The sequence below is a fragment of the Kocuria sp. UBA5001 genome (assembly GCF_002398425.1).
In the GTDB taxonomy this organism is placed as follows: domain Bacteria; phylum Actinomycetota; class Actinomycetes; order Actinomycetales; family Micrococcaceae; genus Kocuria; species Kocuria salsicia.
This window is the reverse complement of the sequence record NZ_DGYR01000006.1, coordinates 56,915-114,177: the sequence shown is the minus strand read 5'-3', so window position 1 is coordinate 114,177 and position 57,263 is coordinate 56,915. Positions and strand designations below refer to the sequence as shown.

The window sequence follows — 57,263 nt, the reverse complement described above, 5'->3', positions numbered from 1 at the left end:
CCCCGGGGATGGCGTGGTCATCACCCCGCCGGTGTACGCCCCGTTCTACGACCTCGTGCGTGAGGCCGGCGGCAACGTGGTGGAGGTACCGCTGCAGGACGACGGCACCGCGTACCGTCTGGATGTCCCCGGCATCGACGCCGCGCTCGCGGCGGGGGCCCGGGCGGTGCTGCTGTGCAACCCGCACAATCCCCTCGGCCTGGTGCACTCGCGAGAGGACCTTGCGGCGCTCGCGGAGGTGGTGGAGCGCCACGGCGCCCACGTGGTCAGCGACGAGATCCACGCGCCCATGGTCCACCGCGGTGTCGACTTCACCCCGTACCTCTCGGTCTCCGACGCCGCCCGGCGGCACGGGGTCGCGGCGGCGTCCGGGAGCAAGGCGTTCAACCTCGCGGGCCTGAAGGCTGCCATGTTCGTGGTGGACTCGGGGCCCATGGCACGGTGGCTCGCGGCATTGCCACCGGCCGTGTCCTACCGGACGGGGATCTTGGGCCTGCTGGCCACGCGGGAGGGTTTTCTGCACTGCGAGGACTGGCTGGATGCCACGATCGCGGTGGTCGAGTCCAATGTGGACCTCCTGGAGCGGGAGCTGGCCGAGAAGCTCCCGGAGGTCACCTTCCGCAGAGGCCGGGCCACCTACCTCGCCTGGCTCGACATGCGCGCGCTCGGCTGGGGCGATAACCCGTCGCAGCACGCGGTGACGCACGCGAAAGTGGCGCTGTCCCCGGGCCCCACCTTCGGCCCGCCGGGCAGGGGCTTCGCCCGCATGAACCTTGCGTGCGCCCCGGAGACCGTGGTCGAGGCCGTGGACCGGCTCGCAGCCGCGGTGCACGGCGGGAGCCGCAACTGAGTGCTCAGTCGATGAGCATGTTGCGTCGGTCCAGGAACTGCTGGGCCGACTCGATGCTCTGGGACCGGTAGACCCCCGAGGCCTGCGCGTCCAGAAGGGCGTCCTGCTGCGCCTCCAGGAGCTTGCGCTGCAGCTCCTGCTGCTCCTGCCGGGCGGTCGTCCACACCTGAAGAGTCTCGGTGGAGACGCTCTCGGGCAGCTTGCGCGTGCGCTTCCTGGCCATCTCCAGGATCTTCTCGCTGAAGGGCTCGCCGTCGTTGCGGTGCAGCGCGGGGGACTCCAGCAGGTCCTCGGACGCCTCGGCCAGGGTGTTGATCAGGCGCGTCAGCTCGCGCTGCATCTCCTCCTCGTCCGTGCCGCGGATGCCCAGGATCCGGATCAGCAGCGGCAGGGTGCCGCCCTGCACCACGAGCGTCACCACGGCTACGGTGAACGCGATCAGAATCAGTTGCGGGCGGTAGGGCAGGTCCTCGGGCAGCGTCTGGGCCGCCGCCACGGTCACGACGCCGCGCATCCCGGACCACGCGATCACGAACCCGCCGCGCTTGCCGATGCCCTCGTGGCTGAAGAACGAGGCGTCCGCCTGGCGGCGCGTGATCATGTGGCGCAGCCTCGTGATCCGCTGCTGCGAGGCGTCCGGGTGGTTCTCGAGCCGTTCCCTCGCGCTGTCATACCACTGCGATTTCCCCTGAGCCCGTTCCTGTTGCCGGGCCATCACCTTGATCATGGGCGCCACGAACGCGAAGCGGATCACGAACAGCACCACGGTCACGAGCAGTCCGAGGGCCAGAGCACCGCCCACGCTGAGGTGGGCCTCCTGCACCTCGTCCACGAGCAGCGCGATCTGCAGCCCGAGGACCAGGAACACGCCGTGCTCCAGCAGCAGGAGCACGGTGCGCCAGTTGGTCCTCTCGGACACGCGCGCCTGGGAGGAGAGCAACCGGGGGGACTTGATCCCGGTGACGATCCCCGCGACCACCACGGCGAGCACGCCGGAGGCCTCGAGATGCTCGGCGGGCATGAACGCGATGAACGGGACCACCAGGGAGATCGCGGTGCTCGTCACGGGCTGCTCCAGACGCGCGCGGATCTGGATGGAGACCCAGCCCACCACGATGCCGATCACAACGGCCACTACGACGGCGTAGCCGAAGTCCGCGAGCACCCCGCCCACGCTGATCGCCCCGGCGGTCGCGACCACCGCCGAGCGCAGCACCACCAGCGCGGTGGCGTCGTTGACGAGGCCCTCGCCCTCGAGGATCGTCACGAGCCGACCGGGCAGGCCGAGGCGCTTGCCGATCGAGGTGGCTGCCACGGCGTCGGGCGGGCTGACGACGGCGCCCAGGGCCACCGCCGCGGCGAAGCCCAGGTCCGGCAGCAGCCACCAGATCAGCAGCCCCACCGCGAACGCGGAGACGACCACCAGCACCACGGACAGCGCGCTGATGGCGCCCAGGTCGCGGCGGAAGTCCCTGGCGGGCATGTTCACGGCCGCGGCGTAGAGCAGCAGCGGCAGCACGACGTCCAGGATCACGTCCGGGTTCATCGTCACCGTGGGCACCCCGGGGACCAGGCTGAGCCCCACGCCCACGATCACCAGCAGGATGGGTGCGGCCACCCCGACCCTGTCCGAGAAGCTTGTGACGGCCACCACCACGATCACCGCCGCCACGGCCAGGATGGTCAGTTCGTCCACCGGGTGTCTCCTTCGTCGTCGTCGCCCCGAGTGTATCCGCGACCCGGGGCCGCGCCGAGGCCCCGGTCCGGTACCACCGGCCACCCGAAGACCGCCCACCGCGGTCCCCCGATCCGGAAAGGCCCCGTCGTGGCCGGGCAGGTGGCCGAGCCCGTGTCGATCGCGGGCGGGTGCCTGTGCTGCATCGACGACCCGCGTCAGCTGGACTCTGCCCTGGCAGCCCTCTCCCGCCCGGCCACGGAGCTGGACGCGATCGTGATCGAGGGGTCCGGGCTCGCTGAGCCCCCCGGCACTGATCCAGCTCGTGCTGGCCAGCGAGGTCCCGAGCATCCGCTTCGGGGGCCTCGTGGAGGTCCTTGACGCCGCCCACGTGGCCCACGCGGAGTCCGGCGGCTGGGACCTGGAGCAGCACGTCACGGCCGCGGCCGTGGTGCTGCTCACCAAGTCCGACATCGCGCCACCCGAGGAGCTTGCCCGCACCCTCGAGTGCGTCCTCGCGGCCATTCCCCGCACCACGGTCCTCGACGCGCCTCACGGGGCGGTGGACCCGGCGCTGTTCTTCGACGCCGCAGAGCACACCGTCCCGGAGGGTGCGCAGCTGCCCCTCTGGGAGACCGGCGAGGCGCCGCGCGAGCACGGCCACCACGGCCATGAGCACCACGTCCACCACCGCGCGGTGAGCCTCGACGTGCCCGCCCCGGTGGACCCTGCGACGATCACGGATCTGCTGGAGGATCCTCCGGCGTCCGTGCACCGGGTCAAGGCACTCGTGGACGTGCTCACGCCCTCGGGGCTGCGCCGTTTCGCCGCGCACTCGGTGGCCGGCTACGTCACGGTCGCGCGGACGAGCCGTCCCGCGCAGGCACCACCGCACTCGGTGGTCGCGGCGATCGGACCCGAGGACACGGCGTCGTCACCCGTGGGCCTCGACGTCCTCGCCGCCACGGAACGTGCCTAGGTACCGTCGTCGCGGGAGCTGCGGCGCCTGACCCGCTACCTCTGTGCAGACCCCGGGGACAGGCACACGTCGGAGCCCGCCCGGTCTCGGCGGACGCACGCCGTGGCATCGCCGACGCCGCCCGCGGAAGTCCCGCAGCTGGCTACGGCAGACCGGAGCCGACCGTCTGGGACCGTCCCGGCAGACGTCGTCAGGCCAGGTTCGAGAACCGCTCGACCTTCCGGGTGGGCCCGGTGACGAGGATCTGGTCGTCGTGGTACAGCATGGTCCCCGGCTCGATCGGCTCCCACTGGCCACCGGGACGGCACACCGCGACGACCGAGACCCCGAGCTTCTGCCGCACGTTGAGCAGGTCCATGGGCCGCTGCTGGATGGGCAGCGGCGGGGTGCAGCGCACGAGCGCGTAGCCGTCGTCGATGGGGACGAAGTCGAGGATCCGGTGCTGGATCAGGTGCGCGGCGCGGGTGCCCATGTCGCTCTCGGGGTTGACCACGTGCTGCACTCCGAGCTGCGTGAGGATCTCCGCGTGCGGCTCGGTGATGGCCTTGGCCCAGATGGCCGGGCAGCCGAACTTCACGAGCCGCGACGCCGTGAGGATGCTCGCCTGGATGTCCGAGCCGATCCCCACCACGGCGCGCTCGAACTCGTTGACGGACAGTTCCCGCAGGACGTCCTCATCCGTGGCGTCCGCGCGCACCACGGAGGTGAGCTTGCCGTTGAAACGCTGCACCGTGGCCTCGTCGTGGTCCACGCCGAGCACGTCCGTGCCGTTACGCATCAGCTCCAACGCCAGCGCGCCGCCAAAGCGGCCGAGGCCGATCACCGCCACGGCATTGGACATGCCCTTGCGGGAAGACTCTGCGGGGTGGGATCCGAACATGTGAACCGCCTCTCGGGTCGGTGCGCGCCGCGTTTGCGGCGCGCGGGGAAAGGGGGGAGGACGACGTCGTGCGTCCGGGGGCGTCAGCCGATCAGCGGGCGTTCCTTGGGCAGCTCGTAGGCGGGCGGCCTGCGGCCGAAGGCGATCGCGGCGGCCACCGTGACAGGGCCCAGACGTCCCATGAACATCAGGGCGATCAGCACGCACTGCGCGAAGACCGGCAGCGTGGGGGTGATGCCCGTGCTCAGTCCCACGGTGGCGAACGCGGAGATGCACTCGAAGAGCACCCGGTCCAGGCCCAGGGACTCGTCCGTGAGCATGATGAGCATGGTGCCGCCGATCACCGCACCGGTGGCCAGGACCACCACCGTCATGGCCTCGCGCTGCACGGAGCGGGAGAGCTGCTTGCCGAGCACGGGGACGGCCGCCCCGCCGCGGATCTCCGTGAGGGCGATGAAGAAGAGCACGCCGAACGTGGTGACCTTCAGGCCGCCCGCGGTTCCGGCAGGTCCGCCGCCGATGAACATGAGGATGTCCAGCCCCAGCCAGGACACGGGGTGCATGTGGGAGATGTCGATGCTGTTGAACCCGGCGGTGCGGGCGATCGTGGACTGGAAGAACGCATTGAGCACTTTCACCGCGGGGGACTCCTGCCCCAGGGTCTGCGAGTTGTTCCACTCCAGTACAGCCAGGAACACCGTGCCGCCGAGCAGCAGCACGGGTGTGGCGAGCAGCACCAGGCGCGTGTTCATGCTCCAGCGCCGCGGGGTGCGGATGTGGCGGCGCAGCTCGTAGAGCACGGGGAAGCCCAGCCCACCCAGGATCACGCACGCGGCCAGCGTCAGAAGGATCCACGGGTCGCCGGAGAAGTCCATGACGTTCAGGGAGTAGAGCGCGAACCCGGCGTTGTTGAAGGCGGACACCGCGTGGAACGCCCCGTGGGCCAGTGCCGCGCCGGGGGAGTAGTGGTAGTAGCCCCAGAACCGCAGGAAAAGGATCCCCGCGGCGGCGGTCTCGATCACCGCGGTGGTCAGCACGATGCGCGCGACCACCTGACGGGCTCCGCCGCGGGACTTGGTCTCCACGTTGGCGAGCAGCCGCGTGGACAGCCCGAACTTGCGGGCCAGCAGGATGCCCAGCATGGTAGTGAACGTCATGACGCCCAGGCCGCCCACCTGGATCAGGCAGATGATCACCACCTGACCGAACGGGGTCCAGTAGGTGGCGGTGTCCACGGTTACCAGGCCCGTCACGCACAGAGCGGACGTGGCGGTGAAGGCCGCGGTGATCGCCTCCGCGCTGCCCGGGTCCACGGTGGACACGGGCAGCATGAGCAGACCCGTGCCGGTCAGCAGGGCGAGCAGGAAGGCGGTGACGAGGACCCTTGCCGAGCGCGCAGGGGTCAGCTCGTGGAGGTGCAGCGGGTCCGGACGACTTCGCAGCAGCGGCACCGCGCGGGGGATCCTGGAACCGTTCGTCTGCGAGCGGATCGCGGCCTGACGGAACGCCTCGGTAATGGGCACCGGGCAAAAGTACACCCGTCCGAGGGCCCTCGGTAACCCCCGTACGAGGCCCGGGGGCTTGCCGCGTGCCGTGACGCTCCGGCAGGCCGGGGGAGGCACCTCCCGCGGGCGCGCGTGTGATGGCCGCTACTGCACCGTGCGTGCCCTAAACTGACCGACATGACCAACATTCCCGCGGAACTCGCGTACACGGCAGAGCACGAGTGGGTCGAGGACCTCCACGAGGACGACACGTTCCGTGTGGGCATCACGGACCACGCACAGAGCGAACTGGGCGAGGTCGTCTTCGTCCAGCTCCCCGAGGTCGGGGACACCCTGGCCGCGGGGGACGTGGTGGGTGAGATCGAGTCCACCAAGTCCGTGAGCGACCTCTTCGCCCCGGTCAGCGGTGAGATCGTCGGCGTCAACGAGGAGCTGGTGGAGAACCCCGGGCTGCTCAACGAGTCTCCCTACGAGGCGGGATGGCTCTTCACGGTGCGTGCGGGCTCGGGGGAGGCCCCCGCGGACCTGCTGGACGCACAGGCTTACCAGCAGCTGCTGGACTAACAACGACACTTCACGTGAGGTGAGGGGATCCATGTCCAATCAAGAGAAGTCCGAGGCCGGGACCGGTCCGGAGACCACGTCCATCCAGATCGTCGCGGACGTGCTCTCGACCGCGGCGCACCACAAGCTGACGGAGGGCGAGCAGAACGCGGTGGCGTCCCTGCCCCCCGGCTCCGCCCTGCTGCTGGAGACCAACGGGGGGCTGACCGGCGCTCGATTCCTGCTGGACCGGGACGAGATCGTGGCCGGGAGGCACCCCGCGTGCTCGGTGTTCCTGGACGACGTCACGGTGTCCCGGCGCCACGCGGAGTTCATCCGGCGCGACCACACCTTCGAGGTGGTGGACCAGTCCTCCCTCAACGGGACCTACGTGAACAGCGACCGTGTGAACACCAAGGTGCTGGAGAACGGCGACGAGGTGCAGATCGGCAAGTTCCGCTTCACCTTCTACCATTCTGTGCAGAACGGGGCCTGACGCGCTCCATGTCTAAACCCGAGCAGCAGCAGACCACGCGGCTGGGCATCGGCGCCCTGCTGCGTCGGTTGCAACCCCGTTTCCCGGACCTGAGCGCGTCCAAGGTGCGATTCCTGGAGGACCAGGGGCTCGTGCACCCGCAGCGCACGGCGTCCGGGTACCGGAAGTACTCTGAGGAGGACGTTGAGCGTCTGGAGACGGTGCTGTCCCTGCAGCAGGAGCGCTACCTGCCCCTGCGCGTGATCCGGGACCGCCTGGACCGCGGCCTGGACCCTGCGGCCGGTTCCGAGCGCCAGGTCCCGGACGCGACGTCGTCGCCCTCCGTTGGAATGCAGCCGTCCGACGACGTCGCCGCCCCAGTCGCCGGGCCCCCCAGCGGGCGCCGCTACACCCTGCGCGAGCTCGCGGCGCGCTCCAGTTCCGAGGTGCCCCTGGTGCGCGAGCTACTCAACCACGGACTCATCGTGGAGCGCTCGGGAGAGTTCGACGACCGTGCGCTGGCGATTGCCGAGGCGGCGGGCCGGCTCAGCGGCTACGGCATCGAACCGCGCCACCTGCGGGTGCTGCGCGGGGCGTCCGAGCGGATCGTGGCCCTCGTGGACGGCAGTGTCTCGCCCCTGCGCAACCGGCGTGACCCGGAGACCCGGCAGATTGCCGTGCACCGCGCCCGGGAGATCTCGTCCCTGTGCCTGTCGATGATGTCCGCCATGGTGAACGCGCAGGTGGACGACACCGTCCGCGGGCTAGAGGCTCAAGAGCGGTCCGGGAGCACCCGGTGAGCGCGGACGTCCTCATGGAGATTGCCGGCGTGCGCATGGACGTGCCCAGCGGTCAGCCCGTGGTGGTCCTCAAGGAGGCCGCCGGTGCGCGCCGGTTGCCCATCTGGGTGGGGACCAACGAGGCCACCTCCATCGTCTTCGCACTGCAGGGCATCCGGCCACCGCGCCCCCTCACGCACGACCTGCTGCTCTCGGTGGTCGGGGCGCTCGGCCGCAGCGTGACCGGCGTGGTCGTGCACACGGTGGAGGACACCGTCTTCCACGCGGCCATCACGTTTGACAACTCCACCGTGGTGGACGCCCGTGCCTCGGACGCCCTCGCGCTCGCTGCGCGCACAGGCTGCCCCGTCCGCTGCGCCACCGCCGTGCTGGACGAGGCCGGGCTGGTGCTGAGCGCGGACGGCGAACTGCGGGAACAGGCGGGGGACGCGCCACGGGAGGCAGAGGCTCAGGTGCGGGAGTTCCGAGACTTCCTGGACCAGGTGGACCCGGAGGACTTCCAGTCCTGAATCACCGTGCGGGCACCCGCGGCGGGTAGGCTGGCGACACGGTCGCAGCCGCGCGGTATGTCTTTGACCCGGTCCCCGGCCGGGTCTACCGTCGGAGGACATCACCCGAGCACCCGCCCGGTCATCCGGGAGCACCGGCCGAAATCACCGGGCGCGGTCCGTGCGCACCACCCCCATCCACGAGGAGGACGCTTGAGCAACCCGGAGCTGCCGTTCGACGCGGCGCAGTTGCGTGCCTCCTCCCTGGCCGGTGGCACGCAGGAGATGCTCTTCTCGGAGGACCTCGGCAGCTACGACGAGACCGTGGGATTCCGCGGCCCCACCGCGTGCAAGGCCGCGGGAATCTCCTACCGCCAGCTGGACTACTGGGCCCGTACCAGCCTCGTGGAGCCCACCGTGCGCGGTGCGAAGGGATCGGGTTCGCAGCGGCTCTACAGCTTCCGGGACATCCTCGTGCTCAAAGTGGTCAAGCGACTGCTCGACACAGGGGTGTCCCTCCAGCAGATCCGCTCCGCCGTGGGCGCGCTGCGGCTGCGGGGGATGGAGGACCTCACCCGGCTGACGCTGATGTCCGACGGCGCGAGCGTCTACGAGTGCACCTCCCCGAACGAGGTGATCGACCTCGTGCAGGGCGGCCAGGGCGTGTTCGGCATCGCCGTGGGACGCGTGTGGCGCGAGGTGGAGGCCACGCTCGCCTCGATGCCTGCGGAGCACGCGGCCCTCGACGGGTCATCCCAACCCGACACCTTCCCGGAGGACGAGCTCTCCGCCCGCCGCGCAAGGCGGCGCAAGAAGAACGCGGGCTGACGCGGCGTCGTCGTGCCCGGTCCGTCACGCCCCCACCGAGGCATCAGTGCAGCATGCCCTGGAGGATCGAGCTGAACCGCCCCGCGAGGTCCGAGGCAGCGGTTCCCGGCCAACGGTGCACGGGCCACGCCGCGCCCTGGGCCTGCTGCACCACGGGGGCGTCCGGCAGCACGGGGTCTACCACGAGCTGGCCGAAGAGTTCCTGCAGCTCCCGCAGGCGGTGGTGCTGCTCGTCGGAGCCGTCCCGGAAGCGGTTCACGACCACCCCGGCATCGGGCACTGCCCAGATCCGTGAGGTCTCGAACTGCGCGAGCGCGGACATCGTGCGCTTGGTTCCCGCCACCGAGAAGAGCGACGGCTCGGCCACGGAGAGCACCATGTGGGAGGCCGCCCAGGCCATGCGCGTCAGGGCGCTCAGGGTGGGTGGGCAGTCGATCAGGACGAGCTCGTAGCGCTCCAGCCCGTGCAGGACGGTCTCGAGTCGTTTGAGGTCCTTGGTCCGGAACGCCGCGTGGTCAAGGTGAGACGACGCCGCGGAGCCGGGGGCGACGTCGAGCACCGGCCGTCCGACGGCCGGGGAGCCGGCGGGCTGCCAGCCGGGATCCTGCTGTGTGCCGCTGACCTCGGGGGTGATGGGGTGCCGCGTCCACGGTGACGGAGCTGCGACCGCAGCAAGTCCCCCTTTACGGGGACGGCGCAGCACACTGCCCACGTCCTGGCCCGCCCGGGCGTGGACCCCGAGCGCAGTGGAGGCGTCGCCGTGCGGATCGAGGTCCACCACCAGGGTGGGGACCCGAGCCTCCAGGGCCGCCGACGCGAGTCCCAGGACCACCGAGGACTTGCCCACGCCGCCCTTGAGGCTGCTGATGCTGACGATCTGCACGGATCACCCTTCTGTCATCTGAAATGGGGCTTTACAACCCACAGGTACATGCTAATCGGTGCAGTTCCCGGTGGCGGCGAGGGCGGATCGCGTGGCGGGGGGGGGCCGGCGGTGGACACGAAACGGCGGAGAGGGTCGTGTGAGGTGGCGCTCACGTAAGATGGATCCCGGTACTCGACCCCTCACCCAGTGCGCGGCGGCCCACCGGTCCCGCGCGCGGAAACGACAGCAATGTTCTCCAAAATCCTGGTGGCAAACCGCGGCGAGATCGCCATCCGCGCCTTCCGAGCGGCGTACGAGCTCGGAGCCAAGACCGTGGCCGTGTTCCCCTACGAGGACCGCAACTCGATCCACCGTCAGAAGGCGGACGAGGCCTACCACATCGGTGAGGACGGCCACCCCGTCCGTGCGTACCTGGACGTCGCGGAGATCATCCGCGTGGCCAAGGAGTCCGGCGCGGACGCGATCTACCCCGGTTACGGCTTCCTCTCCGAGAATCCGGAGCTCGCGCGTGCCGCGGCCGCGGAGGGCATCACCTTCGTGGGCCCGCGCGCGGAGATTCTCGAGCTCGCCGGCAACAAGGTGGCGGCGCTTCGCGCGGCCCGCCGCGCCGGGATCCCCACCCTGGAGTCCTCGGACCCGTCCTCGGACAAGGAGTTCCTGATCGCCGAGGCCGAGAAGATCGGCTACCCCGTGTTCGTGAAGGCCGTGGCCGGCGGCGGTGGGCGCGGGATGCGCCGGGTCGAGGCGCCCGAGCAGCTCGCCGACGCACTGGACGCCGCCATGCGCGAGGCGGACACCGCGTTCGGGGACCCCACGGTGTTCATCGAGCAGGCCGTGCTGCGCCCCCGCCACATCGAGGTCCAGGTGCTCGCGGACAACGACGGTGAGATTGTGCACCTCTTCGAGCGGGACTGCTCGCTGCAGCGCCGCCACCAGAAGGTCATCGAGATCGCACCGGCCCCGCACCTGGACGAAGAGATCCGGGAGGCGCTGCACCGCGACGCCGTGAAGTTCGCCAAGGAGCTGGGCTACGTCAACGCCGGCACGGTCGAGTTCCTGGTGGACACCGCCGGGGAGCGGGCCGGGCAGCACGTGTTCATCGAGATGAACCCGCGCATCCAGGTGGAGCACACCGTGACCGAGGAGATCACGGACGTGGACCTTGTGCAGTCCCAGTTGCGGATCGCCGCGGGGGAGTCGCTCTCGGAGCTGGGCATCTCCCAGGAGGACCTGCGGGTGCGCGGTGCGGCGCTTCAGTGCCGCATCACCACCGAGGACCCGGCCAACGAGTTCCGCCCGGACGTGGGCAAGGTCTCTGCCTACCGCTCGGCCGGTGGCGCGGGGGTGCGCCTGGACGGCGGCACCCTCTACGCGGGGGCGGAGATCTCCCCGCACTTCGACTCCATGCTCGTGAAGCTCACGTGCCGCGGCCGCGACTACGAGACCGCCGTGCTGCGTGCGCGCCGTGCCCTCGCGGAGTTCCGCATCCGTGGCATCGCCACCAACATCCAGTTCCTGCAGGCCGTGCTGCACGACAAGGACTTCCTGGCCGGGGACGTGGCCACGGACTTCATCGAGAACCACCCGGGTCTGCTCAAGGGCAAGGGCTCGGCGGACCGCGGCACCCGCGCGCTGAACTACCTCGCGGAGGTGACGGTCAACAAGCCCCACGGCGAGCGCATCGACGGCATGGACCCGCGCGACAAGCTCCCGCACTACCCGGGGGACAAGCGGGACGAGCCCTTCCGCAGCCCGTTCGACGGCCCGTCCTCCCACGAGGTGCCCTCCGGCTGGCGCCAGGTGCTCCAGGAGCAGGGGCCCGAGGGCTTCGCGCGCACCCTGCGGGACTACGAACCGCTCGCGGTGACGTCCACCACGTTCCGTGACGCCCACCAGTCACTGCTGGCCACCCGCGTGCGCACCCGCGACCTGCTCGCGGCGGCACCCGCGTACGCGCACCTGCTGCCGGGGCTGCTCTCGGTCGAGGCCTGGGGCGGTGCCACGTACGACGTCGCGCTGCGCTTCCTGGGGGAGGACCCGTGGGAGCGGCTGCGGCTGCTGCGCGAGGCGATGCCGAACATCCCCATCCAGATGCTGCTGCGCGGGCGCAACACCGTGGGGTACACGCCGTACCCGGTGGAGGTGACCAACGCGTTCGTCGCTGAGGCGGCCGAGACCGGCGTCGACATCTTCCGGATCTTCGACGCGCTCAACGACGTCGAGCAGATGCGCCCGGCCATCGAGGCGGTGCGAGCCACGGGCACCGCGGTGGCCGAGGTGGCCCTGTGCTACACGGGCAACCTCCTCGACCCGCAGGAGAACGTCTACACGCTTGACTACTACCTGGACCTCGCGCAGCAGTGCGTGGACGCCGGCGCGCACATCCTGGCGATCAAGGACATGGCTGGGTTGCTGCGCCCGGAGGCCGCGCGGCGTCTCGTGGCGGCCCTGCGCGAGCGCTTCGACCTGCCGGTGCACCTGCACACCCACGACACCGCGGGCGGGCAGCTCGCCACGCTGCTCGCCGCCGCGGAGGCTGGGGTCGACGCCGTCGACGCCGCATCCGCGTCCATGGCCGGCACCACGTCCCAGGTCTCGGGCTCCGCGCTCGTGGCCGCGCTCGAGAACACGGACCGGGACACCGGACTTGACCTGGACGCCGTGAGCGACATGGAGCCCTACTGGGAAGTGGTGCGCTCCATCTACAAGCCCTTCGAGTCCGGGCTGACCGGGCCCACCGGCCGCGTGTACCGCCACGAGATCCCGGGCGGGCAGCTGTCAAACCTGCGCCAGCAGGCCATCGCGCTGGGGCTCGGGGAAAAGTTCGAGGCGATCGAGGACATGTACCACGCCGCGGACCGGATGCTGGGGCACCTGGTCAAGGTCACGCCGTCGTCCAAGGTGGTGGGCGACCTCGCCCTGCAGCTCGTGGGCATGGACGTGGACCCCGCCGAGTTCGAGGCCGATCCCCGCAAGTTCGACATCCCGGACTCCGTGATCAACTTCCTCGCCGGCGAGCTCGGCACCCCGCCCGCGGGCTGGCCGGAACCGTTCCGCAGCAAGGCGCTGGAGGGACGCACCGTGCACCTGGCGGACGAGCAGCTCTCTGAGCAGGATGTCGAGGAGCTCGCCCAGCCGGGTGAGGTGCGCCGCGCGGCCCTGAACCGGCTGCTCTTCCCCGGCCCCACGCGCGACTACCAGAACTCGCGCACCAAGTACGGGGACATCTCCCTCCTGCACACCCGCGACTTCCTGTACGGGCTGAAGCAGGACCACGAGCACGTCATCTCGCTCGGCAAGGGGGTGCGGCTGCTGGTCACCCTGCAGGCGATCTCCGAACCGGACGAGAAGGGGATGCGCACGGTCATGGTGACCCTCAACGGTCAGCTGCGCCTGCTCGAGATCCGCGACGAGTCGGTGAAGTCCCAGGCCGTGGAGACCGAGAAGGCGGACACCTCCAAGCCCGGGCACGTGGCGGCACCCTTCGCCGGTGCGGTCACGGTCACGGTCTCCGAGGGGGCAAAGGTCGCCGCGGGGGACTCAGTGGCCACGATCGAGGCCATGAAGATGGAGGCGTCCATTACTGCGCCGGTCTCGGGCACGGTCTCCCGCGTGGCACTTGCGGACACCGCGCACGTCAGCGGCGGGGACCTGGTGCTGGTGATCGACCCCGAGTGACGGATCCCGCCGCCCCGCCTGTCCCCGGACGCGCGGGGCGGTGGCCTAGGATGGGGCGTATGCGTTCTTTCGACCTGATCATCGTGGGCTCCGGCTCCGGCAACTCCATCCTCACAGACGAGTATGCGGACCTCGACGTCGCCATCGTGGAACCGGGCCGGTTCGGCGGCACGTGCCTCAACGCGGGGTGCATCCCCACCAAGATGTATGCCTACCCGGCCACCGTGGGGGACCAAGCGCGGGACGCCATACGGCTGGGCCTGGACGCCGTGATCGAGGGTGTGGACTGGCCCGGCATGCGGGATCGCATCTTCGCCCGCATCGACGCGATCTCCAAGAACGGGCTGCAGTACCGCGAGTCGCTCGACAACGTCACGGTGATCCAGGAGTACGTGCACTTCGTGGAACCCAAGGTCCTCGAGACCGAGTCCGGGCAGCGGATCACCGCCGATGAGATCGTGCTGGCCAACGGTTCGCGGGTCAGCATCCCGGACGTGCCGGGTACCGACCTGCCCGGGGTGCACACCTCGGACACCGTGATGCGCCTGGACGAGTTCCCCCGAGACGTCATCGTGGTGGGCGGCGGGTACGTGGCCGCCGAGTTCTGTCACGTCTTCCGCGGACTGGGCGCCTCCGTGACCCAGCTCAACCGTTCGCAGCGCTTGTTGCGCGAACACGACGACACGATCGCCGAACGCTTCACGCGCGAGGCCGCCGAACAGTGGGACCTGCAACTCGGGTGGACGCTGTCCGGGATCGAGCGTGCCGAGGACGGCCGCCTGACGGTGTTGGCGCAGGCCTCCGACGGTTCCGGGCAGCACTGGGACGGCACCGCCGACGTCGTCCTGCTGGCCACGGGGCGCGTCCCCAATGCGGACACGCTGCGCCCGGAAGCCGCCCACCTGGACGTCACCGGTGGCGGACTGCTCGCCGTGGACGAGTACCAGCGTGTGCTCTCGGACGGGGAACCCGTGACCGGCTTGTGGGCCCTCGGGGACGTGTGCTCCCCGTACCAGCTCAAGCACGTGGCCAACGCCGAGGCCCGCACGGTCTCCCACAACGTGGTGCACCCGCAGGATCTGCGCGCGACCGATCACCGCTACGTGCCGTCCGCGGTGTTCACCGAACCGCAGATCGCGTCCGTGGGCATGACCGAGGTCCAAGCCCGCGACTGGGCCGCCCGGAACGGCGAGCAGATCACGGTTAAGGAACAGGACTTCGGGGACGTTGCCTACGGCTGGGCCATGGAGGACCACGCCGGGATCTGCAAACTCATCGCGAACGCCCGCACCGGCGAGCTGCTGGGGGCACACCTCATCGGCCACGATTCCTCCAACCTGATCCAGCCGCTCGTCCAGGGCATGTCCTTCGGGCTGCGGGCCCACGAGATGGCACGCGGGCAGTACTGGATCCACCCAGCGCTCGCGGAGGTCGTGGAGAACGCCCTGCTGGGCCTGGACGTCCCTGGCCAGCACGTCAGGGACTGACGGCCACGCCGTGCCAGGGCCCGCCGATCAGAATGCGCCCTGGTGCGCAGGCCGGGCTCAGGCCGCCGGATCCCGCCAGGCCCCGGCACACTGATGCCGTCGTGGCCTGCGCGCCGCGACGGCTGTGACCCGCGAGCCAGTGCCGCTGGCTCCCACCCCAGCGCCGCCGGCCCGTGGGTTCCGGTGCCGCGCCGTCGTCCCCTACTTCTACTTCGCGTAGATGCCCTCGATGACATCAACGAAGTCCTCAGCGACCTTGGCTCGCTTGAGCTTGAGCGAGGGGGTCAGGTACCCGTCCTCCACCGTGAGGTCCTCCTTGAGGATCCGGAAAGCTCTGATGCTTTCCGCGCGGGAGACCCTGGCGTTGGCGTGGTCCACGATTTTCTGCACGTGCGCGATCACGGCGTCCTCGTGGCCGGCGCGCGCCGGGTTCATTGCGGGGTCCAGGCCGAGGCCCCTCAGAATTGTGGGAAGGGTGTCCGGGTCCAGCGTGATGAGCGCCGCCACGAACGGGCGGTTGTCTCCCACCACCATGATCTGACCCACGGTGGCCGAGGCCCGGATGGGATCCTCGAGCTGCGTGGGGATCACGTTCTTGCCACCGGCGGTCACGATGATCTCCTTCTTGCGCCCAGTGACGGTGAGCAGCCCCTCCTCGTCCAGGTGGCCGAGGTCCCCGGTGGCGAACCAGCCGTCGTGGAAGACCTCCGCGGTCTTCTCCGGCAGCCCGTTGTAGCGGGCGAAGACGTTGGAGCCGCGCACGAGGATCTCGCCGTCCTCGGCGACCGCGATCTCGTTGCCCGGGATGGGGTGGCCCACGGTGCCGATCCTGTTGATCGCCGGGAAGTTGCCGGCAATGGGCGCGGTGGTCTCCGTGAGCCCGTAGCCCTCCACCACGTAGACGCCGATGCCGTTGAAGAAGTGTGCGAGGTGCTCGCCGAGCGACGCCCCGCCCGACACGGCGTAGCGGACCTCGCCGCCCATGGCCTCGCGCAGCGTCGAGTACACGAGCTTGTCGTAGAGCCGGTGGCGGAACTCCAGCCACGGCGGGACGTGCCCGTTCTGCGAGGCCTTGGACCACGCGGCGGCCGTGGTCACGGCCCGTTCGAAGATCAGCTTCTTGACGGGGGAGCCCGCCTGCGCCTTGAACCGGGCGCCCACCAGGATCTTCTCGAAGACCCGGGGCACCGCGAGGATGAACGTGGGCTTGAACCGGGCGAGGTCGTCCATCAGCTGGGAGACGTCCGGGGTGTGCGCGAGGGTGATCCCGGCGTCCAGTGACGTGACCTCCACGAAGCGCGCGAAGACGTGGGCGAGCGGCAGGAACAGCAGGGTGCGGGCACCCTCGGCCATGATGGGTCCCGCCACGGGGATCGTGTTCTGCGAGCACGCCACGAAGTTGCGGTGCGTGAGCTCGCAGCCCTTCGGCGGGCCCGTGGTCCCCGAGGTGTAGATCAGGGTGGCGGTGTCGTCGAGGGAGACGCCGTCGTAGGGGCCGGTCAGGTCCGTTCGCCCCGAGCCCGCGGCCACGAGTGCGTCGAGGGAGAGCTCGTCCGACGTCGTGTCGAAGACGCAGATCCGCTGTGCGGCCGGGAACGCAGTGATCTCCGCGGCCGCGCGCACGCGGTCCGCGAGCTCGTCGGTCTCCGCGAAGACCGCGACGGCCTCGGAGTCCGAGAGGATCCACGCGATCTGGTCAGGTGAGGAGGTGTCGTAGACCGGCACGGGAACCGCCCCGAGCCACCACAGCGCGAAGTCCGCGAGGCTCCACTCGTAGCGCGTGCGGCTCAGCAGCCCCACGCGGTCCCCGGCACCGATGCCCCGGGCGGCCATGCCCCGGGCCAGCCCGACGACCTCGTCGCGGAACTGCCGGGCGGTGACGTCCCGCTCGCGCCCCGGCGCGAGGACCGTGTAGAGGACCGCATCGGGTGTCTTCTCCGCACGCTCCGCGAGGATGTGGGCGGTGCCGGGGTACGGCAGGGGGTCGACGATGGCGGGGGCACTGACGCGTCTCATGGGGAACCTTCCTGGTGAGATCGAGCCTCAGCCTACTGTGTGTTTCCGTTCATACACCGGCGCGACGCTCGGGTGACGGCGCGATGCGCGGACGACGGCGAGGCACTCAGACCACGGCGCCGTCGTCGTCCTCCTGGGCGTCCTCGGGCAGCGCCCGGAAGACGAGGACAAGACCTGCCACGATCCCGGCGATCCCCGCAACCCACACGAGCCCGGGCAGGGGGCCGGGCAGCAGGGCGAGGCCCAGCATGATCACAAGGACCGCCAGGATCACGCCCAGAGCCCGCAGCATCGCGGGGGAGATCCCGCTCGTCACGGGGCCCGGGTCAGGGTCGTAGCGTTCGTCGGCGGGATCCTCCGTGAGCTCCGGGGGAATCCCGTCCGCGGGCTGCTCGCGGGGCTCCCAGGGAACATCCTCCGCCCAGGGCTCCAAGTCCTCGTCGTCACGGGGGACGTCGTCCCACGTGTTGGCGCGGATGATGCTCTCGAACGGGTCCTCGGAGGGGGTGCGTCCGCTCATGCCCGGTCCCCGGGCAGGAACGGCTCACCGCGGGAGAGCCGCTGGACGGCGTCGCGCGAGGTGGCCTCGACCACCGGGGCGTCGCGGTCGAGGGTGGCCACGTGGTAGCTCTCGTGCAGCGGGACCACGAGCACCTCGCCGCGGCTGCGCCGCGCAAGCAGGTCCGCGGACGACCCGGAGACCACGTGGTCCTCGTCGGAGCGGAACACCACGGCCGGTGCCGTGACGGCGGGGAGCATCCGCACGGTGTGGTGCATGAGGGTGTTCAGCTGGGCCACTGCGGCCAGGGGAGTGCGGTCGTAGGCGGACTCCAGCCCGGTGGGGTGCTTGATGTCGCTGCCGATGCCCTCGAGGGACGGGACGGCCGGGGCGAGCACGTGGCTGAAGCGGGCCATCCGGTTCACCAGCGCCAGGGCGGGGTTCACCAGCAGCACACCGGAGACGTCCCGCCGCGCGGCGGTGTGCAGCGCGAGCGCGCCGCCCATGGACAGCCCGCACACCACCACGTGCTCGTGCTCCCGGCGCAGCGCCCAGTACTCGGCGTCCACGGCGTCCCGCCAGTCCTGCCAGTGCTGACCGGCGAGGTCCTCCCAGCGGGTCCCGTGACCCGGCAGGAGGGGGACGCGCACGCCCGGGTGGGCGCCGTCGTCGTCGACGGCCGTGTGGATCGCCCGCGCCCACTGCGCCACGGAGGCAGTGGTCGAGGTGAAGCCGTGGAGCACCAGCACCCCCACGGAGGAGGTGCCGGGAAGGGACAGGGGGCCGTGCTGCGGATCCGGAGACATGGCGCCATTGTGCCAGCCGCCGGCCCGCCCCGTGAGAGAATCGCCCGTGGACGCCCGGCCACGGGCCCCGCTCCCGGCGACGACGACGGACCCGCCCACCACCCGCACGGTGCGGCGCGTCCACGAAAGGCTCCCACTGATGGTGTACATGTTCCTGCGGACCTATGTGGTGGCGCCGGTGGTCAACCTGATCTGCCGCCCCACGGTGATCGGCCTCGACAACGTTCCCGCCGAGGGCCCCGCGATCCTCGCGAGCAACCACCTCTCCGTCCCGGACTCGATCTTCATGCCCGTGGCCGTTCCCCGCCAGGTCTACTTCCTGGCGAAGTCGGAGTACTTCACCACCCCGGGCCTGCGCGGGCGGGTCGTCGCGTGGTTCTTCCGCGCCATCAACCAGATCCCCATGGACCGCCGTGGGGGACGGGCCAGCGCGGAGTCCCTCAGCGCGGGGGGCCAGGCGCTCGCCGAGGGCAAGCTCGTGGGCATCTACCCGGAGGGAACGCGGTCGCGGGACGGGCGGCTGTACCGGGGGAAGATCGGTGTGGCCCGGCTCGCGCTCGAGACGGGTGCTCCCGTGATCCCCGTGGCCATGCACGGCACGGACCGCATGCAGCCCCTGGGCTCGCGCTTCCCGGACCCGCGCCGCGCGAAGATCACCACCACGTTCGGCGAGCCCATGGACTTCTCCCACCTGATGTCCCAGCACGGGGACCACGCCACGCTGCGGCGCGTGACCGACGAGATCATGGCGGCCATCCAGCAGCTCTCCGGGCAGGAGCAGGCCGATGTCTACGCCGCTGACCACAAGCGCCAGCTCGCGCAGGAGAGGGCCCGGGAGAAGTCCGGGGGCCTGTCCTCCCAGGCGCGCGAGGTCGCCCAGGCCACGAAGGACAAGGGCCGCGCGGTGACGGAGGCCGTCTCCCAGCAGGCCGGGGCGCTGGGGGAGAAGCTGCGGGATCGTTCACATGACGGAACGGACGAGCAGGGCCGCCGCTGAACGGCCTACACTGTCCGAATGAGTTCCCTGACCCTGCCTGAACAGTTGCGATCCCCGGCATCGTCCCTGCGTGCCGCGAACTACCCCGGCCTGGACGACTGGCGGGGCAAGACCATCGGCCAGCACCCCCAGTGGGCGCAGCACCCTGACTTCGCGCGGTCCATCGAGGAGCTCAACACGGTGCCGCCGCTCGTCTTCGCGGGCGAGGTGGACCGGTTGCGCGCGCGCCTCGCGGAGGTCGCTAGCGGCGAGGCCTTCTTCCTCCAGGGCGGCGACTGCGCCGAGACCTTCGAGGGCGCCACGGCGGACAAGATCTCCGGGCGCGTGCGCACCCTGCTGCAGATGGCCGTGGTGCTCACCTACGGTGCCTCGATGCCCGTGGTGAAAATGGGCCGCATGGCCGGGCAGTTCTCCAAGCCGCGCTCCTCGAACGAGGAGACCCGCGACGGCGTGACCCTGCCCTCCTTCCGCGGCGAGATGGTCAACGGCTTCGACTTCACCCCGGAGTCCCGCGAGCACGATCCGAACCGGATGCTGCGCGGCTACCACACCTCGGCGTCCACCCTGAACCTGATCCGCGCGTTCACCCAGGGCGGCTTCGCGGACCTGCGCCGCGTGCACCAGTGGAACATGGGCTTCGCCGCCAACCCCGCCTACTCCCGGTACGAGACCATGGCGCGGGAGATCGACCACGCGGTGAAGTTCATGGCCGCGTGCGGCGCGGACTTCGACGCGCTGCGCACCACCGAGTTCTTCGCGGGCCACGAGGCGCTGCTGCTCGACTACGAGCGGGCCCTCACGCGCATCGACTCCCGCACGGACCTGCCGTACGGCACCTCCGCCCACTTCCTGTGGATCGGGGAGCGCACCCGCGAGCTCGACGGCGCCCACGTGGACCTGCTCTCGCGGCTGCGCAACCCCATTGGCGTGAAGCTCGGCCCGGGCACCACCGGCGAGGACGCGCTGCGCCTGATCGACGCCCTGGACCCCGAGCGCGAGCCCGGACGCCTGACGTTCATCACCCGCATGGGCGCCAAGAACATCCGGGAGAAGCTTCCCCCGGTCATCAAGGCGGTCCAGGAAGCGGGCGCCAGGCCCGTGTGGGTCACCGACCCCATGCACGGCAACACGGTGTCCCTGCCCTCCGGGTACAAGACCCGCAACTTCGACGACGTCGTGGACGAGGTGCGCGGCTTCTTCGAGGTGCACCGCGAGCTGGGCAGCTTCCCGGGCGGCATCCACGTGGAGATGACGGGCGACGACGTCGCGGAGTGCCTGGGCGGCTCGGATCCCGTGGCCGAGTCCTCCTTCGCGGAGCGCTACGAGACGCTGTGTGATCCGCGGCTGAACCACATGCAGTCCCTGGAGATCGCGTTCCTCGTGGCGGAGTACCTCTCGAACCAGAACTGAGCGCATCCCTGACACCGCCCCGGTGCCCCCCTCTCCGGGAGGCGGCACCGGGGCGGTGTCCGTGTGCGGGGACGATGACGGCTGGAGGGCACGTCGGTTGCGAGGAATCCCGAATCAGAGCACGGTGAGGAAGACGGTGTCGCCCTCCTCGCGCTGGCTCACCACGCGGTGCAGGTGGGAGCCCACGGGAGCAGAGACCTCCACCGTGTAGCCCTTCGCCTCGAGGGTGCTGCGCGCCTCCTCCTCGCTCTGGCCGACCACGTTCGGCGGATCCCCCTGCGGGCTGTCCGCCGCGACGGTCAGGTCCACAGCCGTGCCCTCGTCCACGCTTGCGCCCGCGGCGGGGGACTGCGAGACCACGGTGTCCACGGCCTGGGTGGAGTAGGTGCTCGTCACCGTGCCCACCGTGAGCCCGGCGTCCGTGACCGCGGTCCGTGCGGCGTCGGCGGAGAGACCCGTGAACGTGGGGACGTCCACGCGGGCCGGTCCCTCGGAGACGAGCAGGTTGACCTGCTCGATGCCGCGCACGGAGGCGGAGGCGGCCGGGTCCGTGGAGATCACGGTGCCCTCCGGTGCGTCCCGGCTGGTGGTGGAGCGCACGCCCACGTTGGAGATGCCCGCGGCGTTCAGTGCGCGCTCTGCGCTGGCGGCGTCCTGCCCCGCCACGGCGGGAACCGTGGCGGACGCGGTGCCCGGCGCCGAGCCCAGCCACCAGCCCAGGAATCCTGCGACCGTCAGCAGCAGCGCGAACAGGATCACGGCGACCGCCACGTGCAGCGGTGGCAGGTTCGGGTTCAGGCGGACGCGCGGAGTCTCGGGGGAGCGGCGCGCAGTGGAGCCGGACTGCCGGCCGGCGCGGGCGCCCACTGCGGTGGTGGTTCCGGTGGCCTCAGGGTCGTAGCTCGGAAGGATCGGGGAGGTGGGCGGGCCGCTGCGTGGCGTTCCCATCACGCGGGTGGCGTAGGGATCTGGGCGGATCGTGGCGGTGCGCTCTGCGGTGCCCAGCGCCTCCGTCGCGGCCTCGCCGCCCGGTGCGCCATCCCCGAGGGTGCCGGAGTCAGATGCGCTGCCCAGACGATTCCGGGCGTCGAACGCCTCGGTTGCCATCTCGTCCCCGTGCCGCGTGGTGGTGCCGAACACCTCGGTGGGTGCCTCGCCCGCGGACTCGGCGCGGGCGGCGTCGCCGTCGAGCGCGGAGAGCGGTTGCGTCAGTGCGGTGTCGAGGGAGGGCGGGTCCTGGGGCGCCGGCAGGGAACGGCGGATGGCGAGCGCGAGGTCCAGCAGTGCGGCGGCGTCCACGGGCCGGCGGGAGGCATCGCGCGCGGTGGCTCGCAGCACGAACTCGTCCAGGGTGGGCGGCACCCCGGGGACGACGCCGCTCGGGGCCGGGACGTCGCGGCTCACATGGGCGTTGACCACCTGCAGGGCGGTGCCCGTGTAGGGGCGCGAGCCCGTGAGCATCTCGTACGCCATGATTCCCACGGCGTAGACGTCGCTGCGCTGATCCACGGGACCGTCCCCCACGAGCTCGGGGGCCGCGTAGCCCACCGTGCCCAGGACGGTCGCGCTCGCGGTGTGCTCGTCCACGGCGCGCATCAGTCCGAAGTCCGCGACCTTGACCTGGCCGTCCTCGGTGAGCAGGACGTTCTCGGGCTTGACGTCCCGGTGGATCAGACCGATCCGGTGGGCCTGCCCGAGGCCGCGCAGAACGGGGATCAGCAGGTCCAGCGTCCGCCGCGGGGACAGCGGCGCCTCCCGGGCGATGATCTCCCGCAGGGTGGGCCCGGACACGTACTCGAGCACGAGGTAGAGCTCGCCCTCGCGGGTGTGCCCCTGGTCCAGGACCGAGACGACGTTGGGATGCTGCAGCCGAGCCGCGGACTTCGCCTCGCGCTGGGCCCGGCGCACGAACGAGGAGTCGTCCGCGAGGTGCGGGTGCATGATCTTCAGCGCCACGGGCCGGTCCAGGCGCTCGTCGATCCCCTCGTACACGGTCGCGGAGCCGCCGCGCGCGATCCTGCGCCGGACCGTGTAGCGGTTCTCGAGCAGGGTCCCCTCGCGGGGGTCGTTGGTGCTGCTACTGGGCAAAGTCTCGTTCCTGTGCGCTCACGGCCTTCACGTACGCCTTGGTGTCGGGGTACATACCGTACGTCCGCACGCCGTGCAGACCCTGGTAGTAGGCCGCGATGCCCACGTCCTTGGACGGGGCCGTGTCCTGCAGCTCGCGGATGATCGCCACCCCGGCCGTGACGTTGTCGCGGGGGTCCAGCAGGTCCAGGTCCCGGCCCACCATGGCCGAGGCCCAGTCGCCAGCGGCAGGCAGCACCTGCATGGTGCCCACGGCGTCCGCGGGGGAGACCACCGAGTGGCGGAAACCAGACTCCTGGGAGGCATGCGCCAGAGCGAGCGCGGGGTTCACGCCCATGGACTCTGCCGTGCTGCGCACCAGCTCCCGCAGCTCGTCCGGGGACGGCTGGGCGCGATCGGTGAGCTGTTGGCGGTGGGTGTCCGCGGAGGCGACGACCTCGGCGGGGTACGTGCGCCCGGCCATCGACGTGGGCCCCGTCGTCGGGGCGGAGCCGGCGGCGCCGTGGGCCGGGTGGGCCCCGGCTGCGGCGTCCGTCGCGGCTGCGGTGTCCGTGGTGTCCAGGGGATCCTCCGACGACGTCGTACGGCCACTCTGTGCCCCATCAGGGGCAGGCACAGCGAGACTCTGCCCGGGGCGCAACCCGGCACCTGCCGGGAGGCCGTTGGCGGCCGCGAGGTCCGCGACGCTCACCCCGTGGCGCAGCGCGAGGTCCCAGAGGGTGTCACCGGAGGCCACCGTGTGACGGGCGACGGGGTGGGAACCGGTGCGGGCGGCGTCGTCGCGCTCGGCGCCGTCCATCGAGGTGCTGGCCCGCGTGCCGCGCTCATTCGCGGCACCTGCCTGCGTGGCGGTGGGCAGCGTGAGGCGCTGGCCCGGTCGGAGCATCCCGTGCGCCGGGACGTCGTTGGCGGCCATCAGCTGGGTGACCGTGACGCCGTGGGCGGCGGCGAGGGACCAAAGGGAGTCCCCGGCCCGCACGGTCACGGCGGAGGAGCGCGTCTGCTGAGAGGCATGGACGCTGTGAGCGGGTGCGGTCGCGGCGTGCGCGGGGCCGATGGTCCCCAGAGCGGTGAGCGCGGCCAGCGCGGCCGCCGAGCCCTGCGCGGCGCGGCGACCCCACGCGGGTCGCGGGGAGGGGCGGTCGTGGGGCGGCTCAACCGGCATGTTCGCGATTCCTGCCTCGGGTGGGGGAAGTAGGGGGTGCACGCGGTGCGCTCGCGGGCGGCGCGTGTCCCCACCAGATTACCCGACGACTCCGGCCCGGCCCCGGGGGTGTGAGCCTGGCGCCGCGCCGTGGCAGAGTAGTGCCCGTGAACTACGCAACGGATCTGACACCCGAGGAATTTGCCGAGCTGGATGCGCTTGTGGGCGAGTGGAGCTATCTGCCGGACATCGCCGAGGCCATGGACGTGCAGGTGACGCGAGTGCACCGGCTCATGGACGACGGCTCCCTGCTCGAGGTCCGCCGCCCCGAGGACCGCGTGCGCGTGGTGCCCGCCGAGTTCATGGACGGCTCCCACCCCCTCGACTCCCTCAAGGGCACCGTGGGTGTGCTGCGCGACGCCGCGTTCACGGACGCGCAGGCCATCCGCTGGCTCTTCACCGCGGACGAATCCCTGCCGGGCCGCCCCATCGACGCGCTGCGGCGCGGTCAGAAGACAGAGGTGCGACGGCGGGCCCAGGCTCTGGGCTGGTAAGGCACGGGCCCGGTTCTACCGGGCGCGCCGCACGGCGGCGTCGGCGAGGTTGCGCAGCCCGGCCCGGCTCACCCCGTCCGTGGCGAGGGCGGCCAGGCCCTCGTCCGAGGTGGTCACCAGCGAGTCGATGAGCTCCTCCGAGCGCGCCAGCGCGCCACTGTCACGGATCAGTGTGCGGGCCCGGTCGACGTCCCGGTCGCCGAGTTCCGGGGTGCCCAGCACAGAGTCGAGCCACGCGTTCCCGGCGGGGTCGCCGTACTGCGCGCACAGCGCCACCAGGGCGGTGCGCTTGCCCTCGCGGATGTCGTCCCCGGCGGGCTTGCCCGTGGTCTCGGGATCCCCGAAGACTCCCAGAACGTCGTCGCGCAGCTGGAAGGCCTCCCCGAGGGGCAGGGCGAAGGCGGTGCACGCGGTCAGGAAGGCGGGTCCCGCCCCGGCCAGTGCGGCACCGATGCTCACGGGGTGCTCCACCGAGTACTTGGCGGACTTGTAGCGCAGCACGGTCATGGCGCGCTCCAGCTGCTCGCGGGGATCCTGCGGGGCCGGGGAGACCTCGGCGTGGATGTCGAGGTACTGGCCCACCATGACCTCGGTGCGCATGGTCGAGAACAGCTCGCGAGCCCGTGCCGCGGCGGGCGCGGGGACCCGGGCCGCGGCGTCGGCGAAGAGCTGCTCTGCGAAGGACAGACTCATGTCGCCGGTGAGCACCGCGGCGCTCACCCCGAAGTGCTCGGCGTCCGCGGCCCAGCGGGACTCACGGTGCAGCGACTCGAAGACCCGGTGCACGCTCGGGTTCCCGCGGCGGGTGTCCGAGCGGTCCAGGATGTCGTCGTGGATCAGCGCGGCGGTCTGGAACAGCTCGAGCGCCGCGGCCGCGATCTCGGGCTCGGGCTCGTGCGCCCCACCGCCAGCCGCGCGCCATCCCCAGTAGCACAGCCGCGCCCGCAGCCGTTTGCCGCCGTGGGTCAGCCGCTCGATGGCGTCCACGAGGTCCGTGGCGGAGGGCGAGATGCCCGTGACGCGCTCGCGCTCGGCGCGGAAGAACTCCCGCAGCCGGGCGTCCAGCCGGGCGGAGAACTCCCGGTCCTGGAGCGCTGCGGTCGCGGTCGCGTCGGAGGGGGTCATGCCGGGGCACCTCTGTTCTGGGGAAGTCGCTCCGCAGGAGTTCTGCTGCGCCCGTCCAGCCTAACCGGCCGCCGCGGCGTGCGTGTCGGAGCCTCCACCTACTCTTGCACCTGGAATGCCGATGGGCGCGGTTGCGAGAGGAGCGGGATGGCGGGTCCGAGTGCGGAGCAGCTGGAGCAGTACCGGCGCTGCGCGATCCTGCACGTGGACATGGACATGTTCTACGTGGGGGTGGAGCTTCTCAACGCCCCGCAACACCGGGGCCGGCCCGTGATCGTGGCGGGCTCCGGCGCCCGTTCCGTGGTGCTCTCCGCGTCCTACGAGGCCCGCGAGTTCGGCGTGCACTCGGCCATGCCGCTGATGCAGGCCCGCGCGCGGTGCCCCTCCGCCGTGCTGTTGGAGCCGCACAAGGAGGCCTACGCGCACTACTCGCGCATCGTCATGGGAATCTTCCGCTCGGTCACGGACCGCGTGGAGCAGCTGAGCGTGGACGAGGCGTTCCTGGACGTCTCAGGGGCCATCAGACGCTGCGGACCGCCCGTGGAGATTGCTCGGCGGCTGCGGCGCGAGATCCAGGAGTCCACGGGGCTCACGGCGTCGGTGGGCGTCGCCGAGAACAAGACGGTCGCCAAGATCGCCTCCGCCTACTGCAAGCCGGACGGGCTGCTGGTGGTCGCCCCCGAGCACACGCGGGCGTTCCTCGCCCAGCTGCCCGTCAACAAGCTGTGGGGTGTGGGCCGGCGCACCACCGAGACGCTGCAGGCCGCGGGTCTTCCCACGGTGGGCGACATCGCGGCCACCCCGCTGCCCCGCCTGCACTCGCTCGTGGGGGTGGCGGCCGGCACCCACCTGCACCAGCTGTCCAACGGGCACGACCCCCGCCCGGTGACACCCGTGCGGGAGGAGAAGAGCCTCGGCGCCGAGCGCACGTTCGAGCGCGACGTCGCCGAGACCGCCGCCCTGAAACGGGTGCTGCTCGGGCTCAGCCACGACACCGCGGCCCGGCTGCGCCGCCACGGGCTGCGCGCCGGGCGCGTGGGGCTGAAGCTGCGCTACGCGGACTTCGCCACGATCAGCCGCTCGCACACGCTCGGGCACCCGGTGACCTCCGCGCACGACCTCTACACCGAGGCCTGCTCGCTGCTGGACGGGATCGGCCCGCGACCCCAGGCCGTGCGGCTGCTCGGGGTGCGTGCCGAGAAGCTCACGGGCAGCGAGCACGCCCTGCAGCTGAGCCTGGACGGCCGCGAGGCGGAGTGGGGCGCGGCGGAGGAGGCCATGGACCGGGTGCACCACAGATTCGGCCCCGGCACGCTGCGCCCGGCCAGACTCATGGGGCCCACGATGCCAAACCGCCCCGCACGGGATATTCTGGACGACACGTGAGGCTCGCCCGCCCCACGCTCAACCCCTCAGGAGGAATCGTGCCTCTCTCCGAGCACGAACAGCAGCTTCTCGCCCAGCTCGAGAAGCAGCTGCACGAAGAAGACCCCCGCTTCGCATCCACCATGCACAAGGAGGCGGCGCGGGGCCGCGGCTCCATGCGCAACCTGGTGCTGGGCGTGGTGATCGCGGTCGTCGGGCTGGGCGTTCTCCTGGCCGGTGTCTCCACCCACCTGATCGTCGTGGGAGTCCTGGGCTTCGTGCTCATGGCCGCCGGCGCGTACGTGGCCACCCTGCGCAGCAAGGCAGCCCCCGGCGAGGTTCCGGGCACGGGGCGCACGCCACGGTCACCCCGTGACAGCTCCTCCGGTTCTGGAAAGTCCTCCACTTTCCTCCAGAACCTCGAGGAGAAGTGGGACCGGCGCAACCAGGGCGGGCGCTGACCCCCTCTCCACCACAGTCTCGGACCGCACGGTCCACGAAGAGCTCCCCGGCACACCGCCGGGGAGCTCTTCTCGTTCCCGCCCCTCGTCAGCCCCGGTTTTCCGGGCCGGGAGAGGGCGTCGGGTGCGCGACGTCGGGCTCCGGCCCAGGTTCTCGAGCCGTGTCGTGGAGCGGATCCGCATTGACGGGGGAGGGGTGTGGAGTAAAGTGGAGGGCGGTAGAGAAGCGAGGGTCGGGCTGGCCCTCATCCGAAGGCGGTGGCGATGTTTCTCGGAACATACGAGCCGCGTCTGGATGAGAAAGCACGGCTGATCCTTCCGGCCAAGTTCCGGGCTGAACTGGCGGACGGACTGGTGCTGACACGAGGGCAGGAACGTTGCCTCTACGTGTTCAGCGCGCAGGAGTTCGCCAGGGTGCACGAACAGATGAGAGCGGCACCGCTGTCGTCGAAGCAGGCCAGGGACTACATCCGCGTTTTTCTCTCCGGGGCATCGGACGAGATCCCGGACAAGCAGGGCCGCATCACCATTCCCGCGTCACTTCGTTCGTACGCGGGCCTGGACAGGGAACTGGCGGTGATCGGGGCGGGAAGCCGCGCCGAGATCTGGGATGCGGCCGCCTGGCAGCAGTACCTCGCGGAGAAGGAAGCGGCCTTCTCCGACACCGAGGACGAGGTGATACCCGGTCTCTTCTAGGGAGCGGGAGCAGCCGGAGGTGCGCACGCGACGTCGCCGGTCGTGAGATCTCCAGCCGCCCACGTCACCGTCCTGACTCGACTTCCCCCGAGTCAGGCCGGATTCGAGGGGCGAGCGGCGGATGGGGATCTGGTGACCGGCCGCACGTGGGCCGCGCCGCACGGTGCGTAGCCGCCATGCAGACGGACCCCGTGGACACGGTGCGGTACATGAACGGCACCGCGGATGAACGGCCCGGGCCGGGCACACCTCGACAAGACCCCCAGGTAACACCCGCGACGGACCAGGAGCCCGGCATGGAAGACGCGCCCGCCGAGCAACGGCACATCCCCGTGATGCTGGGGCGCTGCCTGGACCTGCTGGCCCCCGCGCTGGACACCCCGGAGCCGGTCGTCGTCGATGCAACCCTCGGGATGGGCGGCCACACCCACGCCATGCTCGAGCGCTTCCCCTCCTTGCGCGTAGTGGGCATCGACAGGGACCCGCAGGCCCTTGAGCTGGCCGGTGCGCGCCTGGCCCGCTTCGGCTCGCGCTTCCAGGGCGTCCACAGCACCTATGACCACGTTGCGGACGCCGCCGCCCTCGCCGGGGTGGAGCGGGTGGACGGCATCCTCTTCGACCTCGGCGTCTCCTCGCTGCAGCTCGACGAGCGCGAACGCGGTTTCGCCTATTCCTTCGACGCGCCCCTGGACATGCGCATGGACTCGCACGCGCAGCTCTCCGCCGCCACCGTGGTCAACGAGTACACGGAGGCGGAGCTGCGCGACATCATCTACCGCTGGGGAGAGGACCGCTTCGCCCCCCGGATCGCGCGGGCCATCGTCGCGGCCCGCGCGCAGACGCCGCTGCGCACCACGGCCCAGCTGGTCGACGTCGTCCGCTCGGCCGTGCCCGCCGCGGCCCAGCACAAGAAGGGCCACCCCGCCAAGCAGACGTTCCAGGCGCTGCGGATCGAGGTCAACGAGGAGCTCGACGTGCTGGAGCGTGCCGTTCCCGCGGCGGTGGAAACTGTCAGGGTGGGAGGGCGTGTCGTCGTCATGAGCTACCACTCCCTGGAGGACAGAATTGTGAAGCAGGAGTTCGCCCGCGGCGCCCGCTCCACGGCTCCCAAGGGCTTTCCCGTGGAGTTGCCCGAGCACCGTCCCTCGCTGACCGTGCTGACGCGCGGCGCCGAGCGGGCCACGCCGGAGGAGACCGAGGGCAACCCGCGGGCCGCCTCGGCACGGCTGCGCGCGGTGGAGAAGCTCCGCGAGACCACGACCCCAGGGAGCGTCCGATGAGCAGTGCGGCCACCACCGCCTCGAGCGGCGCCTCCGAGGGCCACGGCCCGGAGCGCCGTCGGCCCCTGTCCGTGGTGCCTCACCGAGCCAGCCGTCGCAGCCGCGTATCCACAGTGGTGATGTGTGCGCTCGCGCTCGCCGCCGCGCTGGTGGGGATCCTCGTGCTCAACATCCAGATCACGCAGGGGCAGTACGAGCTCACCGAGCTGACGGGCCAGCAGCGCGCCCTGTCCCAGGAGAACGAGGCCCTGACCCAGGACATCGAGGCGAACTCCGCCCCGCAGAACCTCGCGGCCCGGGCCAACGACCTCGGCATGGTCAGCGCGAAGGACGTGGGCAGCATCGACATCGCCTCTGGAGCTGTGAGCGCGCCGTCCGCCGTGGCCGAGAAGGGCGACCCGCAGAACATCCTCGTGCCGCCGGCCAAGCTGAAGGGCTCCGACGCCGCCGAGGCCAACCGCCGTGCCGCCGAGGAACGCGCGGAGAAGCGGGCCAAGGAGGAGGCGGACAAGAAAACCGCCGAGCGCGAGGCCGCCCAGAAGGCCGACAACGCGCGGGACCTCAACGGGGGCTCGTTGCCCGCGCCGTCGCAGCGCGCACCCGGCAACTGACGCCGAGGGTCCACACGTCGGACCCGCGACCACCACCCATCGGAGGGAGCCGCACCACGCCGGAGTCCAGGAAACGAGGAAGACCGTGTCACCATCCACAGCGCGCAGGAACCGACTGCTCAGGCCCTACTCGCGCATGCAGGTGGGCATCGCCGTGCTGCTGGTGCTGCTGCTGCTGGTGGTGGGCAAGCTCTTCTGGATCCAGGGACTGGACCCCAGCGGCAGGGCGGAGGCTGCGGCGGCGCAGCGCACGCTGGTGGAGTCGATCCCGGCGGTGCGCGGTGAGATCACCGACTCCCGGGGCGCGGTGCTCGCCCGCACACTGCAGCGCTACGACATCACGGTGGACCAGACGGCGGTCACCTCGGTGGACGTCCCCAGCACGGACGGCTCCACCCAGACCGTGACCCCCACCCAGGCGGTGTACAAGATCGCCGACGCCCTGGGAATGAGCGACACCGACGTCAAGAAGGCGCTGGACGGCGACAAGACCTTCAACTATGTGGCCCGCGGCGTGACCCCCGAGCAGTACAACAAGCTGCGGGAGCTGAACCTGCCCTACATCTATGGCCAGCCCACGTTCCAGCGCAGCTACCCGAACGGCTCCCTGGGCGGCTCGGTGGTGGGCTTCCTCGGCGGGGACAGCCAGGCGCTGGGCGGCATCGAGCAGACCCAGGACTCCGCGCTGCGCGGCACGGACGGCGAGCGGCGCTTCGAGATCTCGGGCGACGGCGTGCGCATCCCCGTGGCCCCGCAGGAGCAGAAGGCCGCCCAGAACGGCTCGGACGTGCAGCTCTCCCTGGACAGCGACGTGCAGTTCTTCGCCGAGCAGGCGGTGCGCGAGCGCGCCAAGGCCCTGAAGGCAGAGTGGGGCACGGCCGTCGTGATGGACGTGAAGACCGGAAAGGTGCTGGCGCTGGCGGACACCTCCTCCGTGGATCCGAACGCGCCCGGGGAGGCCAAGGCGGAGGACCTCGGGGTGCGCGCGGTGACGCAGTCGGTGGAGCCGGGCTCCACCGAGAAGATCGCCACACTCGCCGGTGCGCTGGACCGGGGGATTGTGACCCCGTCCACCCAGATCACGGTGCCCTCCTACCTGCAGATCGGCTCGGAGAAGATCACGGACGCGTTCGACCACCCGGCGCAGAACCGCACGGTCGCGGGCATCATCGGGGACTCCATGAACACGGGAACGGTGATCATGGGCTCCAAGATGGACAAACAGACCCGGCACGACAACCTCGCGAACTTCGGGGTGGGCCAGGCCACGGGCATCGAGCTGCCCGGCGAGTCCACCGGCATCCTCGCTCCCGCGGACCAGTGGGACGCCCGCCAGGAGTACACAGTGCTCTTCGGCCAGGGCGTCTCCCAGACCCCGCTTCGCACTGCCTCGATCTTCCAGGCCGTGGCCAACAAGGGCCGTCAGATCGAGCCGCGCATCGTGAACTCCGTCACGGCGGCGGACGGCACCGTGAGCACCCCGCAGAGCCCCGAACCCAAGCAGGTGCTCTCCGAGTCCGCGGCCCAGGACACGCTGGACGTGATGGAGAACGTGGTGACCCAGGGCGGTGCCAAGGAGGCCGCCGTGCCGGGCTACCGCGTGGGCGGCAAGACGGGAACGGCCGAGGCCCCGAGCGACAGCGGCGGCTACGACGGCTACACGACCTCGTTCGTGGGCGTGGCGCCCATGGAGGATCCGCAGTACCTGGTGGCCGTGACCATGCAGCGCCCCCAGGGCGACGTCCACACGGTCGGGGTCACCTCCACGTTCTCCACGATCATGTCCCAGGTGCTCCACCACTACAACGTGGCACCCTCCACCACCGAGGGCCCGAAGTTCGACATGCAGGTCCCGGAGAACATCAAGCGGGACGTGACCCCGGAGAACGCCCTCGAGCAGACCTGGCCCGAGCCGAGCAGGGACGACTCCCAGGGCTAAACTTCCGATGCAGGCGCGCACAGCGTGGACTACTACCGGTGAGCTGCCGGCCCGGGTGAGCGGGGATCGTTCGCAGACAGGTTTCGAGAAGGACTTTCATGGAGACATCTGCCCACGAGGGGGTCGACGCGCAGAGCATGCGTCCCTCCCGACCCGTGCCCCACACGGTGCAGGAGTTGGCCCGGCTGACCGGTGCCGAACTGGTGCCCGCCCGTTCCGATGCGGCCGGCGCGGTGACGGGCGTGGTCCTGAACTCGCGCGAGGTGCAGCCCGGTGACCTCTACGCGGCACTGCCCGGTGCGCGGGTGCACGGGGCGCGCTTCGCCGGCGACGCCGCCGCCGCGGGTGCCGTGGCCGTGCTCACCGATCCGGTGGGTGCGCGTGAGCTCGCGGCGGCTGGTGTGGACCTGCCCGTGCTCGTGAGCCCGCAACCGCGCACGTGGGTGGGTCCGGTGGCCCGCGCGGTCTACGACTCCCAGCCGCAGGACGGCACCGGCCAGGAGCTCTTCGCCGTGACCGGGACCAACGGCAAGACCACCACCACGTACTTCACCACTTCGATCCTGCGCGCCCTGGGCCACACCACCGGGCTGATCGGCACCATCGAGATCCTCGCCGGAGACACCCCCATCCCCTCGCGCCTGACCACACCGGAGGCACCGCACGTGCACTCGCTGCTGGCCCTGATGCGCGAGCGCGGGATCACGGCCACGGGCATGGAGGTCTCCTCCCACGCCCTCGAGTACCACCGGGTGGACGGCGTGCGCTACGACATCGCCGGATTCACCAACCTGACGCAGGACCACCTGGACCTGCACGGCTCCATGGCCGAGTACTTCGAGGCCAAGGCGCAGCTGTTCACGGCGGAACGCACGCGGCGCGCCGTGCTCGTGCTCTCCGAGGACGACCCCTGGGGCGCCGCGATGGCGCAGCGCGCCCGCGAGAACCTGGGGGCCGAGAATGTGACGACCGTGGCCCTGCGCGGCAGCGACGCCGCGGGGGAGCCCGCGGACTGGACCCTCAGCTCGCTCGAACGCAGGGGGATCGGCAATGCGTTCCGGCTGCAGCACACGGACGGGACACAGCTGCGCGTGCACACGGGCTTGCCGGGCGAGTTCAACGTGGCCAATGCGGCGCTGGCCGTGCTCATGGTGCTGGACTCCGGCGTGGCCGTGGATGCCCTGCAGCGCGCGCTGGACGAGCACGACCCGCTCACCACGAGCGTGCCGGGCCGGATGCAGCTCGTGGGCACCGCCCCCACGTCCCTGGTGGACTTTGCCCACAACCCGGACGCGCTCGTGCGCTCCCTGCGATCGGTGACCCCCGAGGACCGCGAGGGCCGCGTGATCGTCGTCTTCGGCGCCACGGGCCAGCGGGACACGACCAAGCGGCCCGTCATGGGCAGGGTGGCCGCCGAGGAGGCGGACGTCGTGATCGTCACGGACGACGACCCCCACTCCGAGGAGCCCGCCCCCATCCGGGAGCAGGTGGCCGCCGGGGCCCGCGAGGCCGTGGCGAACGGAGCGCGCGCCACGGATGTGCTCGTCATCGAGCCGCGTGCCACGGCCATCCGCACGGCCGTTCGGATGGCCCGCCCCGAGGACTCGATCATCGTGGCCGGGCGCGGGCACGAGACCGCACAGGATTTCAACGGCGTGAGCGTCCCCCTGGACGATCGCGTGGAGCTGCGGAGCGCCCTCGAGGCGCTGCACGCGCACACGAAGGAGCAGAAATGATAGCCATCACCGCCGCCCAGGTGGCCGAGGCCGTCTCGGGCCGGCTCGTGGGGGTCCTGGACCCCTCGGCCGTGACCGTCACCTCGGTCACCACCGACTCCCGCGAGGTCGTGCCCGGCACACTGTTCGTGGCCAAGCCGGGGCAGAGCACGGACGGCCACCACTTCCTGCCGCAGGCCGCGCACGCCGGTGCCGTGCTGCACCTCACCGAGCGCGAGGTTGCCGAGGAGTCGGGAACACCCTTCCCGTCCGTCGTCGTGGAGGACGTGGTGCTCGCCATGGGCGCGCTCGCCTCGCACGTGCTCGGGCAGCTGCGCGCGGACCACGCTGTCACGGTGGTCGCCGTGACGGGCTCCGTGGGCAAGACCACCACCAAGGACCTGCTGCACGGGATCTTCAGCGCGCAGGGGCCCACGGTGGCCCCGCGCAACTCCTACAACGGCGAGGTCGGGGTGCCGCTGACGGTCTTCACCGCCACGGAGGAGACCGAGTTCTTCGTGATCGAGATGGGTGCCACGCACATCGGCAACATCCGCTACCTGTGCGAGATGGTCCGCCCGGACGTCGGTGCGGTGCTGTGCGTGGGCTCGGCCCACGCGGGCGAGTTCGGCGGCGTCGATAACATTGCGCGCGCCAAGGGGGAGATGGTCGAGGCACTGGCCCCGGAGGGCACCGCTGTGCTCAACGACGACGACGCCCGGGTGCGCGCCATGCGCGAACGCACCGTGGCGCGCGTGGTCTCCTTCGGCCAGGGCCCCGAGGCCCACGACGCGGCCACGGCGGACCCGCGCGTGTGGGCCGAGGACGTCACGACGGGCGCGGACGGCTGCCCGGTGTTCACCCTGCACCTGCCGGACGGCTCCGAGCACCCGGTGCGCTCGAAGCTGATCGGCGTGCACCACGTGACCAACCTGCTCGCGGGGGCCGCCGTCGCGTGGTCCGCCGGAGTGGATCCCGCGCAGATCGCAGCCGGCCTCGAGGGTGGCGCGCGCTCCCGGTGGCGCATGGAGCGCACCGAGCGCGCGGACGGCGTGACCGTGATCAACGACGCCTACAACGCCAACCCGCAGTCCATGAAGGCCGCGCTGCAGACGCTCGCGCAGCTGGGACGCGGGAACGCCGAGCACCCCGCCCGCCGCACGATCGCCGTGCTCGGCGCAATGCACGAGCTCGGCGAGGACTCCGTCCAGGCCCACGCGGATCTCGGGCAGCTGCTCGTGCGGCTGAACATCTCGCACGTGCTGGCCGTGGGGGATCTCGCCCGGCCCGTCTTCACCGCCGCGACCCTCGAGGGGTCGTGGGGCGAGGAGGCGGCCTGGGTGCCGGACGCCGAGCACGCAGAGGAGTACCTGCGGGAGCAGCTGCGCCCCGGGGACATCGTGCTGCTGAAGTCCTCGAACGCGGCGGGACTGAACCACCTGGGTGACCGGATCGCGGCATCCGGGTCCGAGACGATCCAGCGGGAGGTCTGAGCCGCATGATCCAACTTCTCATGGCATCGGGGCTCGGCCTCGTGTTCTCCATCTTCGGGACCCCGGTCCTCATCAAGCTCCTGGCCCGGCGCGGGTACGGACAGTACATCCGCGACGACGGCCCCACGTCCCACCAGACCAAGCGGGGCACGCCCACCATGGGCGGTGTGGCCATCCTGCTCTCGGTGGTGGCCGCGTACCTCGTGACCCACCTGATCAGTGTGCTCGCCTGGCCCGATAACGGGGGCATCACCCTCTCCGGGGTGCTGGCCCTGGGGCTCATGCTGGGCATGGGACTCGTGGGCTTTTTGGACGACTTCAAGAAGATCTCCAAGAAGCAGAACCTCGGGCTCACCGCCGCCGGCAAGATGATCCTGCAGGGGGCCATCGGAACGGCGTTCGCGGTCCTCGTGCTGTTCTTCCCGGACGCCTCCGGACACACCCCCGCCTCCACGGCGATCTCCTGGACGCGGGACACCGGGCTGGACCTCGCGTTCGCCGGGCCTCTCGTGGGCCTGGTCCTGTTCGTGGTCTGGGTGAACCTGATCGCCACCGGCACCACCAACGCCGTGAACCTCACGGACGGGCTGGACGGCCTCGCCACCGGCGCCTCGATCCTCGTGTTCAGCGGTTACATGCTCATCTCGCTGTGGCAGGCGGGGCACCTGTGCGACACCGTGGGGCAGGCCGCGTGCTACGAGGTCCGCGACCCCATGGACCTCTCGATCGTGGCCGCCGCCCTTGTGGGCGCGCTCATCGGTTTCCTGTGGTGGAACACCTCGCCCGCCAAGATCTTCATGGGCGACACCGGCTCCCTGGGTCTGGGCGGGGCGCTCGCGGCCTTCGCGGTGCTCTCCCGCACTGAGCTGCTGCTGGTGCTGATCGCGGGGCTCTTCGTGGTCATCACCCTCTCCGTGATCCTTCAGGTGGGTTACTTCAAGCTCTCCCACGGCAAACGGATCTTCAAGATGGCGCCCCTGCAGCACCATTTCGAGCTCAAGGGTTGGCAGGAGGTCACCATCGTGGTGCGCTTCTGGATCATTGCCGGGCTCTTCGTGGCCGCCGCCCTCGGGGTGTTCTACGGCGACTGGCTGCTGCACAACGGGGGAGCGTTCCCCGGCACCGAAGTGCTGCACTGACAGCGCTGGACCGACACCCCGCACCCGGTCTCCCCAGGGACCCCGGGACCCCCGACGAACGACACCCGGACCAGAGGAAGAAGAGGCACCGACCAGTCATGATGCACGCGAGCAACGAGAACCCCGTCCTGGACAACCCGCGGCTCACCGAGCTCACCAGCTGGGACGCCGACTGGTCCGGACTGCGCGTGGTGGTCGCCGGGATCGGCATCTCCGGCTTCGCCGCCGCGGACACGCTCATCGAGCTCGGTGCCCTCGTCACGGTCCTGGACTCGGGCGACAACGAACGCAACCAACAGGCCGCGGACACTCTGAAGATCGTGGGCGCGCGCGACGTCGTGCTCGGCCCGGACGCCATGACCCGCGTCCCGGACGTGGTCGGGGTCCGTCCCGACCTCGTGGTGACCTCGCCCGGAATCCGCCCCACGAACCCGCTGCTGACGGCGGCGCGCGAGGAGGGGATCCAGATCTGGGGGGACGTGGAGCTCGCGTGGCGCGTGAGCGAGCGCCGCGGCCGCCGCACCCCGCAGTGGCTGTGCGTCACCGGGACGAACGGGAAGACCACCACGGTGGGGATGACCGAGTCGATCCTGCGGTCCGCCGGGCTGAAGGCCATCGCTGTGGGCAACGTGGGCACCCCCATCCTGGACGCGCTGCGCGACCCGGTGGAGTACGACGTCCTCGCCGTGGAGCTCTCGAGCTTCCAGCTGCACTGGGCGCACTCGGTGTCCCCGCTGGCCTCGGCGGTGCTCAACGTGGCCGAGGACCACGTGGACTGGCACGGTAGCTTTGAGAACTACCGCGCGGACAAGTCCCGCGTGTACGAGAACACGCGCGTGGCGTGCATCTACAACGTGGACCAGCCGGGCGCGGAGGAGCTGGTGGAGGCGGCGGACGTGGTCGAGGGCTGCCGCGCGGTCGGCTTCACCACGGGCACTCCGGGTCTCTCGATGCTCGGGGTGGTGGACGAGCTGCTCGTGGACCGGGCGTTCGTCGCGGACCGTGCCACGAGCGCCGCGGAGATCGGCTCCGTCGCGGACACCGGGGACCTTCCCACACGTCACGGGGTGGCCAACGCGCTCGCGGCCGCCGCGCTGGCACGCGCGGCGGGAGTGGAGCCGGGAGCCGTGCGGGACGGGTTGCGGGCCTACCGCCCGGGGGAGCACCGGATCCAGCTCGTGGCCGAGACGGAGGGCGTGCGCTGGATCGACGACTCCAAGGCCACGAACCCGCACGCCGCGCAGGCCTCGCTCTCCGCGTTCGACACGGTGGTGTGGATCGCGGGAGGGCTGTCCAAGGGCGTGGACTACGACGAGCTCGTGGCGGCCAATGCGCAGCGCCTCAAGGCCGTCGTGGTCATCGGCACCGACGACGCCGCGCTGCTGGGCTCGCTCTCCCGGCTCGCCCCGGAGGTCCCGGTTCTGGCGGCCACACCGGGCCTGGCAGGTGGCACGGCCACCTCCAACGGGGAGCCCGCGATCGACCCCTCGGACGGGCACGCGGTGATGCGCCGCGCGGTGCAGCTCGCCGCGGCGCGGACCGAGCCCGGTGACACCGTGCTGATGGCCCCGGCCGCCGCGTCCATGGACCAGTTCACTGACTACGCGGACCGCGGCACGTCTTTCTCCCGCAGCGTCCACGAGGAACTAGGACTGGCATGAGCACACGCGCACCCGCACCGACTTCCCCCCAGGGCGAGGCGCCCGAGAGCACACCGCGCCCCGCCGGGGCGGCACTGACCACCCGCCTGCGCGCCCTGTGGCACCACCTCACGGACGGCCCGCTCTTCCACTCCTACTACGCCCTGGCCGGGTGTGTGATCCTGCTGACCGGCATCGGCGTGATGATGGTGCTCTCGGCCTCCGCCGTGGAGTCCATTTCCGACAGCCGCTCCGCGTACTCCCTGTTCGCCAAGCAGGCGGTCTTCGGGCTGGTCGGACTCGTTCTCATGTTCTCGCTCTCGCTGGTGCCCGCCCGCTGGTACCGCGCCGCGGCATGGCCCCTGTGGGGTCTCAGCGTGCTGCTCTCGCTGCTGGTCTTCTCCCCGTTGGGGCAGGAGGTCAACGGAAACCGGAACTGGCTGGTCCTCGGCGGGCAGTCCTTCCAGCCCTCCGAGCTCGCGAAGCTCGCGCTGTGCCTGTGGCTCGCCGCACTGTTCGCCAAGCAGGGGGACGTGGTGGAGCACGAGTGGAAGAAGGCGCTGTGGCCCTCCCTGCTCGGCTTCGGCGTCCCCACGGTCCTCGTGCTCGGGGGAGGTGACGCCGGCACGGCCATCGTGTTCTGCCTGATCTACGCCGCCGCGCTGTGGTTCGTGCGCGCACCCATCAAGATCTTCCTGGGGGGTGCGGCGCTCGCGGTCGCCGGCGGTCTCCTCCTGGTGGTCACCGCCCCGCACCGGCTGGACCGCATCAAGGGCTGGCTCTTCGGTGACTGCGGTGCCACGGATGCGTGCTGGCAGGCGCAGCAGGGGCTCAACGCGCTGGCCACCGGCGGCTGGTGGGGCGTGGGCCTGGGTCAGTCCCGACTGAAGTACAACTACGTCCCCGAGGCGCACAACGACTACATCTTCTCGATCATCGGGGAGGAGCTCGGTCTCGTGGGAACCACCATCATCCTGGTGCTGTTTATCGTGATGGTGGTCGCCATGGCCCGGATCCTCACCCGCACCCGCAGCACCTTCGTGCGGATCACCACCGCGGGGATCGCCACGTGGCTCGTGGGCCAGGCGTTCGTCAACCTCGGCATGGTCACGGGCCTGCTCCCGGTGATCGGCATCCCCCTGCCGTTCATCAGCTACGGTGGTTCCGCGCTGCTCATGACCATGGCCGCCGTGGGTGTGGTGATGTCCTTCGCCCGGGTGCCGCGCACCGTGCGCGTGGGCCGCGGCCAGGGCCTGGGCGGCTCCCAGATCCTGGACGCCCAGGAGGCCCACGAACAGGGCCTCGACGACGGCGCGGCTCGCGGCTCGTGGGCGCAGCGTGTGACCGGACGCTTCGGAAAGGGACGACGATGACTTCCACGCAGGAGAGCGCAGCACTGGAGCAGCGCGCGGGATCTGCCCGTGTGGTGCTCGCCGGGGGCGGCACGGCGGGGCACATCAGCCCGCTGCTCGCCATTGCGCACGCGATCCGGGATGAGCGCGAGGACGCGAGCGTGTGCGCCGTGGGGACGGCCTCGGGCATGGAGACCCGGCTGGTCCCCGCCGCCGGTGTCGACCTCGAGCTGATCGGACGCGTTCCCCTGCCGCGCAAGCCGTCCGTGGACCTGTTGAGGCTGCCTCGCCACATGGCCACCGCGGTGCACCAGGCGGGGCGGATCCTCGACTCCCGGCAGGCCACCGTGGTGGTGGGTGTGGGCGGCTACGTCTGCACCCCGGTGTACCTGGCCGCCCGTCGTCGGGGCATCCCCGTGGTCATCCACGAGGCGAACGCCAAGCCCGGGATCGCCAACCGGGTGGGCGCGCGCTTCGCTACCGCCGTGGCCACCGCCTTCCCGGACACGCCGCTGCGGGGCGCACGCGTGGTGGGCATGCCCATGCGCCGCGAGATTGCCACGCTGGACCGCGCGGCGCAGCGAGCGGCAGCCCGCGCCGACCTCGGCCTGGAACCGGACCTGCCCACCGTGGTGGTCACGGGGGGTTCCTCCGGCGCGCAGTCCATGAACCGCACCGTCGAGGCCGTGGTCCGCGAGGTGGGGGAACAGGGCTACCAGCTGCTGCACGTGACGGGACGCGGCAAGGAGCTGCGCACTCCGGAGGGTGAGCTGCTGCGCGCCCCGCACTACGTCCAGACCGAGTACGTGGACGGGATGGAGAAGGTCTACGCCGCGGCAGACCTGCTCGTCGCCCGCTCGGGTGCGGCCACCGTGTGCGAGGTCGCCGCGGTGGGCCTGCCCGCCGTGTTCGTGCCCCTGCCCATCGGCAACGGGGAGCAGGCGCTGAACGCCCGTTCCCTCGTGGCCGCGGGCGGCGCGCAGCTCGTGGCCGACGCCGAATTCACACCCCGCTTCTACCGGGACACCGTGGCGCCCCTGGTGACCGACGCCGCCCGCCTGGACGAGATGACACGCGCCTCCGCGGCGCACGGCGTCCGCGACGCCGCCCAGGTGATGGCGCGGCTCACCCTCGACACCGCCCTCGCCTGACCCCCGCTTCCCCGCACGCACCACAGGAGACGACCGTGAACACCCAGCAACCCCTCGACCCCCACGGCCTGGGCCGCGTGCACTTCATCGGCATGGGCGGTGCGGGCATGTCCGCCGTGGCGCGCCTGCTGCTCGCCCGCGGCGTGGAGGTGAGTGGCTCAGACGCCAGGGACTCCGCGGGTCTGCGCGAGCTAGAGGCAATGGGCGCCACCGTGTTTGTCGGCCAGGCGGGCGAGAACGTCGCCGGGGCCGAGACCGTGGTGGTCTCCACGGCCATCAAGGACGGCAACCCGGAGCTCGCCGCGGCACGCGCCGCCGGTGCCCGCGTGCTGCACCGCTCCGAGGCGCTCGCCGCCGCCATGCACGGGCGCCACGTGATCGCCGTCGCGGGCACGCACGGCAAGACCACGACGAGCTCCATGGCCGCGGTCGCCCTGCGGGAGGCGGAGCTCGACCCCTCGTGGGCGATCGGCGCGCACGTGGCGGACCTTGGTGCCAACGCCGGTTTCGGCGAGGGCGACTGGTTCGTCGCGGAGGCCGACGAATCGGACGGCTCGTTCATGGCCTATCACCCCACGGTGGCGGTGGTGACGAACATCGAGCCGGACCATCTGGACCACTACGGCAGCGCCGAGGCGTTCTACCAGGCCTTCGACGAGTTCTCGGACACCATCCGCACCGGCGGCACCCTGGTGGCCTGCGCGGACGATCCCGGCGCCGCCCGCCTGGCCGAGCGTCGCCGTGCATCCGGCGCGCCGGTGCTCACGTACGGGGCTGCCCCCTCGGCGGACGTGGTGGTCTCGGAGGTCACCCCGCACGGCACCGGCTCCTCGTGCCGCCTGGACTTCCCCGCCGCGGGGGAACGCCGAACCGCCGAGCTGCGTCTTGCGGTCCCCGGGGCGCACAACGTGGCCGATGCCGCCGCCGCCTTCACGGCGGGACTCGCCGCCGGCGCAGATCCCGTCCGGCTGCTCTGCGGGCTGGCAGGGTTCCACGGTTCCGCGCGCCGCTTCGACCTGCGCGGCGAGCAGGACGGCGTGCGGGTCTTCGACGACTACGCGCACCACCCCACGGAGGTCGCCGCAGCCCTGACCGCCGCCCGGGACGTGGCGGGGGAGCACCGCGTGCTCGTGGTCTTCCAACCGCACCTGTACTCCCGCACGCGCGAGTTCGCCGAGCCGTTCTGCCGTGCGCTGGAGCTCGCGGACCTCGCGTGCGTCCTGGACGTCTTCGGGGCCCGCGAGCAGCCGGAGCCCGGCGTCACGGGGGAGAGCATCACACGCTTCGCCGACGGCGCCGCGGTGGTCTCGACGCCCGCGGCCGAGGACGCGATTGCGGCGGTGGTCGCGCGGGCGGCCCCGGGCGACGTCGTCATGACCGTGGGTGCCGGCGACGTCACCGCGCTCGGCCCCGAGATCCTCTCCGCCCTGGCGCGACGCTGATGGCCCGCTCCCTGCCCCCGCACCAGCCGTCCTTCGGCGGACGGGCTTCCGGCGAAGCCCACTCCGAGGACTTCCACGCCGCAGACCCCGGGTCCGACGGGCCCGCCTCCGAGGAGGACTCGGCGGCCGCTGCGGGCCCGGACGGGCGCGATCCCGAGTGGGACGCGGACTGGGATGCGGACTGGGGTGTCGGCCCGGGCGAGGAGTTCCACGGTGTCGCGGACGAGCCGCCCGTGGTGCGGGTCAACGACAGCGGCAAGGTCACCCGCGTGGACACGGGTCAGCTCGAGGCGGCCCCCGCGGCGGGGGGGCGCTTCTCCACGTGGCGTGCGCGACGCCGTGCCGCGCGAGCCGAGGAGGCGGCCGGGTCGACCGGTGATCCGGGCGACGCCGCCGGTGAGGACGCCGACTCCACGGTGCTGCAGTTCCCGCCCAGCACCCACCGGCGCCGCCGCAGACGCCGACTGATCACGCTGCTCGTGTCCCTCGCGGCACTGGCCCTGCTCGCGCTCGTGGTCTTCTTCTCCCCGCTGTTCGCCGCCCGCACGATCGACGTGGAGGGTGCGACCCTCACGAACCCGCAGGCGGTGCAGGAAGCACTCTCCGGATTCCAGGGCGTGCCCCTCACCCGGATCTCGAAGCAGGACGTCAGGGACTCCCTGGGGGACGTCCCCCAGGTGAAGTCCGTGGACGTGGTATTCCACCCGCCGCACACGATCACCGTGCAGCTGCACGAGCGCGTGGGAGTGGCCGTCGTGGAGGACGGCGACTCGTTGATGCTGGTGGACTCCGAGGGCAAGCCCCTCTCCACTGTGGCGAAGGCCCAGCGTCCGGACGTTCCGCTGGTCTCCGGCGGGCGCGGTGTCCTGAGCACGCAGAAGTTCACGGACGTCTCCGCGGTCCTCGCGGCGCTGCCCGCGGAGGTCCTCTCGAGGCTCGAGAGCGCCGCCGCACCCTCGGGCTCGGCCGTGGAGCTGACCTTCAAGGACGGCCGTAAGGTGCTGTGGGGGGACGCCTCACAGAGCGATTTCAAGGCGCAGGTGGTCGCGGCCCTCGTGAACTCCGAGGCCACGGCGAACGCCACCCAGATCGACGTGTCCGCACCGCTGCACCCTGTCGTCAAGTGACCAAAATTTCAACGCTCAAGAGCGACTTGAAGAGAAGTCCTCTGCGTGACCTGGAGGTTTGCGGGGTAATCGGGTAACACGCCCCGGCATGATATGGAGAACGCCCCCGAGGTTGTTATCCTTACCGTCAAAGGAATGGTGTGCCTCCGGGCACCTCAGTTCACCCGAGTTTAACGCAAGACTTTAGACTTTTTCAGCGAATCATCCCCGGATAGCGCAAGCCCACGCGAGTTAGGTGCATATGGACTCCTCAACCCCCCAGAACTACTTGGCCGTCATCAAGGTGGTCGGCATCGGCGGCGGCGGCGTCAACGCCGTGAACCGCATGATCGAGGAAGGCCTGCGCGGCGTCGAGTTCATCGCCATCAACACCGACGCCCAGGCTCTGCTGATGTCGGACGCGGACGTCAAGCTCGACGTCGGCCGTGAGCTGACCCGCGGTCTCGGCGCCGGTGCGAACCCGGACGTCGGGCGCCAGGCGGCCGAGGACCACGAGGAGGAGATCCAGGAGGTGCTCAAGGGCGCCGACATGGTCTTCGTGACCGCGGGTGAGGGCGGTGGCACCGGCACCGGCGGCGCTCCCGTGGTCGCTCGCATCGCCCGCTCGCTGGGTGCCCTGACCATTGGTGTGGTCACCCGCCCGTTCACGTTCGAGGGCCGCCGCCGCTCCAACCAGGCCGAGAACGGCATCGAGACCCTGAGGGACGAGGTGGACACGCTCATCGTGATCCCCAACGACCGTCTGCTCTCCATCTCGGACCGCAACGTCTCCATGCTGGACGCGTTCAAGTCCGCGGACCAGGTGCTACTCTCCGGCGTCTCCGGCATCACGGACCTCATCACCACCCCGGGCCTGATCAACCTGGACTTCGCGGACGTCAAGTCCGTGATGCAGGGTGCGGGCTCGGCGCTGATGGGCATCGGCGCGGCGCAGGGCGAGGACCGGGCGGTCAAGGCTGCGGAGCTCGCCATTGCGTCCCCGCTGCTCGAGGCGTCCATCGACGGCGCCCACGGCGTGCTGCTGTCCATCCAGGGCGGCTCGGACCTCGGCCTGTTCGAGATCAACGAGGCTGCCCGTCTGGTGCAGGAGGTTGCCCACCCGGAGGCGAACATCATCTTCGGTGCCGTGATCGACGACGCCCTGGGGGACCAGGCACGCGTCACCGTGATCGCCGCGGGCTTCGACTCCGTGTCCCAGGAGACCAACGCGAACAACTCCTCCCCGGCCCAGCGCCAGGCGGAGAACACGCGTGCGACCTTCGGCGGGGATGCCTCCCGTCCCTCGGGCCTGGGCCGTTCCCCGCAGCGCGGCGGGAATTCCTACGCCGCTCCCACGGGCGGTTTCGGCTCGCGCCAGAACCAGAACGATGACGTCCCGGACGACGCCGGGTTTGACGTGGACCTGCCCGCCGAGTCGGACGAGCCGTCCTCCTCGAGCTCCTCCGCCCGCAAGGACTCGCTGGACTTCCCCGACTTCCTGAAGTGAGGCGACGGGCGCCCGGCGCCCGCTGACACGCCGTCGCCCCTCGGGGACAGTGCGAGGAGATCGGCACTGGCGCGGGAGCGTTCAGAAGGGGGTGGCCACCGTTGCGGTGGCCACCCCCTTCGGCATCCGCCCAGCCAGGATGGGCAGGCCGGACAGACGAGGTTGAGGACGGGCGGCGCCACCTGCTGTGAGGGCGGTGGTGGCGCGTCGCACCGGTTCATCGGGTACGACGACCGGCGCCCGGAGTCCGGCCCCAGAGAATAACGAGGAGGACCAGCATGTGGTACCGCACGGACAGCGGCGGCGTGGGAGTGGCGTTCACTGACGTCGCGGATGGCAACCTCGCCGCGCACACGGGTGACGAGCCGGCGCAGGTGGCGCGGCGGCGTCGTCGTGTGGAGCAGAAGTTGGGAACGGGGCTGGTGCGCTACGCGTGGCAAGTGCACGGAACCGCGGTGCTCGACGTCACGGGCACGGCGTCCAATGCCACGGACCTGCTCGCCGCCCCGGAGGCAGATGCGGTGGTCAGTGCGGACGGGACTCCTGTGGGGATCCTCACCGCGGACTGCCTGCCGGTGGTGTTGGTGGGTCGACGGGCGGGCGGCGTTCCGGTGCTCGCGGTGGCCCACGCCGGGCGCCCGGGTCTGCTGGCCGGCGTGCTGCAGGAAACCGTGGCGGCCGTGCGGGCCCACGGGGCACTGGACCTCGAGGCCTGGATCGGGCCCGCCGTGTGCGGGGCGTGCTATGAGGTGCCCACCGAGATGGCGCAGCAGGCGGAGGAGGCCCTACCGGGCGTCGCGACGACGACGTCGTGGGGCACGGACGGTCTCGACCTGCCGGGTGCCGCGCGCTCGATCCTGGAGGACCACGGGGTGCGGGTCCGGGAGGAGACCGCGGACCGCGCCGCGTGGTGCACGCTGGAGCACGACGAGTTGTACTCGTACCGCAGGGACAAGACCCCGGGCCGGCTCGCCGGCCTCGTGTGGGTCAGCGAGGAAGGTGGGCGTGATGCGTGAGATCGGTGACGGAGTGGACCCGCAGGACGCCGGACGCACGGCGGAGCTCGCGCAGCGGCTGTCCGCCGTGCGGCGGCGGATCCTGGACGCGGCCGCCCAGCGCGAGGAGGACCGCTCCCACGGGGGCGAGCTGCCCTCGCTCGTGGTGGTGACCAAGTTCTTCCCCGCGCAGGACGTCCTGCGACTGCGCGAGCTGGGGGTGCGCGCGGTGGGGGAGAACCGGGACCAGGAGGCCGGACCCAAGGCCGCCGAGGTGGCGGCCGCACTGGCCGAGCGTGAGCCTCCCGTGTCCCCGCCCGTGTGGCACTTCGTGGGTCAGCTTCAGTCGAACAAGGCCAAACACGTGGTGCGCTACGCCGCGTGGGTGCACTCGGTGGACCGCACCTCGCTGGTGACGGCGCTCGGCAGGGCGGTGCGCAACCACCGGGAGGCGGTGGTCGCCGGGGATGCCGAGCCGGGACCGTGCGCCACCGAGGACCTCACGTGCCTGCTGCAGGTGGACCTGGACCCGGAGGCCACTCCGGAGAGTTCCCGGGGCGGTGCGCACCCGCAGGCCGTGCCGCAGCTCGCGCGCAGGGTCGCAGAGACGGACGGGCTGCGGCTGGGCGGTGTGATGGCTGTGGCACCCCGCGACGCCGATCCCCGTGAGGCCTTCGACCGACTGTGGGGAATTTCGCAGGAACTGCTCCTGGAGCACCCGGAGGCCCGCGCCGTCTCGGCCGGGATGAGCGGTGACCTCGAGGCCGCCGTGGCCGCGGGGGCCACGCACGTGCGCATCGGATCGGATGTTCTCGGGCCCCGGCCCGCCGTGCGGTAGCGTAAAGGACTGACGATACGCGGGCCGATCCCACTCGGCCCGTTCAGTGATTGAGGAGAGAATATGGCCGGAGCGCTGCGTCGCACCATGGTGTATCTCGGGCTGGCCGAGAGCGACGACGAGTACATCTCCGCAGACACCCCCCGCCCCCGGGACATCCCCCACACGGTCTCGAACGGGCCCGCTCCTGCGGCGAACGAGGCCGGCAGCACGGCGGTCAGCCGCCGGAGCCCCGAGTACCGAGCCCCCGTGACCCCCATCAAGCGGGCTCCCAGTTCCCGAGAGGACGACAACGAATTGCGCACCATCACCACCGTGCACCCCCGGTCGTACAACGACGCCAAGTCCATCGGTGAGGCATTCCGTGACGGGACCCCCGTGATCATGAACGTCTCGGACATGGGCGAGGCCGAGGCCAAGCGGCTGGTGGACTTCGCGGCGGGCCTGGTTTTCGCCCTGCACGGATCCATCGAGCGCGTCACCGCCAAGGTGTTCCTGCTGACCCCGTCCTTCGTGGAGGTCCGGGACCAGGGCCACACGGACGAGATCGACGAGAACGCTACGGCCCACGAGCAGGTCGAGGGCTGAGAGCATGAGCCTGGTGCTGTCGATCGTCTACCTGGTGGTCCACGTGCTCTACATCGCCCTGCTGGGACGCCTGGTCCTGGACTGGGTGCAGATGTTCGCGCGCAGCTGGCGTCCCAAGGGCCTGGCCCTGGTGGTGGCGTCCACGGTCTATTCGGTGACCGACCCGCCCATGAATGCGCTGCGCCGGCTGGTCCCGCCGCTGCGCTTCGGAGGAGTGGCGCTGGACCTGGGGTTCCTGATCCTGGTCTTCGCTATCAGCATCCTGCAGTCGGTGCTGGGCAACATCCTGTTCCGGCTCTGAGCGCCGGGCCCGCTGACCTGCGGCGGCGCTCGCCCGCGAGGAGCGGGCGCCCGCTGAGCGCTATTGTGGAGCAGAATCCCTCCGCGGGTCTTCAGCGCGCCAGAGCGCGCGGCAGGATCCAGCGGTATTTTCCGTACAACACGAGGAGTGAGAAGATCCATGGCTCTGACACCCGAAGACGTCATCAACAAGCGGTTCCAGCCCACCAAGTTCCGTGAGGGCTACGACCAGGACGAGGTGGATGACTTCCTGGACGAGGTGGTCGTCGAGCTGCGCCGCCTGACGCAGGAGAACGAGAACCTGCGCAAGCAGGTGGAAACCCTCGGCGGCACCCCGGACGAGTCCGCGGCCACCTCCGAGAGCGTCTCGGAGACCACCACTACGTCCGCCTCGACCGGCTCCGGCTCGCACGCCGGGGACGCCACCTCGGCGAACGCGACCCAGGCCGCGCCCGCCGAGACGACCCCGGTCGCCGCGGCGAGCGAGCACCGCACCACGGACACCGCCGCAGCGGAGACCGCGGGCACGACGTCGTCGGCCCAGACCGCCACCGGCGCCCAGACGGGCGCCGCGACCGGGGAGTCCGCGCAGTCCGCCGCCGCCGTGCTGGCGATGGCCCAGAAGCTGCACGACGACTACGTGACGCAGGGTAAGCAGGAACGCGAGCGCCTCATCACCGAGGGCCGAGTCCAGGCGGACCAGCTCGTCTCCGAGGGCAAGCGCATCAAGGAGGAGACGCTGTCCTCGCTCGAGCGCGAGAAGGTGGACCTCGAGTCCAACGTGGCAAAGCTGCGCTCGTTCGAGAAGGACTACCGCAGCAACCTCAAGACCTTCCTCAACGGCCAGCTGCGGGACCTCGACAACACCGGGTCCCTGGAGCCGGCCGAGTCGGTCTCCACCGCGGGCAAGCGCCCCGGCACCAAGTAGGACGCCTGTGAGCGATAGCTCCACCCACGCAGCGGCGGCACCCGTCCCCACCCGGGCGGGCCGCCGCTGCGTCGTGGTGTCCCTGGTGGTGGCCGCGCTGCTCTACGCGGGGGACCAGGCAAGCAAGCTGTGGGTCGTGGACAACCTCGTGCTCGGCCGCGAGTACCCGGTGGTCCCGGGCCTGCTGTGGTGGCAGCACATCCGCAACAGCGGCGGGGCGTTCTCGCTGGGCTCCGGTGCCACCTGGGTCTTCACGCTCGTGATGGCCGCCGTGGTCGTGGCGATCCTGTGGCACCTGCGCCGGGTCCGCGACCCCCTGTGGGCCCTCGCCCTGGGGCTGGTGCTGGGCGGCGCGCTCGGGAACCTGACCGACCGCCTGTTCCGGGAACCGGGGTTCGGGCGCGGGCACGTGGTGGACTTCATCGCGGTGCCCCATTTCGCGATCTTCAACGTGGCCGACTGCGGCGTGGTGGTGGGCATCGGCCTGGTGCTGCTGCTGATCCTGCTCAACCGGGACTCGGGGGTGGCTCGTGAGCGCTGAGCGCACCCGCCCCACCGGCTCCGAGCCGGAGTACGAGAGCGAGCGGTTCACGGCGTCCCCCGAGCTGGAGGGTACCCGGCTCGACGCCGCCGTGGCCGCCTGGACGGGCCTGTCACGCTCCGCCGCGGCGCAGCTGTGCGAGCAGGAGCGGGTCTCCCACCGCGGGCGGCCCGTGGCCAAGTCTCACCGGGTGGCGGCGTCCGAGACCTACACCGTGGAGGTCCCCGTGCCCGAGGACCCCGAGCGCATTGCGCCGCAGCACGTGCCGGACCTGCGCCTCGTGGAGGTCAACCCGAGCTACGTGGTGGTCGACAAGCCCGCCGGAGTGGCCGCGCACCCCTCGCCCGGGTGGAAAGGGCCCACGGTGGTGGGCGCCCTGGCCGGTGCCGGGGTGTCCGTGGCAACCTCCGGCGCCCCCGAGCGTCAGGGCGTCGTGCACCGGCTGGACGTGGGAACCTCCGGGCTGATGGTCGTTGCGCGGGAGGAAACCGCGTACACGCAGCTCAAACGCGCGTTCAAGGAGCGCACGGTGACCAAGGTCTACCACGCCGTGGTCCAGGGCATCCCGGACCCGCTGAAGGGAACGATCGACGCGCCCATCGGGCGGCACCCCGGCCACGAGTGGCGCTTCGCGGTGCTCTCGGACGGGCGCCGTTCCGTGACCCACTACGAGGTGCTCGAGGCGTTCGGGCGGGCCTCGCTCGTGGAGGTGCACCTGGAGACGGGGCGCACCCACCAGATCCGCGTGCACTTCAGCGCACTGCAGCACCCGTGCTGCGGTGATCTCACCTACGGGGCGGACCCTGCCCTGTCTGCGGGCCTGGGGCTCACGCGGCAGTGGCTGCACGCCAAGCGGCTGGGGTTCACGAGCCCTGTCACGGGGGAGTACGTGGAGTACGAGAGCCCCTATCCCACGGACCTCGCGTACGCCGTGGAGACCCTGCGGGAGGGCGGCCCGCAGCTCTGAGGCGAGTAGGCGTGTCCTGGGTGTCGGAGCCGCCGCCTAGACTTGTCCCGTGACTTCGGCGACCGGCAAAAAAGGCTTCACCCATCTCCACGTGCACACCGAGTACTCCATGCTGGACGGTGCCGCGCGCCTGAACGACCTCTTCGAGGAGTGCCACCGGCTGGGGATGGACTCCCTGGCCACCACGGACCACGGGTTCGTCTTCGGTGCCTTCGACTTCTGGAACAAGGCCCGTGCGGCCGGCATCAAGCCGATTGTCGGCGTCGAGGCATACCTGACCCCGGGCACCGCCCGGCAGGACCGCACGCGCGTGAAGTTCGCGGACGGCGGGCGCGACGACGTCTCCGGTGCCGGTGCCTACACGCACATGACCCTGCTCGCGCAGTCCAGCGAGGGCATGCAGAACCTCTTCCGCGCCTCCACCAAAGCGTCCCTGGAGGGCCAGCTCTACAAGCCGCGCATGGACCGGGAGCTGCTCAACCAGTACGGCAAGGGGCTGATCGCCACCACCGGCTGCCCCTCCGGGGAGGTGCAGACCCGGCTGCGGCTGGGCCAGTACGACGAGGCGGTCAAGGCCGCTGCCGATTTCCGGGACATCTTCGGCGCCGAGAACTTCTACTGCGAGCTCATGGACCACGGGCTGGGCATCGAGAAGCGGGTCACGGGGGACCTGCTGCGCCTGGCCAAGGAACTGAACCTTCCCCTGGTGGCCACCAACGACCTGCACTACACGCACGCGGAGGACGCCAAGTCCCACGCGGCGCTGCTGTGCGTGCAGTCCGGTTCCACCCTGCAGGACCCAAAGCGCTTCAAGTTCGACGCGGACGAGTTCTACCTCAAGTCCCCGGAACAGATGCGCGAGGTGTTCCGGGACTTCCCGGAGGCGTGCGACAACACGCTGGAGATCGCGGAGCGCTGCGAGGTGGACTTCGACACGTCCGCCAACTACATGCCGCGCTTCCCCACGCCGGAGGGCGAGGACGAGACCTCGTGGTTCATCAAGGAGGTCGAGAAGGGGCTGCACTACCGCTTCCCGGCCGGCATCCCGGATGACGTCCGCGAGCAGGCGGAGTACGAGAAGAAGATCATCATCCAGATGGGCTTCCCGGGTTACTTCCTGGTGGTCGCGGACTTCATCAACTGGTCCAAGGACAACGGGATCCGCGTGGGTCCGGGGCGTGGCTCCGGTGCCGGTTCCATGGTTGCGTACGCCATGCGCATCACCGAGCTGAACCCCTTGGCGCACGGGCTGATCTTCGAGCGCTTCCTGAACCCGGACCGCGTGTCCATGCCGGACTTCGACGTCGACTTCGACGACCGCCGACGCTCTGAGGTGATCCACTACGTCACCGAGAAGTACGGCGACGAGCGCGTGGCCATGATCGTCACCTACGGCACCATCAAGGCCAAGCAGGCGCTGAAGGACTCCTCACGCGTTCTGGGCTACCCGTTCTCCATGGGGGAGCGGCTCACTAAGGCCATGCCGCCGGACGTGATGGGCAAGGGCATCTCCCTGCAGGACGTCTACGACGAGGATGCCAAGCGCTACGACGAGGCCGGGGAGCTGCGCGAGATCCTCGCGGACGACCCCGAGTCCATGAAGGTCTTCGAGACCGCCCAGGGCCTGGAGGGGCTCAAGCGGCAGTGGGGTGTGCACGCGGCCGGCGTGATCATGTCCTCGGATCCGCTGATCGACATCATCCCGCTGATGCGCCGCGAGCAGGACGGGCAGGTCATCACGCAGTTCGACTACCCCACGTGCGAGGGCCTGGGGCTGATCAAGATGGACTTCCTGGGGCTGCGCAACCTCACGATCATCTCGGACGCCCTCGAGAACATCATGCTCAACCGGGACGGGTTCGTGCTGGACCTGGAGCACCTGCCGATCGACGACGCCGGGTCCTACGACCTGCTCGCGCGCGGGGACACCCTGGGCGTGTTCCAGCTGGACGGCGGGCCCATGCGCCAGCTGCTCAAGCTGATGCGCCCGGACAACTTCGAGGACATCTCCGCGACCATCGCCCTGTACCGGCCGGGGCCCATGGGCGCGAACTCGCACACGAACTACGCGCTGCGCAAGAACGGCGCGCAGGAGATCACGCCCATCCACCCGGAGCTCGCCGAGCCGCTCTCGGAGATCCTGGGCACCACCTACGGTCTGATCGTCTACCAGGAGCAGGTGATGGCGATCGCCCAGAAGGTGGCCGGCTACTCCCTGGGCCAGGCGGACATTCTGCGCCGCGCGATGGGCAAGAAGAAGAAGGCGGAGCTGGACAAGCAGTACCAGGGCTTCCACCAGGGGATGATCGACCGCGGGTACTCCGAGGACGCGATCAAGGCCCTGTGGGATATCCTGCTGCCCTTCTCGGACTACGCGTTCAATAAGGCGCACTCGGCGGCCTACGGGCTGGTCTCCTACTGGACCGCCTACCTCAAGGCACACTACCCGGCCGAGTACATGGCGGCCCTGCTGACCTCGGTGGGCGACGACAAGGACAAGCTCGCCATGTACCTCACGGAGTGCCGCCACATGGGCATCACCGTGCTGCCGCCGGACGTGAACGAGTCCGAGTTGAACTTCACCCCTGTGGGCACTGACATCCGCTTTGGCATGGGTGCGGTGCGCAATGTGGGCGCCAACGTGGTCCAGGCCATGGTGGGTGCACGCAACGAGGAGGGCAAGTTCACCTCCTTCAACGACTTCCTGGCGAAGGTCCCGGCCGTGGTGTGCAACAAGCGCACCATCGAGTCCATGGTCAAGGCCGGTGCGTTCGACCAGCTCGGCCACACCCGCCGCAGCCTGGTGATGTGCCACGAGCAGGCCGTGGAGGACGTGGTCGCGCAGAAGAAAAAAGAGGACAACGGCGAGTTCACCTTCGACATCTTCTCGATGAGCGGTTCGCAGGACACGGAGCAGGAGACCTTCTCCGTGGAGGTCCCGGACGTCCCCGAGTGGGAGCGCAAGGACCTGCTGGCCTTCGAGCGCGAGATGCTGGGTCTCTACGTCTCGGACCACCCGCTGCGCGGTCTCGACGACGCCCTGGGCCAGTACACGGACACGGCCATCGCCCCGCTGCTCACGGAGGAGAACACCCGGCCCGACGGGGCCGTGGTCACCATCGGGGGCATGATCACCTCGCTCTCGCGGCGGATCGCGAAGACCTCCGGCAATGCCTATGCACGCGTGGAGCTGGAGGACCGCTCGGGCTCCATCGAGGTGATGTTCTTCGGCAAGGCCTACGCGCCGATCGCCGGGGTGCTGACCGAGGACCTGATCTGTGTCATCAAGGGACGGATGCAGCGCCGAGACGACGGCTCCGTCTCGATCTCCGCGCAGGAGCTCACGGTGCCGGAGCTCAGCGTGGACGGCTCCTCCGGGCCGGTGTGCGTGGCGCTGCCGGAGCACCGGGCCACGGAGGCCACGATTCGCCGGATCGGCGAGGTGCTGCGCAACCACAAGGGGGACTCGGAGGTGCGCATCCACCTGGACACGCGCCGCAGCACCCAGGTCATGAGGCTCGGACCCGAGTACCGGGTGAACCCGTCGCCCGCGCTGTTCGGGGACCTCAAGGTGCTGCTGGGCCCGGCCTGCCTGGAGGCGTGAGCCGCGCCGCGTGCGGCCGCCGCGGTGCCCGCATCACCGCGGCGGCGGACCGGTCGGTTGCCTGATCCGCCCGCGACGGCGCTCCGCGCCGGGCAGTGCCGAGGCCTCCTACGATCGAGCCCCGTCCGATTGACGCGCGATTGTAGACTGAAAACGTGACTGAGCAACCCCTGATCCCCGCGCCCACCACCACCCCCGGCTCGTACCTGCGGGTCACAGACCTTCGGGGGACGCACCTGGGCTGGAGCGAGCTGCGTGCCGCGGTGCCTCGGCAGGCGCCGTCGTCGGTCGTGGACGCCGAGGACGCCGTGCGGGGGATCATCGAGGATGTGAAGGCGCGCGGAGCGGTGGCCTTGCGCGAGCTCGCCCGGAAGTTTGACGGCGTGGACCAGGAGCGCATCCGGGTTGCCCCCGAGGAGATCCAGCGCGCCGTCGCCGCCCTGGACCCTGCCGTGCGGCACGGTCTAGAGTCCGCGATCGAGCGCACACGGGCGTTCGCCGCCGCACAGCGCCCGTCGGACGTGACCGTGGAGGTGGCACCCGGCGCGGCCCTGCACCACCGCTGGACCCCCGTGCGGCGCGCTGGGCTCTACATCCCCGGCGGGCTGGCCGTGTACCCGTCCTCCGTGGTGATGAATGTGGTCCCGGCGCAGGCGGCCGGCGTGGAGTCCGTGGTGCTGTGCTCCCCACCGCAGAAGGAGTTCGGCGGTCTGCCGCACCCCGTCATCCTCGGTGCGGCCGGCCTGCTGGGCGTGGACGAGGTCTGGGCCATCGGCGGTGCGCAGTCGCTCGCGGCCATGGCGCACGGCGTCGTGGACGGCGAGGACGTCCTGGAGCCCGTGAACACCGTCACCGGCCCGGGCAATATCTTCGTGGCCATGGCCAAGCGGCAGCTGCGCTCCGTGGTGGGCGTGGACGCCGAGGCCGGGACCACCGAGATCGCGGTCCTTGCGGATGACTCCGCCGATCCCCGCTACGTTGCCGCGGACCTGATCTCCCAGGCGGAGCACGATCCGGCCGCCGGCTCCGTGCTGATCACGGACTCCCCGGAGCTCGCGCACGCCGTGGAGGAGCAGCTCTCGGTGCAGGTCTCCGAGGCGAAGCACCGGGAGCGGATCACCACGGCGCTGGGCGGGCCGCAGTCCGGGGTGGTTCTCACCGAAGACCTCGAGGCCTCCGTGGCCGTGGCGGACGCCTACGCCGCCGAGCACCTGGAGATCCACACACGCGACGCGAGCGGGGTGGCGGCCCGGATCCGCAACGCCGGCGCCGTCTTCGTGGGCCCCTACAGCCCCGTGCCGCTTGGCGACTACGCGGCCGGCTCCAACCACGTGCTCCCCACGGGCGGCACAGCGGTGTTCAGCTCCGGCTTGCAGGCGGCCTCCTTCATGAAGGCGGTGCAAGTCATCGAGTACTCGCGCGAGGCGCTGGCCGCGCTGGAGGAGGACATCGTGGCCCTGTCCGCGAGCGAGGACCTCCCTGCCCACGGGCGCGCGGTCACGCTGCGCGGCGAGGACCGTGGCACGGGCACCGACACCGTCTCGGGAGGCTGAGCCGTGCACTGCCCGTTCTGCCGCCACAACGACTCGAAGGTCGTGGACTCCCGCACCTCCGACGACGGCACCTCCATCCGCCGCCGCCGCCGCTGCACCGAGTGCGGCCGCCGCTTCTCCACCCTGGAGACCACCTCCATCTCGGTCATCAAGCGCTCCGGGGTCACCGAGCCGTTCGACCGCCAGAAGATCGTCAACGGCGTGCGCAAGGCGTGCCAGGGGCGGCCGGTGAGCGAGGACGACCTCGCGATGCTCGCCCAGGAGGTCGAGGAGTCGATCCGCGCCTCGGGCAGCGCTGAGGTGGAGGCCCACGACGTCGGGCTGGCCATCCTTCCGCCGCTGCGGCGTCTGGACGTGGTCGCCTACCTGCGCTTCGCGTCCGTCTACCAGGCGTTCGAGGACCTCGAGGACTTCGAGCGGGCCATCGATGTGCTGCGCGACCAGCAGGCGGAGCTCGCCGGGCAGCAGACGCTCGTGCCGCCGGCCGGGCAGCACGCTCCGGCACGACGCCGCTCAACGCGCCGCGCCGTGCCCACCTCGAGCACCGCGCCTGCTCCGGACGGTACCAAGCCGTCGGCCGCCGCGGGCACGGAGGCGTCCACCCCCGAGACCACAGCGGCCTCCGCCGCGCAGGCCCCGGGTGAGGAAAAGCCGGCCTCGCCGCGTCGTCACCGGGCCAAGAAGCCCGCGGATACCGTGACCCAGCCGCGACTGCTCTGACACGCCCAGCTCTCTGCTGCGGCCGTGACGGCATCACGGCCCGGTTGGCCGCTGGGCCTCGGCTGTTATTCTCGCAGTGTGTCTATGAAACAGAACACACACGATCGCACGGGCGGGGATGTGGACGTGGTCCGCGCCTCGCCCCAGGACGTCGACACCGCGGCCGACGTCCTGGCCCGCGCGTTCTCCGTGGACCCGCACGTCGTGGGGCTGCTGCCCCGCGGTGACGTCCTGCGCCCGCTCACCCGCCTGTGGCAGCGCATCCTGCGCGAGACCCTGGCGGCCGGTGGTCACGCCTACCTCGCGAGGCGCCGTGGTGAGCGGGAGGTGCTCGGGGTGGCGCTGTGGGAGGGGCCCGGTGAGAAGGTGTCCCTGCGCCAGATGCTTCCCGGGCTGCTCTCCTACCTGTCGGTCTTCCGTCAGCGTTTCCCGGACGCCCTGGTCAGTGAGCACCTTGCTCACGAGGCGCATCCGGACGCGCCGCACTGGTACCTCAAGGCCGTGGGGACAGTTCCCGAGGTGCGGGGTGAAGGGGTGGGCACCGTGCTGCTGAACGAGCGGCTGCGGGAGATCGACGGCGAGCACGTGGAGACCTACCTGGAAGCCTCTACGCAGGACCTCGTGCCGTACTACGCGCGCTTCGGTTTCATCTCGCGCGGTCCCGTGCCGTGCCGGGGGACCGTTCCCGCGATCGGGATGGTGCGCCCGGCGGTGCCCTGAGGTGCACCGGCTCTCAGCCTGTCACGAGCTTGTGGAGGACGTCCACCACCCGTTGTGCGGCTGCGCTCCGGCGGACACTCACAGGAGGCCCCTTTCGGTGGAGGTCCTCAGTATGGTCCCGTCGGCGAGCCACCCGTCCTCCACACGCGCGCCGGTCACGTGATGCCGCGGAATCCCGCGGACCGTGTGCCGGGGCCGCAGCACACGGACGCCCCGGATGATCACTCTGCGGTCCGTCACCACGAGTGCCCGGCTCGGTTCGAAGGCGTCGATGCAGGGAATCGCGGCGAGGACGGACTCGTCGGGGTCCAGAACCTCGAGCGCGAGCTTTCCCCAACGAATCCGGGACTGCGCGTCACCCAGGTGGCTGAGCCCCTCGCCCGTGGCTCTGTGACGGGAGACGATCGCCTCGTCCTCCGGCTCGTCGTGCATGGGCACCACGGGAGCGGGCGCCCGGCGCGTGGGTGCAGGTTCACATGGGCGCCGGGCGGGGCGGGGGCAGGGCGCCTGGACCGGTGGCGGCACCGCAGGAAGAGGACGGCGCGGGAGAAGGGGGGAGGTGTGGGCCCTGCCGGGATCGAACCGACGACATCTACGGTGTAAGCGTAGCGCTCTACCAGCTGAGCTAAAGGCCCCAGGATCGGGTGGGCACGACTGGAACAGCTGCCAGCACCCGATGGAGGACAGCTTACCGGTCGGTCGGGAACTCGCCCAACGCGCCGTCGTCCACCCCGCGTGATGTCCGCCATGCCCGCGGGGAACGGGTTTGACACCCGACCCGACGGATGCGCTAGGGTGTAGATGTTGTCGAGGTCAACACACCAGGGGACGCTGGTGCGCTGGATCGCCTTCGGGCGTGACAGATACGGCGGTTCGATTCCGTCGGTCTCCACCACACA

The 57,263-nt window shown here is 70.9% G+C and carries 49 protein-coding genes, 2 tRNA genes and 1 pseudogene (1 of these 52 cut by a window edge); 40 read left to right on the top strand and 12 right to left on the bottom strand.

The features are described from left to right. A protein-coding gene (locus B3G12_RS03450; protein ID WP_290499138.1) for a MalY/PatB family protein crosses the window boundary here: on the top strand, positions 1 to 850 show its 3' portion. 311 nt of this gene lie to the left of the window's left edge; the window shows 850 of its 1,161 coding nt (coding positions 312-1,161); its start codon lies beyond the left edge, outside the window; the stop codon is at positions 848 to 850. Between the two features lie 4 nt (positions 851 to 854). On the opposite strand, the gene B3G12_RS03445 is transcribed toward B3G12_RS03450, so the two are convergent. Next, on the bottom strand, positions 855 to 2,546 hold the full coding sequence (locus B3G12_RS03445; RefSeq protein ID WP_290499136.1) for a cation:proton antiporter: 1,692 nt from the start codon (positions 2,544 to 2,546) through the stop codon (positions 855 to 857). Positions 2,547 to 2,549: 3 nt separating this feature from the next. On the opposite strand from B3G12_RS03445, the gene B3G12_RS03440 reads away from it, so the two are divergent. Together B3G12_RS03440 and B3G12_RS03435 are read left to right on the top strand one after the other, a co-directional pair. Beyond that, positions 2,550 to 2,906 (top strand): GTP-binding protein, encoded by a 357-nt coding sequence (locus B3G12_RS03440; RefSeq protein ID WP_290499134.1) that lies wholly within the window; start codon positions 2,550 to 2,552, stop codon positions 2,904 to 2,906. Then, entirely contained in the window at positions 2,851 to 3,504 is a 654-nt protein-coding gene (locus tag B3G12_RS03435; protein WP_290499127.1) for a hypothetical protein, read from the top strand. The genes B3G12_RS03440 and B3G12_RS03435 overlap by 56 nt, the downstream gene beginning before the upstream one ends. Positions 3,505 to 3,694: 190 nt before the next feature. Here B3G12_RS03435 and B3G12_RS03430 read toward each other — a convergent pair whose 3' ends face one another. Both B3G12_RS03430 and B3G12_RS03425 read right to left on the bottom strand, forming a co-directional pair. Continuing rightward, a complete protein-coding gene (locus B3G12_RS03430; protein ID WP_145010896.1) occupies positions 3,695 to 4,384 on the bottom strand; it encodes a potassium channel family protein in 690 nt (229 codons plus the stop codon). A gap of 83 nt (positions 4,385 to 4,467) precedes the next feature. Beyond that, on the bottom strand, positions 4,468 to 5,907 hold the full coding sequence (locus B3G12_RS03425) for a TrkH family potassium uptake protein (protein WP_290499123.1): 1,440 nt from the start codon (positions 5,905 to 5,907) through the stop codon (positions 4,468 to 4,470). Between the two features lie 159 nt (positions 5,908 to 6,066). Between B3G12_RS03425 and gcvH the strand changes: the two genes are divergently transcribed. The 5 genes from gcvH to B3G12_RS03400 all read left to right on the top strand — a co-directional run bounded on the left by gcvH (position 6,067) and on the right by B3G12_RS03400 (position 9,023). Further along, the gene (gene gcvH / locus B3G12_RS03420; protein WP_055083111.1) at positions 6,067 to 6,453 is read left to right on the top strand and encodes a glycine cleavage system protein GcvH; all 387 of its coding nucleotides are present in this window, start codon (positions 6,067 to 6,069) and stop codon (positions 6,451 to 6,453) included. Positions 6,454 to 6,484: 31 nt separating this feature from the next. Continuing rightward, positions 6,485 to 6,928 (top strand): FHA domain-containing protein, encoded by a 444-nt coding sequence (locus tag B3G12_RS03415; protein WP_094393696.1) that lies wholly within the window; start codon positions 6,485 to 6,487, stop codon positions 6,926 to 6,928. A gap of 8 nt (positions 6,929 to 6,936) precedes the next feature. Continuing rightward, positions 6,937 to 7,707: a MerR family transcriptional regulator gene (locus B3G12_RS03410; protein ID WP_144942762.1), complete on the top strand. Its 771-nt coding sequence runs from the start codon at positions 6,937 to 6,939 to the stop codon at positions 7,705 to 7,707. Next, positions 7,704 to 8,216 carry a bifunctional nuclease family protein gene (locus B3G12_RS03405; RefSeq protein WP_290499119.1) on the top strand — a complete coding sequence of 171 codons (513 nt, stop codon included), beginning with the start codon at positions 7,704 to 7,706 and terminating at the stop codon, positions 8,214 to 8,216. Before B3G12_RS03410 ends, B3G12_RS03405 begins: the two co-directional genes overlap by 4 nt. Before the next feature lie 264 nt (positions 8,217 to 8,480). Continuing rightward, on the top strand, positions 8,481 to 9,023 hold the full coding sequence (locus B3G12_RS03400; protein ID WP_232300221.1) for a MerR family transcriptional regulator: 543 nt from the start codon (positions 8,481 to 8,483) through the stop codon (positions 9,021 to 9,023). Between the two features lie 43 nt (positions 9,024 to 9,066). Here B3G12_RS03400 and B3G12_RS03395 read toward each other — a convergent pair whose 3' ends face one another. After that, positions 9,067 to 9,906: a ParA family protein gene (locus B3G12_RS03395; RefSeq protein ID WP_055083103.1), complete on the bottom strand. Its 840-nt coding sequence runs from the start codon at positions 9,904 to 9,906 to the stop codon at positions 9,067 to 9,069. Positions 9,907 to 10,137: 231 nt separating this feature from the next. On the opposite strand from B3G12_RS03395, the gene B3G12_RS03390 reads away from it, so the two are divergent. Together B3G12_RS03390 and B3G12_RS03385 are read left to right on the top strand one after the other, a co-directional pair. Then, a complete protein-coding gene (locus B3G12_RS03390; protein WP_094393703.1) occupies positions 10,138 to 13,587 on the top strand; it encodes a pyruvate carboxylase in 3,450 nt (1,149 codons plus the stop codon). Between the two features lie 59 nt (positions 13,588 to 13,646). After that, positions 13,647 to 15,074, top strand: coding sequence for a mycothione reductase (locus B3G12_RS03385; protein WP_055083099.1), 1,428 nt, complete (start codon positions 13,647 to 13,649; stop codon positions 15,072 to 15,074). A gap of 207 nt (positions 15,075 to 15,281) precedes the next feature. Here B3G12_RS03385 and B3G12_RS03380 read toward each other — a convergent pair whose 3' ends face one another. From B3G12_RS03380 to B3G12_RS03370, 3 genes are all read right to left on the bottom strand, one after another. Then, the gene (locus B3G12_RS03380; protein ID WP_055083097.1) at positions 15,282 to 17,090 is read right to left on the bottom strand and encodes an AMP-dependent synthetase/ligase; all 1,809 of its coding nucleotides are present in this window, start codon (positions 17,088 to 17,090) and stop codon (positions 15,282 to 15,284) included. A gap of 106 nt (positions 17,091 to 17,196) precedes the next feature. After that, on the bottom strand, positions 17,197 to 17,610 hold the full coding sequence (locus B3G12_RS03375; protein WP_290499115.1) for a hypothetical protein: 414 nt from the start codon (positions 17,608 to 17,610) through the stop codon (positions 17,197 to 17,199). Beyond that, a complete protein-coding gene (locus B3G12_RS03370) occupies positions 17,607 to 18,395 on the bottom strand; it encodes an alpha/beta hydrolase (RefSeq protein ID WP_290499113.1) in 789 nt (262 codons plus the stop codon). Before B3G12_RS03370 ends, B3G12_RS03375 begins: the two co-directional genes overlap by 4 nt. Positions 18,396 to 18,534: 139 nt before the next feature. On the opposite strand from B3G12_RS03370, the gene B3G12_RS03365 reads away from it, so the two are divergent. Together B3G12_RS03365 and B3G12_RS03360 are read left to right on the top strand one after the other, a co-directional pair. Then, on the top strand, positions 18,535 to 19,392 hold the full coding sequence (locus tag B3G12_RS03365; protein ID WP_290499111.1) for a lysophospholipid acyltransferase family protein: 858 nt from the start codon (positions 18,535 to 18,537) through the stop codon (positions 19,390 to 19,392). Between the two features lie 18 nt (positions 19,393 to 19,410). Further along, a complete protein-coding gene (locus tag B3G12_RS03360; protein WP_290499109.1) occupies positions 19,411 to 20,802 on the top strand; it encodes a class II 3-deoxy-7-phosphoheptulonate synthase in 1,392 nt (463 codons plus the stop codon). Between the two features lie 114 nt (positions 20,803 to 20,916). Here the strand turns inward: B3G12_RS03360 and B3G12_RS03355 are convergent, their stop codons facing one another. Both B3G12_RS03355 and B3G12_RS03350 read right to left on the bottom strand, forming a co-directional pair. After that, entirely contained in the window at positions 20,917 to 22,890 is a 1,974-nt protein-coding gene (locus tag B3G12_RS03355) for a protein kinase domain-containing protein (protein WP_290499108.1), read from the bottom strand. After that, entirely contained in the window at positions 22,880 to 24,055 is a 1,176-nt protein-coding gene (locus B3G12_RS03350) for a lytic transglycosylase domain-containing protein (RefSeq protein ID WP_290499107.1), read from the bottom strand. The genes B3G12_RS03355 and B3G12_RS03350 overlap by 11 nt, the downstream gene beginning before the upstream one ends. 140 nt (positions 24,056 to 24,195) lie before the next feature. Here B3G12_RS03350 and B3G12_RS03345 point away from each other — a divergent pair, with 140 nt between their 5' ends. Then, positions 24,196 to 24,588: an Rv2175c family DNA-binding protein gene (locus tag B3G12_RS03345; RefSeq protein WP_186366723.1), complete on the top strand. Its 393-nt coding sequence runs from the start codon at positions 24,196 to 24,198 to the stop codon at positions 24,586 to 24,588. Positions 24,589 to 24,603: 15 nt separating this feature from the next. Here B3G12_RS03345 and B3G12_RS03340 read toward each other — a convergent pair whose 3' ends face one another. After that, on the bottom strand, positions 24,604 to 25,713 hold the full coding sequence (locus tag B3G12_RS03340; RefSeq protein WP_144942771.1) for a polyprenyl synthetase family protein: 1,110 nt from the start codon (positions 25,711 to 25,713) through the stop codon (positions 24,604 to 24,606). Between the two features lie 147 nt (positions 25,714 to 25,860). Between B3G12_RS03340 and dinB the strand changes: the two genes are divergently transcribed. From dinB to B3G12_RS03210, 26 genes and pseudogenes are all read left to right on the top strand, one after another. Continuing rightward, positions 25,861 to 27,099 carry a DNA polymerase IV gene (gene dinB, locus B3G12_RS03335; RefSeq protein WP_290499103.1) on the top strand — a complete coding sequence of 413 codons (1,239 nt, stop codon included), beginning with the start codon at positions 25,861 to 25,863 and terminating at the stop codon, positions 27,097 to 27,099. A gap of 38 nt (positions 27,100 to 27,137) precedes the next feature. Continuing rightward, positions 27,138 to 27,539: a DUF3040 domain-containing protein gene (locus B3G12_RS03330; RefSeq protein WP_144942773.1), complete on the top strand. Its 402-nt coding sequence runs from the start codon at positions 27,138 to 27,140 to the stop codon at positions 27,537 to 27,539. 264 nt (positions 27,540 to 27,803) lie between these two features. Beyond that, positions 27,804 to 28,235: a division/cell wall cluster transcriptional repressor MraZ gene (gene mraZ / locus B3G12_RS03325; RefSeq protein WP_290499155.1), complete on the top strand. Its 432-nt coding sequence runs from the start codon at positions 27,804 to 27,806 to the stop codon at positions 28,233 to 28,235. Between the two features lie 296 nt (positions 28,236 to 28,531). After that, the gene (gene rsmH / locus B3G12_RS03320) at positions 28,532 to 29,515 is read left to right on the top strand and encodes a 16S rRNA (cytosine(1402)-N(4))-methyltransferase RsmH (RefSeq protein WP_290499101.1); all 984 of its coding nucleotides are present in this window, start codon (positions 28,532 to 28,534) and stop codon (positions 29,513 to 29,515) included. Next, positions 29,512 to 30,126 carry a hypothetical protein gene (locus B3G12_RS03315; RefSeq protein ID WP_144942775.1) on the top strand — a complete coding sequence of 205 codons (615 nt, stop codon included), beginning with the start codon at positions 29,512 to 29,514 and terminating at the stop codon, positions 30,124 to 30,126. Before rsmH ends, B3G12_RS03315 begins: the two co-directional genes overlap by 4 nt. An 85-nt stretch (positions 30,127 to 30,211) precedes the next feature. Continuing rightward, the gene (locus B3G12_RS03310; RefSeq protein WP_244944807.1) at positions 30,212 to 32,065 is read left to right on the top strand and encodes a peptidoglycan D,D-transpeptidase FtsI family protein; all 1,854 of its coding nucleotides are present in this window, start codon (positions 30,212 to 30,214) and stop codon (positions 32,063 to 32,065) included. A 98-nt stretch (positions 32,066 to 32,163) separates the two neighbouring features. Beyond that, a complete protein-coding gene (locus tag B3G12_RS03305) occupies positions 32,164 to 33,801 on the top strand; it encodes a UDP-N-acetylmuramoyl-L-alanyl-D-glutamate--2,6-diaminopimelate ligase (protein WP_144942776.1) in 1,638 nt (545 codons plus the stop codon). After that, on the top strand, positions 33,798 to 35,273 hold the full coding sequence (locus tag B3G12_RS03300) for a UDP-N-acetylmuramoyl-tripeptide--D-alanyl-D-alanine ligase (protein ID WP_144942777.1): 1,476 nt from the start codon (positions 33,798 to 33,800) through the stop codon (positions 35,271 to 35,273). The genes B3G12_RS03305 and B3G12_RS03300 overlap by 4 nt, the downstream gene beginning before the upstream one ends. A gap of 5 nt (positions 35,274 to 35,278) precedes the next feature. Continuing rightward, positions 35,279 to 36,412, top strand: coding sequence for a phospho-N-acetylmuramoyl-pentapeptide-transferase (gene mraY, locus B3G12_RS03295; protein ID WP_144942778.1), 1,134 nt, complete (start codon positions 35,279 to 35,281; stop codon positions 36,410 to 36,412). A gap of 98 nt (positions 36,413 to 36,510) precedes the next feature. Beyond that, positions 36,511 to 38,073: a UDP-N-acetylmuramoyl-L-alanine--D-glutamate ligase gene (gene murD, locus B3G12_RS03290; protein ID WP_290499095.1), complete on the top strand. Its 1,563-nt coding sequence runs from the start codon at positions 36,511 to 36,513 to the stop codon at positions 38,071 to 38,073. Then, on the top strand, positions 38,070 to 39,425 hold the full coding sequence (ftsW, locus tag B3G12_RS03285) for a putative lipid II flippase FtsW (protein WP_290499093.1): 1,356 nt from the start codon (positions 38,070 to 38,072) through the stop codon (positions 39,423 to 39,425). Before murD ends, ftsW begins: the two co-directional genes overlap by 4 nt. Continuing rightward, entirely contained in the window at positions 39,422 to 40,555 is a 1,134-nt protein-coding gene (murG, locus tag B3G12_RS03280; RefSeq protein WP_290499091.1) for an undecaprenyldiphospho-muramoylpentapeptide beta-N-acetylglucosaminyltransferase, read from the top strand. Before ftsW ends, murG begins: the two co-directional genes overlap by 4 nt. A gap of 35 nt (positions 40,556 to 40,590) precedes the next feature. Then, entirely contained in the window at positions 40,591 to 41,997 is a 1,407-nt protein-coding gene (gene murC, locus B3G12_RS03275) for a UDP-N-acetylmuramate--L-alanine ligase (RefSeq protein ID WP_290499089.1), read from the top strand. After that, positions 41,997 to 43,124, top strand: coding sequence for a cell division protein FtsQ/DivIB (locus B3G12_RS03270; RefSeq protein WP_290499088.1), 1,128 nt, complete (start codon positions 41,997 to 41,999; stop codon positions 43,122 to 43,124). The genes murC and B3G12_RS03270 overlap by 1 nt, the downstream gene beginning before the upstream one ends. A gap of 241 nt (positions 43,125 to 43,365) precedes the next feature. Continuing rightward, a complete protein-coding gene (gene ftsZ, locus B3G12_RS03265; RefSeq protein WP_290499086.1) occupies positions 43,366 to 44,610 on the top strand; it encodes a cell division protein FtsZ in 1,245 nt (414 codons plus the stop codon). 278 nt (positions 44,611 to 44,888) lie between these two features. Further along, entirely contained in the window at positions 44,889 to 45,626 is a 738-nt protein-coding gene (locus tag B3G12_RS03260) for a polyphenol oxidase family protein (RefSeq protein WP_290499084.1), read from the top strand. Next, the gene (locus B3G12_RS03255; RefSeq protein ID WP_290499083.1) at positions 45,619 to 46,443 is read left to right on the top strand and encodes a YggS family pyridoxal phosphate enzyme; all 825 of its coding nucleotides are present in this window, start codon (positions 45,619 to 45,621) and stop codon (positions 46,441 to 46,443) included. Before B3G12_RS03260 ends, B3G12_RS03255 begins: the two co-directional genes overlap by 8 nt. A gap of 63 nt (positions 46,444 to 46,506) precedes the next feature. After that, positions 46,507 to 47,031, top strand: a complete 525-nt coding sequence (locus B3G12_RS03250; RefSeq protein WP_290499081.1) for a cell division protein SepF — start codon at positions 46,507 to 46,509, stop codon at positions 47,029 to 47,031. Positions 47,032 to 47,035: 4 nt separating this feature from the next. Then, complete coding sequence (locus tag B3G12_RS03245) at positions 47,036 to 47,332, top strand: YggT family protein (protein ID WP_144942787.1); 297 nt, start codon at positions 47,036 to 47,038, stop codon at positions 47,330 to 47,332. A gap of 159 nt (positions 47,333 to 47,491) precedes the next feature. Continuing rightward, entirely contained in the window at positions 47,492 to 48,259 is a 768-nt protein-coding gene (locus B3G12_RS03240) for a DivIVA domain-containing protein (protein ID WP_144942788.1), read from the top strand. Positions 48,260 to 48,266: 7 nt separating this feature from the next. Beyond that, positions 48,267 to 48,800 (top strand): signal peptidase II, encoded by a 534-nt coding sequence (gene lspA / locus B3G12_RS03235; protein ID WP_055085757.1) that lies wholly within the window; start codon positions 48,267 to 48,269, stop codon positions 48,798 to 48,800. Then, positions 48,790 to 49,767, top strand: coding sequence for an RluA family pseudouridine synthase (locus tag B3G12_RS03230; RefSeq protein WP_186366721.1), 978 nt, complete (start codon positions 48,790 to 48,792; stop codon positions 49,765 to 49,767). The genes lspA and B3G12_RS03230 overlap by 11 nt, the downstream gene beginning before the upstream one ends. Positions 49,768 to 49,876: 109 nt before the next feature. Further along, a complete protein-coding gene (gene dnaE / locus B3G12_RS03225; protein ID WP_414672723.1) occupies positions 49,877 to 53,371 on the top strand; it encodes a DNA polymerase III subunit alpha in 3,495 nt (1,164 codons plus the stop codon). Between the two features lie 155 nt (positions 53,372 to 53,526). Then, positions 53,527 to 54,924 carry a histidinol dehydrogenase gene (gene hisD, locus B3G12_RS03220; protein WP_144942790.1) on the top strand — a complete coding sequence of 466 codons (1,398 nt, stop codon included), beginning with the start codon at positions 53,527 to 53,529 and terminating at the stop codon, positions 54,922 to 54,924. A gap of 3 nt (positions 54,925 to 54,927) precedes the next feature. Further along, positions 54,928 to 55,386, top strand: a pseudogene (nrdR, locus tag B3G12_RS03215) (transcriptional regulator NrdR); the annotation flags it as partial. Positions 55,387 to 55,728: 342 nt separating this feature from the next. Beyond that, positions 55,729 to 56,364, top strand: a complete 636-nt coding sequence (locus tag B3G12_RS03210) for a GNAT family N-acetyltransferase (RefSeq protein ID WP_144942792.1) — start codon at positions 55,729 to 55,731, stop codon at positions 56,362 to 56,364. 78 nt (positions 56,365 to 56,442) lie between these two features. Here the strand turns inward: B3G12_RS03210 and B3G12_RS03205 are convergent, their stop codons facing one another. Together B3G12_RS03205 and B3G12_RS03200 are read right to left on the bottom strand one after the other, a co-directional pair. Continuing rightward, positions 56,443 to 56,796 (bottom strand): hypothetical protein, encoded by a 354-nt coding sequence (locus B3G12_RS03205; RefSeq protein ID WP_290499075.1) that lies wholly within the window; start codon positions 56,794 to 56,796, stop codon positions 56,443 to 56,445. Positions 56,797 to 56,926: 130 nt separating this feature from the next. Continuing rightward, positions 56,927 to 56,999, bottom strand: a tRNA-Val gene (locus B3G12_RS03200). Between the two features lie 162 nt (positions 57,000 to 57,161). On the opposite strand from B3G12_RS03200, the gene B3G12_RS03195 reads away from it, so the two are divergent. Continuing rightward, a tRNA-OTHER gene (locus tag B3G12_RS03195) sits at positions 57,162 to 57,259 on the top strand. Positions 57,260 to 57,263: the final 4 nt, after the last annotated feature.

Excerpts from the sequence above, each read along its gene's own strand:
- B3G12_RS03250 (WP_290499081.1), top strand. The coding sequence starts at position 46,507 with ATGGCCGGAGCGCTGCGTCGCACCATGGTGTATCTCGGGCTGGCCGAG.
- B3G12_RS03205 (WP_290499075.1), bottom strand. The coding sequence starts at position 56,796 with ATGCACGACGAGCCGGAGGACGAGGCGATCGTCTCCCGTCACAGAGCC.
- B3G12_RS03375 (WP_290499115.1), bottom strand. The coding sequence starts at position 17,610 with ATGAGCGGACGCACCCCCTCCGAGGACCCGTTCGAGAGCATCATCCGC.
- B3G12_RS03350 (WP_290499107.1), bottom strand. The coding sequence starts at position 24,055 with ATGCCGGTTGAGCCGCCCCACGACCGCCCCTCCCCGCGACCCGCGTGG.
- murD (WP_290499095.1), top strand. The coding sequence starts at position 36,511 with ATGATGCACGCGAGCAACGAGAACCCCGTCCTGGACAACCCGCGGCTC.
- B3G12_RS03430 (WP_145010896.1), bottom strand. The coding sequence starts at position 4,384 with ATGTTCGGATCCCACCCCGCAGAGTCTTCCCGCAAGGGCATGTCCAAT.
- murG (WP_290499091.1), top strand. The coding sequence starts at position 39,422 with ATGACTTCCACGCAGGAGAGCGCAGCACTGGAGCAGCGCGCGGGATCT.
- B3G12_RS03365 (WP_290499111.1), top strand. The coding sequence starts at position 18,535 with ATGGTGTACATGTTCCTGCGGACCTATGTGGTGGCGCCGGTGGTCAAC.
- dinB (WP_290499103.1), top strand. The coding sequence starts at position 25,861 with ATGGCGGGTCCGAGTGCGGAGCAGCTGGAGCAGTACCGGCGCTGCGCG.
- B3G12_RS03305 (WP_144942776.1), top strand. The coding sequence starts at position 32,164 with ATGGAGACATCTGCCCACGAGGGGGTCGACGCGCAGAGCATGCGTCCC.
- B3G12_RS03415 (WP_094393696.1), top strand. The coding sequence starts at position 6,485 with ATGTCCAATCAAGAGAAGTCCGAGGCCGGGACCGGTCCGGAGACCACG.
- B3G12_RS03370 (WP_290499113.1), bottom strand. The coding sequence starts at position 18,395 with ATGTCTCCGGATCCGCAGCACGGCCCCCTGTCCCTTCCCGGCACCTCC.
- B3G12_RS03260 (WP_290499084.1), top strand. The coding sequence starts at position 44,889 with ATGTGGTACCGCACGGACAGCGGCGGCGTGGGAGTGGCGTTCACTGAC.
- B3G12_RS03245 (WP_144942787.1), top strand. The coding sequence starts at position 47,036 with ATGAGCCTGGTGCTGTCGATCGTCTACCTGGTGGTCCACGTGCTCTAC.
- B3G12_RS03270 (WP_290499088.1), top strand. The coding sequence starts at position 41,997 with ATGGCCCGCTCCCTGCCCCCGCACCAGCCGTCCTTCGGCGGACGGGCT.
- B3G12_RS03385 (WP_055083099.1), top strand. The coding sequence starts at position 13,647 with ATGCGTTCTTTCGACCTGATCATCGTGGGCTCCGGCTCCGGCAACTCC.
- mraZ (WP_290499155.1), top strand. The coding sequence starts at position 27,804 with ATGTTTCTCGGAACATACGAGCCGCGTCTGGATGAGAAAGCACGGCTG.
- ftsZ (WP_290499086.1), top strand. The coding sequence starts at position 43,366 with ATGGACTCCTCAACCCCCCAGAACTACTTGGCCGTCATCAAGGTGGTC.
- dnaE (WP_414672723.1), top strand. The coding sequence starts at position 49,877 with ATGCTGGACGGTGCCGCGCGCCTGAACGACCTCTTCGAGGAGTGCCAC.
- B3G12_RS03340 (WP_144942771.1), bottom strand. The coding sequence starts at position 25,713 with ATGACCCCCTCCGACGCGACCGCGACCGCAGCGCTCCAGGACCGGGAG.
- B3G12_RS03400 (WP_232300221.1), top strand. The coding sequence starts at position 8,481 with ATGCTCTTCTCGGAGGACCTCGGCAGCTACGACGAGACCGTGGGATTC.
- B3G12_RS03410 (WP_144942762.1), top strand. The coding sequence starts at position 6,937 with ATGTCTAAACCCGAGCAGCAGCAGACCACGCGGCTGGGCATCGGCGCC.
- B3G12_RS03360 (WP_290499109.1), top strand. The coding sequence starts at position 19,411 with ATGAGTTCCCTGACCCTGCCTGAACAGTTGCGATCCCCGGCATCGTCC.
- B3G12_RS03380 (WP_055083097.1), bottom strand. The coding sequence starts at position 17,090 with ATGAGACGCGTCAGTGCCCCCGCCATCGTCGACCCCCTGCCGTACCCC.
- B3G12_RS03300 (WP_144942777.1), top strand. The coding sequence starts at position 33,798 with ATGATAGCCATCACCGCCGCCCAGGTGGCCGAGGCCGTCTCGGGCCGG.
- B3G12_RS03240 (WP_144942788.1), top strand. The coding sequence starts at position 47,492 with ATGGCTCTGACACCCGAAGACGTCATCAACAAGCGGTTCCAGCCCACC.
- B3G12_RS03390 (WP_094393703.1), top strand. The coding sequence starts at position 10,138 with ATGTTCTCCAAAATCCTGGTGGCAAACCGCGGCGAGATCGCCATCCGC.
- B3G12_RS03210 (WP_144942792.1), top strand. The coding sequence starts at position 55,729 with ATGAAACAGAACACACACGATCGCACGGGCGGGGATGTGGACGTGGTC.
- mraY (WP_144942778.1), top strand. The coding sequence starts at position 35,279 with ATGATCCAACTTCTCATGGCATCGGGGCTCGGCCTCGTGTTCTCCATC.
- gcvH (WP_055083111.1), top strand. The coding sequence starts at position 6,067 with ATGACCAACATTCCCGCGGAACTCGCGTACACGGCAGAGCACGAGTGG.
- rsmH (WP_290499101.1), top strand. The coding sequence starts at position 28,532 with ATGGAAGACGCGCCCGCCGAGCAACGGCACATCCCCGTGATGCTGGGG.
- B3G12_RS03255 (WP_290499083.1), top strand. The coding sequence starts at position 45,619 with ATGCGTGAGATCGGTGACGGAGTGGACCCGCAGGACGCCGGACGCACG.
- ftsW (WP_290499093.1), top strand. The coding sequence starts at position 38,070 with ATGAGCACACGCGCACCCGCACCGACTTCCCCCCAGGGCGAGGCGCCC.
- B3G12_RS03315 (WP_144942775.1), top strand. The coding sequence starts at position 29,512 with ATGAGCAGTGCGGCCACCACCGCCTCGAGCGGCGCCTCCGAGGGCCAC.